The 56,894-nt window shown below is 63.7% G+C and carries 51 protein-coding genes and 1 pseudogene (2 of these 52 only partly in view); 20 read left to right on the forward strand and 32 right to left on the reverse strand.

From position 1 onward, the window contains the following. Together GJ699_RS11715 and GJ699_RS11720 are read left to right on the forward strand one after the other, a co-directional pair. Positions 1–453: the 3' portion of a hypothetical protein gene (locus GJ699_RS11715; protein WP_154376326.1), read on the forward strand. It extends 222 nt beyond the left edge of the window; 453 of the gene's 675 nt are visible here — the last part of the coding sequence; its start codon lies beyond the left edge, outside the window; it ends in the stop codon at positions 451–453. After that, entirely contained in the window at positions 446–1,153 is a 708-nt protein-coding gene (locus tag GJ699_RS11720; RefSeq protein ID WP_154376328.1) for an RES family NAD+ phosphorylase, read from the forward strand. The genes GJ699_RS11715 and GJ699_RS11720 overlap by 8 nt, the downstream gene beginning before the upstream one ends. A gap of 50 nt (positions 1,154–1,203) precedes the next feature. Here GJ699_RS11720 and GJ699_RS11725 read toward each other — a convergent pair whose 3' ends face one another. The 3 genes from GJ699_RS11725 to GJ699_RS11735 form a co-directional block, all read right to left on the reverse strand. Continuing rightward, positions 1,204–1,839: a response regulator gene (locus tag GJ699_RS11725; RefSeq protein ID WP_154376330.1), complete on the reverse strand. Its 636-nt coding sequence runs from the start codon at positions 1,837–1,839 to the stop codon at positions 1,204–1,206. A gap of 107 nt (positions 1,840–1,946) precedes the next feature. Next, complete coding sequence (locus tag GJ699_RS11730) at positions 1,947–2,426, reverse strand: nuclear transport factor 2 family protein (RefSeq protein WP_154376332.1); 480 nt, start codon at positions 2,424–2,426, stop codon at positions 1,947–1,949. A 13-nt stretch (positions 2,427–2,439) separates the two neighbouring features. Beyond that, on the reverse strand, positions 2,440–3,414 hold the full coding sequence (locus tag GJ699_RS11735; RefSeq protein ID WP_371867535.1) for an alpha/beta fold hydrolase: 975 nt from the start codon (positions 3,412–3,414) through the stop codon (positions 2,440–2,442). Positions 3,415–3,523: 109 nt separating this feature from the next. Here GJ699_RS11735 and GJ699_RS11740 point away from each other — a divergent pair, with 109 nt between their 5' ends. Beyond that, positions 3,524–3,943, forward strand: a complete 420-nt coding sequence (locus tag GJ699_RS11740) for a histidine phosphatase family protein (protein ID WP_154376334.1) — start codon at positions 3,524–3,526, stop codon at positions 3,941–3,943. Between the two features lie 44 nt (positions 3,944–3,987). On the opposite strand, the gene GJ699_RS11745 is transcribed toward GJ699_RS11740, so the two are convergent. Both GJ699_RS11745 and GJ699_RS11750 read right to left on the reverse strand, forming a co-directional pair. Next, the gene (locus GJ699_RS11745; RefSeq protein WP_154376336.1) at positions 3,988–4,575 is read right to left on the reverse strand and encodes a chromate transporter; all 588 of its coding nucleotides are present in this window, start codon (positions 4,573–4,575) and stop codon (positions 3,988–3,990) included. Next, a complete protein-coding gene (locus GJ699_RS11750; RefSeq protein ID WP_154376337.1) occupies positions 4,568–5,134 on the reverse strand; it encodes a chromate transporter in 567 nt (188 codons plus the stop codon). Before GJ699_RS11750 ends, GJ699_RS11745 begins: the two co-directional genes overlap by 8 nt. Positions 5,135–5,315: 181 nt before the next feature. Between GJ699_RS11750 and GJ699_RS34165 the strand changes: the two genes are divergently transcribed. Then, entirely contained in the window at positions 5,316–5,492 is a 177-nt protein-coding gene (locus GJ699_RS34165; protein WP_195763527.1) for a hypothetical protein, read from the forward strand. A gap of 255 nt (positions 5,493–5,747) precedes the next feature. Here the strand turns inward: GJ699_RS34165 and GJ699_RS11755 are convergent, their stop codons facing one another. From GJ699_RS11755 to GJ699_RS11770, 4 genes are all read right to left on the reverse strand, one after another. After that, positions 5,748–6,638 (reverse strand): PAS domain-containing protein, encoded by an 891-nt coding sequence (locus GJ699_RS11755; protein WP_154376339.1) that lies wholly within the window; start codon positions 6,636–6,638, stop codon positions 5,748–5,750. A 324-nt stretch (positions 6,639–6,962) separates the two neighbouring features. Beyond that, a complete protein-coding gene (locus tag GJ699_RS11760; protein ID WP_154376342.1) occupies positions 6,963–7,325 on the reverse strand; it encodes a hypothetical protein in 363 nt (120 codons plus the stop codon). 92 nt (positions 7,326–7,417) lie between these two features. Beyond that, on the reverse strand, positions 7,418–9,700 hold the full coding sequence (locus tag GJ699_RS11765; protein WP_154376344.1) for an ATP-binding protein: 2,283 nt from the start codon (positions 9,698–9,700) through the stop codon (positions 7,418–7,420). Positions 9,701–9,747: 47 nt separating this feature from the next. Next, complete coding sequence (locus GJ699_RS11770) at positions 9,748–10,146, reverse strand: hypothetical protein (protein ID WP_154376346.1); 399 nt, start codon at positions 10,144–10,146, stop codon at positions 9,748–9,750. Between the two features lie 113 nt (positions 10,147–10,259). Here GJ699_RS11770 and GJ699_RS11775 point away from each other — a divergent pair, with 113 nt between their 5' ends. Continuing rightward, complete coding sequence (locus tag GJ699_RS11775) at positions 10,260–10,946, forward strand: hydrolase (protein WP_154376348.1); 687 nt, start codon at positions 10,260–10,262, stop codon at positions 10,944–10,946. On the opposite strand, the gene GJ699_RS11780 is transcribed toward GJ699_RS11775, so the two are convergent. The 12 genes and pseudogenes from GJ699_RS11780 to GJ699_RS34540 form a co-directional block, all read right to left on the reverse strand. Continuing rightward, positions 10,947–11,570 carry a response regulator gene (locus GJ699_RS11780; protein ID WP_154376350.1) on the reverse strand — a complete coding sequence of 208 codons (624 nt, stop codon included), beginning with the start codon at positions 11,568–11,570 and terminating at the stop codon, positions 10,947–10,949. It lies immediately after the preceding gene. Then, entirely contained in the window at positions 11,549–12,289 is a 741-nt protein-coding gene (locus GJ699_RS11785) for a sensor histidine kinase (RefSeq protein ID WP_154376352.1), read from the reverse strand. The genes GJ699_RS11780 and GJ699_RS11785 overlap by 22 nt, the downstream gene beginning before the upstream one ends. 116 nt (positions 12,290–12,405) lie before the next feature. After that, positions 12,406–13,248: an alpha/beta fold hydrolase gene (locus GJ699_RS11790; RefSeq protein ID WP_154376354.1), complete on the reverse strand. Its 843-nt coding sequence runs from the start codon at positions 13,246–13,248 to the stop codon at positions 12,406–12,408. A gap of 88 nt (positions 13,249–13,336) precedes the next feature. Further along, positions 13,337–14,299: an MBL fold metallo-hydrolase gene (locus GJ699_RS11795; protein WP_154376356.1), complete on the reverse strand. Its 963-nt coding sequence runs from the start codon at positions 14,297–14,299 to the stop codon at positions 13,337–13,339. Positions 14,300–14,371: 72 nt separating this feature from the next. Beyond that, positions 14,372–16,615 (reverse strand): tetratricopeptide repeat protein, encoded by a 2,244-nt coding sequence (locus GJ699_RS11800; RefSeq protein ID WP_154376358.1) that lies wholly within the window; start codon positions 16,613–16,615, stop codon positions 14,372–14,374. Between the two features lie 8 nt (positions 16,616–16,623). Next, positions 16,624–18,969 carry a tetratricopeptide repeat protein gene (locus GJ699_RS11805; protein ID WP_229262080.1) on the reverse strand — a complete coding sequence of 782 codons (2,346 nt, stop codon included), beginning with the start codon at positions 18,967–18,969 and terminating at the stop codon, positions 16,624–16,626. Then, a complete protein-coding gene (locus GJ699_RS11810) occupies positions 18,969–20,690 on the reverse strand; it encodes a molecular chaperone HscC (protein ID WP_154376362.1) in 1,722 nt (573 codons plus the stop codon). Before GJ699_RS11810 ends, GJ699_RS11805 begins: the two co-directional genes overlap by 1 nt. 55 nt (positions 20,691–20,745) lie before the next feature. Next, a complete protein-coding gene (locus GJ699_RS11815) occupies positions 20,746–21,369 on the reverse strand; it encodes a response regulator (RefSeq protein ID WP_154376365.1) in 624 nt (207 codons plus the stop codon). 78 nt (positions 21,370–21,447) lie between these two features. Next, positions 21,448–22,731: an amidohydrolase gene (locus tag GJ699_RS11820; RefSeq protein ID WP_154376367.1), complete on the reverse strand. Its 1,284-nt coding sequence runs from the start codon at positions 22,729–22,731 to the stop codon at positions 21,448–21,450. Between the two features lie 14 nt (positions 22,732–22,745). Beyond that, the gene (locus GJ699_RS11825) at positions 22,746–24,995 is read right to left on the reverse strand and encodes a TonB-dependent receptor (protein WP_154376369.1); all 2,250 of its coding nucleotides are present in this window, start codon (positions 24,993–24,995) and stop codon (positions 22,746–22,748) included. Positions 24,996–25,150: 155 nt separating this feature from the next. Further along, the gene (locus tag GJ699_RS11830; protein ID WP_154376371.1) at positions 25,151–25,741 is read right to left on the reverse strand and encodes a malonic semialdehyde reductase; all 591 of its coding nucleotides are present in this window, start codon (positions 25,739–25,741) and stop codon (positions 25,151–25,153) included. A gap of 488 nt (positions 25,742–26,229) precedes the next feature. Then, positions 26,230–27,051 (reverse strand): annotated as a pseudogene (locus GJ699_RS34540) (sigma-54 interaction domain-containing protein); the annotation flags it as partial. Positions 27,052–27,398: 347 nt separating this feature from the next. Here GJ699_RS34540 and GJ699_RS11840 point away from each other — a divergent pair. The 3 genes from GJ699_RS11840 to GJ699_RS11850 are packed head-to-tail and all read left to right on the forward strand — an operon-like array spanning position 27,399 to position 32,053. Further along, positions 27,399–28,409 carry an LLM class flavin-dependent oxidoreductase gene (locus GJ699_RS11840; protein ID WP_154376375.1) on the forward strand — a complete coding sequence of 337 codons (1,011 nt, stop codon included), beginning with the start codon at positions 27,399–27,401 and terminating at the stop codon, positions 28,407–28,409. A gap of 26 nt (positions 28,410–28,435) precedes the next feature. Then, positions 28,436–29,596 (forward strand): LLM class flavin-dependent oxidoreductase, encoded by a 1,161-nt coding sequence (locus GJ699_RS11845; protein WP_154376377.1) that lies wholly within the window; start codon positions 28,436–28,438, stop codon positions 29,594–29,596. A gap of 36 nt (positions 29,597–29,632) precedes the next feature. Beyond that, the gene (locus tag GJ699_RS11850; RefSeq protein ID WP_229262067.1) at positions 29,633–32,053 is read left to right on the forward strand and encodes a TonB-dependent receptor; all 2,421 of its coding nucleotides are present in this window, start codon (positions 29,633–29,635) and stop codon (positions 32,051–32,053) included. A gap of 117 nt (positions 32,054–32,170) precedes the next feature. Here GJ699_RS11850 and GJ699_RS11855 read toward each other — a convergent pair whose 3' ends face one another. Beyond that, entirely contained in the window at positions 32,171–33,247 is a 1,077-nt protein-coding gene (locus GJ699_RS11855; RefSeq protein ID WP_154376381.1) for an ABC transporter substrate-binding protein, read from the reverse strand. Positions 33,248–33,483: 236 nt separating this feature from the next. Here GJ699_RS11855 and GJ699_RS11860 point away from each other — a divergent pair, with 236 nt between their 5' ends. The 9 genes from GJ699_RS11860 to GJ699_RS11900 are packed head-to-tail and all read left to right on the forward strand — an operon-like array spanning position 33,484 to position 42,260. After that, a complete protein-coding gene (locus tag GJ699_RS11860; RefSeq protein ID WP_154376383.1) occupies positions 33,484–34,227 on the forward strand; it encodes a class II aldolase/adducin family protein in 744 nt (247 codons plus the stop codon). 13 nt (positions 34,228–34,240) lie between these two features. Next, positions 34,241–35,308 (forward strand): ABC transporter substrate-binding protein, encoded by a 1,068-nt coding sequence (locus GJ699_RS11865; protein WP_154376385.1) that lies wholly within the window; start codon positions 34,241–34,243, stop codon positions 35,306–35,308. Beyond that, complete coding sequence (locus GJ699_RS11870; RefSeq protein WP_154376387.1) at positions 35,305–36,183, forward strand: ABC transporter permease; 879 nt, start codon at positions 35,305–35,307, stop codon at positions 36,181–36,183. Before GJ699_RS11865 ends, GJ699_RS11870 begins: the two co-directional genes overlap by 4 nt. Beyond that, the gene (locus GJ699_RS11875) at positions 36,180–36,947 is read left to right on the forward strand and encodes an ABC transporter permease (protein ID WP_154376389.1); all 768 of its coding nucleotides are present in this window, start codon (positions 36,180–36,182) and stop codon (positions 36,945–36,947) included. Before GJ699_RS11870 ends, GJ699_RS11875 begins: the two co-directional genes overlap by 4 nt. Then, the gene (locus GJ699_RS11880; protein ID WP_154376391.1) at positions 36,944–38,188 is read left to right on the forward strand and encodes an MFS transporter; all 1,245 of its coding nucleotides are present in this window, start codon (positions 36,944–36,946) and stop codon (positions 38,186–38,188) included. Before GJ699_RS11875 ends, GJ699_RS11880 begins: the two co-directional genes overlap by 4 nt. Continuing rightward, positions 38,185–39,072: an ABC transporter ATP-binding protein gene (locus tag GJ699_RS11885; protein WP_154376394.1), complete on the forward strand. Its 888-nt coding sequence runs from the start codon at positions 38,185–38,187 to the stop codon at positions 39,070–39,072. The genes GJ699_RS11880 and GJ699_RS11885 overlap by 4 nt, the downstream gene beginning before the upstream one ends. 25 nt (positions 39,073–39,097) lie before the next feature. Beyond that, positions 39,098–40,144: an ABC transporter substrate-binding protein gene (locus GJ699_RS11890; protein WP_154376396.1), complete on the forward strand. Its 1,047-nt coding sequence runs from the start codon at positions 39,098–39,100 to the stop codon at positions 40,142–40,144. After that, complete coding sequence (locus tag GJ699_RS11895; RefSeq protein WP_154376398.1) at positions 40,144–41,232, forward strand: ABC transporter substrate-binding protein; 1,089 nt, start codon at positions 40,144–40,146, stop codon at positions 41,230–41,232. Before GJ699_RS11890 ends, GJ699_RS11895 begins: the two co-directional genes overlap by 1 nt. Continuing rightward, positions 41,229–42,260 carry an ABC transporter substrate-binding protein gene (locus GJ699_RS11900; protein ID WP_154376400.1) on the forward strand — a complete coding sequence of 344 codons (1,032 nt, stop codon included), beginning with the start codon at positions 41,229–41,231 and terminating at the stop codon, positions 42,258–42,260. Before GJ699_RS11895 ends, GJ699_RS11900 begins: the two co-directional genes overlap by 4 nt. A 231-nt stretch (positions 42,261–42,491) precedes the next feature. On the opposite strand, the gene GJ699_RS11905 is transcribed toward GJ699_RS11900, so the two are convergent. Together GJ699_RS11905 and GJ699_RS11910 are read right to left on the reverse strand one after the other, a co-directional pair. After that, positions 42,492–42,704 (reverse strand): hypothetical protein, encoded by a 213-nt coding sequence (locus GJ699_RS11905; RefSeq protein ID WP_154376402.1) that lies wholly within the window; start codon positions 42,702–42,704, stop codon positions 42,492–42,494. Positions 42,705–42,837: 133 nt separating this feature from the next. Beyond that, the gene (locus GJ699_RS11910; protein ID WP_154376404.1) at positions 42,838–43,476 is read right to left on the reverse strand and encodes a phosphohydrolase; all 639 of its coding nucleotides are present in this window, start codon (positions 43,474–43,476) and stop codon (positions 42,838–42,840) included. A 95-nt stretch (positions 43,477–43,571) separates the two neighbouring features. Between GJ699_RS11910 and GJ699_RS11915 the strand changes: the two genes are divergently transcribed. Continuing rightward, complete coding sequence (locus tag GJ699_RS11915; protein ID WP_154376406.1) at positions 43,572–46,673, forward strand: NAD(P)-binding protein; 3,102 nt, start codon at positions 43,572–43,574, stop codon at positions 46,671–46,673. 10 nt (positions 46,674–46,683) lie between these two features. On the opposite strand, the gene GJ699_RS11920 is transcribed toward GJ699_RS11915, so the two are convergent. From GJ699_RS11920 to GJ699_RS11930, 3 genes are read right to left on the reverse strand one after another with little or no spacing between them, the layout of a single operon-like run. Further along, complete coding sequence (locus tag GJ699_RS11920; RefSeq protein ID WP_154376408.1) at positions 46,684–47,220, reverse strand: GNAT family N-acetyltransferase; 537 nt, start codon at positions 47,218–47,220, stop codon at positions 46,684–46,686. Then, positions 47,217–47,801, reverse strand: a complete 585-nt coding sequence (locus GJ699_RS11925; protein WP_154376410.1) for a helix-turn-helix domain-containing protein — start codon at positions 47,799–47,801, stop codon at positions 47,217–47,219. The genes GJ699_RS11920 and GJ699_RS11925 overlap by 4 nt, the downstream gene beginning before the upstream one ends. 41 nt (positions 47,802–47,842) lie before the next feature. After that, entirely contained in the window at positions 47,843–48,079 is a 237-nt protein-coding gene (locus GJ699_RS11930; RefSeq protein ID WP_154376413.1) for a hypothetical protein, read from the reverse strand. Positions 48,080–48,258: 179 nt separating this feature from the next. On the opposite strand from GJ699_RS11930, the gene GJ699_RS11935 reads away from it, so the two are divergent. Continuing rightward, the gene (locus GJ699_RS11935; protein ID WP_154376415.1) at positions 48,259–49,329 is read left to right on the forward strand and encodes a flavodoxin family protein; all 1,071 of its coding nucleotides are present in this window, start codon (positions 48,259–48,261) and stop codon (positions 49,327–49,329) included. Between the two features lie 4 nt (positions 49,330–49,333). On the opposite strand, the gene GJ699_RS11940 is transcribed toward GJ699_RS11935, so the two are convergent. From GJ699_RS11940 to GJ699_RS11950, 3 genes are all read right to left on the reverse strand, one after another. Further along, a complete protein-coding gene (locus tag GJ699_RS11940; protein WP_154376417.1) occupies positions 49,334–49,993 on the reverse strand; it encodes a class I SAM-dependent methyltransferase in 660 nt (219 codons plus the stop codon). Between the two features lie 58 nt (positions 49,994–50,051). After that, complete coding sequence (locus GJ699_RS11945) at positions 50,052–51,431, reverse strand: MFS transporter (protein ID WP_154376419.1); 1,380 nt, start codon at positions 51,429–51,431, stop codon at positions 50,052–50,054. 184 nt (positions 51,432–51,615) lie between these two features. Further along, positions 51,616–54,453, reverse strand: coding sequence for a hybrid sensor histidine kinase/response regulator (locus GJ699_RS11950; RefSeq protein WP_154376421.1), 2,838 nt, complete (start codon positions 54,451–54,453; stop codon positions 51,616–51,618). Positions 54,454–54,554: 101 nt separating this feature from the next. Here GJ699_RS11950 and GJ699_RS11955 point away from each other — a divergent pair, with 101 nt between their 5' ends. Then, positions 54,555–55,184, forward strand: coding sequence for a LysE family translocator (locus GJ699_RS11955; protein WP_154376423.1), 630 nt, complete (start codon positions 54,555–54,557; stop codon positions 55,182–55,184). A 141-nt stretch (positions 55,185–55,325) separates the two neighbouring features. On the opposite strand, the gene GJ699_RS11960 is transcribed toward GJ699_RS11955, so the two are convergent. Together GJ699_RS11960 and GJ699_RS11965 are read right to left on the reverse strand one after the other, a co-directional pair. Continuing rightward, entirely contained in the window at positions 55,326–56,021 is a 696-nt protein-coding gene (locus GJ699_RS11960; RefSeq protein ID WP_154376425.1) for a YceI family protein, read from the reverse strand. A 384-nt stretch (positions 56,022–56,405) separates the two neighbouring features. Beyond that, on the reverse strand, positions 56,406–56,894 hold the end of the coding sequence (locus tag GJ699_RS11965; protein ID WP_154376427.1) for a M1 family metallopeptidase. 2,169 nt of this gene lie beyond the right edge of the window; the window shows 489 of its 2,658 coding nt (coding positions 2,170–2,658); its start codon lies off the right edge, out of view; it ends in the stop codon at positions 56,406–56,408.

Consider the following 56,894-nt stretch of genomic DNA (forward strand, 5'->3'; position numbering starts at 1 on the left):
TTGGCCGAGGTGCTGGTGCCGCGGACGCCGCCGTCTCCCCGTTTGCTCAAGGAGGCCGCCATGTTGGTGCGAGCACGAAAGGACGTGCTGGAAAGCGGTGACTGGTTGACCTCGGCAGAGGTTGCACAATTGGCCGACTTGAGTCTGCGCAATCCCAGTGCTCAGCCGAATAAATGGAAGAAGCAGGGACAGATTTTTGCCATCAATCACGGCGGGGTGGATTACTTCCCAGGCTATGGTCTGGACCGCGAAGCCAGCTTCCGGCCGATGAAGGCTCTGGCCCAGATCATCGACGTCTTTGGCGAGCGCAAAGATGGCTGGGGCATGGCCTACTGGTTCCGCTCTGACAACAGCTTCTTAAGGGGAAAGCGGCCGCAGGACCTGTTGGCATCGGCACCCAAGTTGGTGATCCAAGCGGCCATGGATGAGGTTCAGGAGATCGGCCATGGCTAAACGAGGCGCCAAGTCGGGGGCGACAGCGCTGCCGCTGCCCGACGACGAGTCGTCTTCCTACACGCCGTCGCCACCGCATGCGCCGCATGTTACGCTCACCTCGCTCGCGAAGGGCGACTTGCTGCATCGTGTGCATCTGAGCAAATATCAGGCAGACCAGTTCAACCCGGGCATTGATGGTAACGCGCGTTTCAGTCCGATCCAGGACGAGCGTGGCAGACCGATACCCACGTTATATGGTGGCAACACGATGGACTGCGCGTTGATGGAGACGGTCTTTCACGACGTTCCGCATACCGCTGGTTTCAAGAGCTTCGACAAAGGTAGGCTGGTTGGACAAGTGCACTCCACCTTGCGGGTGGATCAGGAACTTCAACTCGTCGATCTCGCAAGTGTGCCGCTGCGCAAGTTGGGCGTGACGCGCAAGCAACTGATCGACACGGAGAAGGACCAGTATCCGGCTACGCGCAAGTGGGCCGCAGCCATTTACCGGCACTGTCCGCAGGCGCAAGGACTTGCCTGGATTTCCCGGCAGGACGACTCGGCGCGCGCTGTCGTTCTTTTTGGAGATCGCATCCCAGCGCGCTCACTGCAACCGCACGGTAGTTCGCGCAACCTGTTGGATGACGTTAATGCTTACGACGCGGTGCTCGATCTTGCAGACCGCATTGGCGTGAACATCGTGGCCGGGGCGAGCTGATTGCTTCCGCTCTGGCGGCGCTCACTGGCAACGCGCCGATGGTTGTGGAGTCAGAGACTGAGAATGCCGCGCTCCAACGCGATCATCACCGCGTGTGCCCGGTCGCGCGCTTGCAGCTTCAGCAGGATGCTGCTGACGTAGCCTTTGACGGTTTCGGGCGAGATGCTCAATGCCTCGGCGATCAAGGGATTTGAGTTGCCGCGCGCGACCAGCTTGAGCACATCGACCTCGCGCCCGGTGATCGCATTGCCGCTGCGTGTAGCCAACAAGGCATGCACCAACGATGGCGGAATGCAGCGCCCACCGGCGTGGACGTTGCGCATGGTCTCCACCAGCGTCTTGCGCACCGCGCTCTTGAACAGATAGCCCACCGCGCCGGCCTTGATGGCGCGCGCGGCGTTGACATCGCCCTCCAGCGTGGTCAGCACCACGATACGCGCGGCGGGGAATTCGGCGCGGATGGCAACGATGACGTCGATCCCGCTCATGTCGGGCATTTGCAGATCGATCAGGGTGATGGCAGGGCGCGTTTCGCGGTACATCGCGATCGCCTCCGCACCGTTGGCGGCCTGGCCGACCAGGTAAAGATCCGCTTCGTTGGCGATGACGCTGGCGATGCCCTGTTGAAACAGAGGATGGTCATCCACTGTCAGGATAGTGATCGGTAACGGCTGGTAAGCGCTCATGCGGGTGGAGGCAAATCTGATAGCCTGTCGTAACTAAATAACAACAGGCTACAGCAGCCACCACATAAGCTCAATACCTCGATATGGCTATCCCCGTCCGGCGCGGTTCAAAGGCCCAGTTCAGTCAGGCCGGGATGATCATCCGGACGACGGCCCAATGGCCAGTGGAATTTTCGATCCGCCTCGGCGATCGGCAAATCGTTGATGCAGGCAAAACGCCGCTGCATCAATCCCTGTTCATCGAACTCCCAGTTCTCGTTGCCATACGAGCGAAACCAGTTGCCCGAGTCATCGTGCCACTCGTAGGCATAGCGGACCGCGATGCGGTTACCGCCGAATGCCCACAACTCTTTGATCAGCCGATAATCGAGTTCCTTGGACCATTTACGCTTTAGCAGCTGTACGATCTCTGCACGGCCGGTCGCGAACTCGGTGCGGTTGCGCCAACGGCTGTCCGGTGTGTACGCGAGGCTGACTTTTTCGGCGTTGCGCGTATTCCAGCCATCCTCGGCGAGGCGTACTTTCTCGATCGCGGACTCGTGGTTAAACGGCGGCAGCGGTGGACGGGTTTCGGTGCTTGCTGTCATATTGGCTCCTTGATTATTCCGGCTTGAGGGTGCGGCCCAGGAAATTGCGCATCAGGCCGCCAATTGCGGCGCTGTCTTCTTCCAAGGCGAAATGGCCGGTATCGAGCAGGTGCAGTTCCGCCTTCGGCAGATCGCGCAGATAAGGATGGGCGCCGGCCGCCGGGAAGATCTTATCGTTCTTGCCCCAGGCGATCAACATCGGCGGCTGATATTTGCGGAAGTACGCCTGCCATTCCGGATAATGGCCGGGGTTGGTGCCATAGCTGTAGAACATTTCGATCTGGATGTCTTTGTTGCCGGGACGATCCAGGTAGGCCTGATCCACGGTCCAGGCGTCCGGGCTGATACGGCTCACGTCACGCACGCCTTCGGTGTACTGCCACTTGGTGCCGCCGATTTCCAGTAGCGGACGCAGCTTGGCCGCGTTGGCCACCGTCTTGTCGGCCCAGTAGGCTTTGACCGGCGCCCAGAACTCGTTGTCGAGGCCTTCGTTGTAGGCGTTGCCGTTCTGGACCACGATCGCGGTGACGCGCTCGGGATGGGCAGCGGCGAGACGGTAGCCGATTGGCGCGCCATAATCCTGAACATACAGCGCATAGCGCGACAGGCCGACGGTCTGGGTGAACTTATCGATCAGTCCGGCCAGATTGTCGAAGCTGTAGGTGAATTTATCTATCGGCGGCATATCGCTCTGACCGTAGCCTGGGTAGTCGGGCGCGATGACGTGATAGCGGTCCGCCAGCAGCGGAATCAGGTTGCGGAACATTTGCGACGAGGTCGGGAAGCCATGCAGCAGCAGTAGCGTCGGGGCCTTCTTCGGCCCGGCCTCGCGGTAGAAGATATTCACGCCATCGACTGCGACGGTGTGGTAGCTGACATTCGCTGTGCTGGCGACATTGCTGGTTGCGGGCGCGGCGTGCGCGACCTGTGCCAATATGACCAGGCTGAACGCGGCCACGGTATGGCCAAGGATGCGGGAAGGGTTCACTGTGACGTCCTCTCAAAGTAATACGCGGTTAAAGTTTTTAAATTGTAAAAACTTGACCGTCACGCGTGAATGAGTCACAGTGAAATTGTGAATTTTAGCCAGCGCAACGATGGTCCCCACAAAAACTGAGCTATTGGTCGTCCGCCACGGCCGCACGCACTTGAACATTGAAGAGCGCTATCTCGGCATGCTTGACCCGCCGCTTGATGCACATGGTTTCGAGCAGGCTGCGGTATTGGCCGACACCTTGTGCTGCCAGGCGAATGTTATCGTCTCCTCACCCAAACTCCGTGCAATGCAGACTGCCGAGGTGTTGGCTAATGCTTGGGGGCTGCAGGTACGAACGCTGGAGGCGTTTGCCGAGCGAAATGTGGGCGTATTTGAAGGGTTGACGCAGGAGGAGGCACGCGCCATGTATCCCGCGTTATGGGAACAGAACATCACACGTCAGTGGAACGCTGCGCCTCCGGGTGGTGAGACGATTGAGGCTGTGTTCGACCGCCTTTATTGGAAGCCGATGCGCTACTAAATTGGTCAGCGAAATGAATACAACGCAGGCATGTGACTTTAAGATCAGTTAGGCAGGAACCAGCCGATGACGGCGCCGGCGGCGAGGATCCACAGCAGGTGGAGGCGGGTGCGCCACAGCAGCAGGCAGGCGGCGATGGCGATCAGCCACAGCGGCCAGTCCTTGGCCGGATTGCCATCGGCCAGGGCGAGGATGACGCCGACCGAAATCATCAGCCCGACCACCACCGGCGCCATGCCTTGCTTGAAGGCGCGCACGCCGACCAGCTCGCGGTTGCGGAAGGCCCAGCGCGCGGCGGTGTAGGTCAGCGTGGTGCTGGGAATCAGGATGCCCAGCATGGTCACCGCGACACCGGCCAGCGCCAGGCCGTAGCTGCCGGCGTTTAATCCCACCTGCCAGCCCATCAGCGCCACGAACAGCACGTTCGGTCCCGGCGCCGCTTGTGCGATCGCCATCGCGTTGTTGAACTGAGATTGCGTCAGCCAGCCATGCTCGACCACCAGGTAGCGGTGCATCTCGGTCGAGGTTGAGATCGCGCCGCCAATCGACATCAGCGACAACAGCATGTAATGCCCGAACAGGCTGAGCCAATCGGCCAGGCTCAGGACGATGTGGATCGGCGCGTCATTCATGGTTAAGCTTGCGGTAGGTGAGGATAAAACCCAGGCCGCCCACGCCCAGCAGCGTATAAGCCAGCGGCACGCGCAGGATCAGCGCGCAGCCGATGCACAGCAGGACGATCAGCCCGGTCTGCCAGCGCGGCAGCGGATGCTTGCGCAGCGCGGTGGCAAGCTTGAGCCCGCTGGCGGTGATCAGTCCGGCCGTGACAGCGGCCATGCCGCGCAGCGCGCCGGCCACGCCCGGATGGCTGCCGTACTGCGCATACAGCACGGCCAGTCCCAGCACCAGCAGCAGCGGCACACAGATCAGCCCGGCCAGCGCGGCCAGCGCGCCCGGCAGGCCAAAGTAGCGGTCGCCGATCATCAGCGAGATGTTGACCACGTTGGGGCCGGGCATGATCTGCGCCACCGCCCAGTCTTCGACGAATTCTTCCGGCGTTAGCCATTTTTTGCGTTCGACCATCTCGCGCTGGACCACGGCCAGCACGCCGCCAAAGCCTTGCAAAGCCAGGATGGTAAAGGACAGAAACAGGTCAAACAGCGAGCTGGGATGGGGGCGTTCGGCGGTCATGCCACATTATAGAACGGCGGGAATTTAATTGCGGAATGATAGGAGGCTGCCATTGACTTATTCGCATCGTCGACCATACTCCCTGAGCGCATCACCGATCGGGCGGCAGCCCCAACTTTCACCAAGGATGATGATGAACGTTACCCTAGTCCAGAGTCTGGAATCGGCTCCGCCGGTTTCGATGTTCCACCCACGTCAGGATGACGCATGCAGCGCGGTGGTGGAGCGCGGCCTACTGGTGCAGACCAGTTTCAACACCGTCTGCGCGATTGAATACATGAAATCGCATAACGTCGACCCCAGAGTGATCGAACGGGTGCTGCTGCATCCGGAGCAACGCCGCAAGACTGCCCATTGATATGCGGCCACGTCGTTTAGTTATACACAAATCATGTTGGCAAGAATTATTTTGAAAAGTTTTCTTGTTACAATCAGTGAAAATTTAAGTATTTGATTTATAAGGCTTTTGTTTTTGCCTGTTGGATGGGCAGTTTGTAGAAAACCGCGCCGTTACAGGCTGTATTCGTTGTCAATGGGGGTATATCCACATAGATATCCACAGCAATTGTGGATATCCCGAAAAACGCTTATGGATCCGTTACTTAAGCGAGTCTTAAAGCGGTTTTTTCAACGCCTGCAGCACGCTGCCAATGATGATGGCGCCGCCGTCATCATTGGTGACGGTAACGCGCAGCCGGACTTCCTGGCCATCGCGTCGCCAAGTGCTGATGACGTCGGTCCAGGCTTCGCCATCTTTCAGCGCTTGTAGCGCGTCCGCCAGCTGATCCTGCGGGTAGGGCGGGGCATGCAGCAGACGCGGATCGGCCCCCAGTAATTCTTCCCGCCGATACTGGAATACCTTGCAGAACTTGTCGTTGACCGCGCTGAAACGGCCTTGCGGGTCCAGCGTGGCGATCACCGCGTGCTGGTCGACCGCCGACAGCAGCCGGCGCGCGTCGTCCAGCTCGGCCTGGATGGCTAAAGTGTGGCGATGCGCTTCGTCCAGCCCGGCATAGGCGCGCAGCGACGAGATCACGGTGGTGAACAGCTTGCGCGTGGTCAGGTCGGTCTTGCACCAGAAATCGTTGATGTCGTAATCGAGAATGATGCTGTGTTCCAGCGCCTGTCCCGGCTGGCCGGTGCGCAGCACGATGCGCACCAGCTGGTTGTGCAGCTGGTCGCGGATCTGGCGCGCCACCAGCAGGCCGGCGTCGCTGGTTTCCATGATGACGTCCAGCAGCACCAGCGCGATGTCGGGCGTGTTGCGCAGCACGTTCAATGCCTCCTCGCCGCTATAGGCGTGCAGGAAGCTGAGGCGGCGCCCCAGGAAGCATGCATTGCTGAGTGAGAATTTGGTCACCACGTGCACGTCGACATCATCATCGACGATCAGCACCCGCCACGGAGGAGGCGCCGGCGTCGCATTGGTGTTGCCCGGACGCGCCTGATTGCTGGGCGCCTCGTCTTCTATCATCCAATCGGTATCGTCGTCGTTCTGATTCATGCATCATCCCATGGTAAGTCGAACAGGGCGGACTCCAGAGTGACACTATTCCTCGCGAGCACTTTTGTCAAAGGATTCCAAGCGCAGCGACACAACGGTGTCTCGCTTCTCACTTATGCACAAAAAAATTATTTTCAAGTCGTGAAAAAAGCGCTGAGCGGCAACTTTTCCACATTCGTAAGTGCTTGATTTTATGAGGTAAAAAATCTGCCTGTGGATTAGGCATTTTGTTATACAGCCCGCCGTTAAAGGCGTTCTCGGCTGTCAAGAGGCGGTTATTAACACCCTTATCCACAGTTGGTGTGGATATCTGGGAAAAATACTTTAAATCCGGTGGCTTATGTCTTTTTGCTGAGAAAATGCCTGCGTTATGTCTTCCGACAGGTGGCGGCTCATCAAAATCAGGAACACCACCAGCGCATGCAGGGCCAGCGCGAAGGTCACGGCCACGTTGGCCTGGTCACCGGCCAGCGCCGGGTAGGCCAGCAGGGCCAGCGCCGGCGACAGGCCGTAGCGGTCGGCGCGCAGCAGCTGTTGGGCGTCCAGTTTCACCCAGGCCAGCACGCCAAAGCCAAACAGCGCCCAGCCGATGGATTGGTACTCAAGGTTGCCCAGTACGAAGGCGGCCAGCAGGGCGATGGTGCTGACTGGCAGCGGCAGGGAGTGGAGGCGGGCTTTGAGGTTCATGATCTTGCTCTCTTAATCTGTGGAACTGGTGATCAGATTAATGCCTGGCCGTTCATTGGTAAATTTTATTGTTTCTATTATTTCGATAGTTTTTATTGTGGCGTCATTTCGGCCAGCGTGCGCGCCAGCTCCTGGTTCAGTTTTTCCAGTTGCGTCAGCATGACGCTCAGGTCGCCGGCATCGGCCAATTTCTCGATCTGGGCGCAGCGCGCGTGCAGCGCATCGGCGCCCAGGTAGGCGGCGCCGCCCATCAGGCGGTGCGCGGCCAGCGCGACGGCCGGGGCGTCGCCTTGTTCCAGTCCTTGCCGCGCCACCGCCAGCAGCCGCGGTCCCTCGACCAGGAAGGTAGAGCGCATGGCGCGATACAGCTTGTCGCCGCCGTCCGGCTGCGGGGCGGGCGCCGGTGGCAGCTGGGCGACTTCGAACATGGCGTCCAGATCGGCCAGCGCTGGCGCGCCGGTCGCCATCGCGCGCTGTTCGCCCACCAGCTGTTTGCCGCGCGCCAGCAGGGCGTCCAGATGGTGCGCGATCTCGGTGTGCAGATCGAGTTCATCGATCGGTTTGGCCAGGAAGCCGCTGGCGCCGGCATCCAGGAAGCGCTGCCGGTCCTCGGCGGTGGCGTTGGCGGTCAGCGCGATCACCGGCAGCCCGGCGTCGCGCACGCCGTCCAGGCCGGCGCGCAGGCGCTGCAACGCGGTCACGCCATCCATGCGCGGCATGCGGCCGTCCATGATGACCAGGTCGTAGTCGCGCGCGGCCAGCTCTTCCAGCGCCGCCAGGCCATCCTCAACGATGGTGATATGGTGGCCCATCAGTTCCAGCAGTTCGCGCAGGATGATCTGGTTGGTGCTGCCATCTTCGGCGCACAGCACGGCCAGGCGGGCCGCATGCGGACGGCGCAATTCCTGCGTCTGCACCTGCACCGGCGATCCTTGCTGCAGCGGCAGGTAGACGCGGAACACGCTGCCCACACCGGGCTGGCTGCTGGCGTCGATGTGGCCGCCCATGGCGCCGACGATGTTCTTGCAGATCGCCAGGCCCAGCCCGGCGCCGCCGTATTTGCGCGCGGTGGCGGCGTCGGCCTGTTCGAATTTCTGGAACAGCCGCCCCAGCGCCTCGGCCTCGATGCCGATGCCGGTGTCGCGCACGGTCAGCACGATGCCTTGCTGCTCATGCGCCACCGCGCTGATGCGCACCTCGCCATGTTCGGTGAATTTGATGCCGTTGCCGACCAGATTGACCACCACCTGCCGCAGCCGGGTCGGATCGCCGCGCCACCAGGCCGGCAGCGCCGGATCGATGTCGGCGATCAGCGAAATGCCTTTGCCCTCGGCACGGTCGGCCAGCAGCCCCGTGACGTCGTGCAGCAGCGTGGAGAGGTCGAAGTCCAGCGTTTCCAGCGGCATCTTGCCGGCTTCCAGGCGCGAGAAATCGAGGATGTCGTTGATGATCTGCAGCAGCACTTCAGCGTTGCTGAGGCTGAGGCGCAGCTTGTCGCGGGTTTGCGCGGCCAGCGCGGCGTCTTTCAGCGCCGAGCGCAGCATGCCGATCACGCCGCCCAGCGGGGTGCGCACCTCGTGGCTGATCATGGCCAGGAAGTCGCTCTTCAACTGGTTGGAGACTTCGGCCGCGCGCTGCGCCGCCAGCGATTCGGCATAGCGCGCCTGCGAAGCGCGCAGGTCGGCTTCGCGCGCGTGCAGTGTGACGATCTGGGCTTCCAGCGTTTGCCGGTAGCGCGCCTCGTTTTCGGCGCTGCGCGCATGCATGGCGCGCTGGCGCGCCAGCACCCCGTCCAGGCCGTGCAGCAGATAGGTGCAGGACAGCGTCAGTATGCTGGACACCAGCAGGAAGTTCACGCTCAGAATGGTCCAGTGGGTCAGCGGGCTGACCGCCAGTGCGACCAGCCCGGTCTGAATGCCGCCGACGTAGCCGGCCAGGAACAGAGTGGCGGCGCACGCCACCAGCACCACGGTGGCGGCGCGATTGCCGATCAGCACCGTGCACAGCACCGGCACCGCCAGCAGATAGATTTGCGACACCGGCCCCAGCGAAAACAGCAGCATCAGCGCGATCAGATAGGCGATGCCGAGGATGACCAGGGCGCGCCAGTGATAGGCGATGTCGCGCCGGTAGTTGATCACGCCCACGCCGACCAGTCCGATGATATCGGTCACCACCATCGGCCATGAGCCCATGCGCGCGCTGCCCCACATGCTGGGCACGATGGCCAGCACGCCGAGCCAGAAGGCTACGGCGCACAGGCCGTCAATCAGGCGGTTGCGCCAGCCCTGCAGATCCTGATCGCCGTCGCCGAGCGGTTCCATCCGCCGGTACAGGGCGTCACGCAGGGCGCGGACCGGTAGGCTGTCTATCAAGGGAGGCGCTCACTATTAAGTTGTCATCAGCGCACGATTCTACTACATCATCCTATGCCCGCCAGCACTTTGCGCACCGCGCCATGCGCCATGACCAGCTCCGGGCCGTCATGCAACAACGCGTTGTATTTGGCGCGGAATTCCTGGTCGCCTTCTTCGCACGGACCGATCAACATTTCTAGTGCCTGACGGAAAGCTTTCGCCTCGTCGACGCTGATCGCTTGCTCGTCTTCCAGCCGTTCGTCCAGCTGCGCCATCAGGCCGGACAACTTTTGCAGCCAGGCGAATTGCGGGTGGTTGGTAATCAGCTGCAACTGTTCCAGCGGGCTGCCGACGGCGCCGAAATACTGGGTCTCCAGATGGATCAGTTGCTTGTGCAGATCGCGCAGCGCGCGATTCAGGGCGCTCAGCTGGGTGCGCAGGGTGGGGTCGTCTAAGGTAGTCATGGCCGCAGATTAGCAGAGGCAGGGTGAGTTCGCAGCCTATATTTAGATGAGTAGTTTTTACCCGGTGCGGCGCCTAACATGATGCTTCCTTTTACACCACATGGAAACCCATCATGAGCAACCCGAAATTAGAAGTCCTGACCCCGCAGAACAGCCAGCTGATCTTCATCGATCATCAGCCGCAGATGGCGTTTGGCGTGCAGTCGATCGACCGCCAGGTGTTGAAGAACAATACCGTGGCGCTGGCCAAGGCCGCCAAGGTGTTCAACATCCCGACCACCATCACCACCGTCGAAACCGAAGCCTTCTCCGGCCACACCTATCCGGAACTGCTGGACGTATTCCCTGAAAAAGAAATCCTGGAACGTTCGTCGATGAACTCCTGGGACGACCAGAAAGTACGCGACGCGCTGAAAGCCAACGGCAAGAAAAAAGTTATCGTGGCCGGCCTGTGGACCGAAGTCTGCAACACCACCTTCGCCCTGTGCGCGATGCTGGAAGGCGATTACGAAATCTATATGGTCGCCGACGCCTCCGGCGGCACCTCGAAAGAAGCGCACGACCAGGCCATGGCGCGCATGGTACAAGCCGGCGTGGTGCCAGTGACCTGGCAACAAGTGCTGCTGGAATGGCAGCGCGACTGGGCACGCCGCGAGACCTACGATGGTGTGATGGCTATCGTCAAGGAACACTCGGGCGCCTACGGCATGGGCGTCGACTACGCCTACACCATGGTGCACAAAGCGCCGGAACGCACCGCGAGTTCGCACAAGGTGCTGGCTGCCGTGCCAGCCAAGTAATCAGAACACGCTGAGCAGGCCGCGCCGTGCCGCCACTGTGGCGGCCTCGGTGCGGCTGGCCACGTTGAGCTTGGCCAGGATGTTATTGACGTGGAATTTAACGGTGCCGACCTCGATGTCGGCGCTGCGCGCAATCATCTTGTTGCTCTTGCCGCTGGCCAGGTGGGCGAGAATGTCTAGCTCGCGGCGCGACAACTGGCTGCTGGCCTGCCGCTCGGCCAGCTTGACGGCCACCGCCGCTGGCAGGTACAGCTGGCCGCTGGCCACGGTGCGCAGGCAATCGGCCAGTTGGGCCGGCTCGCCGTCCTTCAGCAGATAGGCTTTGGCGCCGGCGCGCAGGCCGCGATACACGTCCTCGTCACCCTGGTAGGTGGTGAGGATGACGATGCTGGCGCTGGCGTCCTCGGCGCGGATTTGTTCGATGGCGTCAACGCCGTTCAGGCCCGGCATGCTGAGGTCGAGTATCGCGACTTGCGGCCGGTGCTGGCGATACAGCGCCACCGCTTGCAAGCCGTCGCTGGCCTGAGCCACCACGCGGAATTCCGGCATGGTGGCCAGCAGCGCGGTCAGGCCGGCCAGGATCAGGGGGTGATCGTCCGCGATCAGGATCGTGATGGGGTCCATAAGGTGTACTCCTTGAAACTGAGATGAAAAACGGTGCCGTGCGGCTGGGCTGTGGTGGCCCAAAGCCGCCCGCCATGGGCCTGGACGATGTTGTGGCAGATCGTCAGGCCCATGCCGGTACCGCCCGGCTTGGTGGAGAACAGCGGGTCGAAGATGCGTTCGGCCAGTTCCGGCGCGATGCCGGCGCCGTTGTCGGTCACGCTGATGTGCAGCGCATCCTCCATCAGCATCGAACGCAGCGCCAGCGTGCGCTCGCGGCCGTGCACCGCGTGCAGCGCGTCGATGCCGTTTTGCAGCAGGTTCATGATGACCTGCATCAGCTGAACCTGGTCGGCATACAGTTGATGCCGCGCCAGGCCGAATTCCTCGCTGACACGGATCTCGTGCTGGCGCAGCTCGCCGCGCAGCAGTTGCAACACATCGCGCAGCATGTCATCCACAAAAAAGGTTGAGCGCTCCGGCTCGGCCTGGCACGTCATGCCGTGCAGGCTGCGTACCATGCCGGTGGCGGCGCGGCTGGCCTGCAGCACCACCCTTAAGGCGACGCGGGCCTGCTCCAGACGGGGTGGATCTTGCTCCAGCCAATGCAGGCCGGCCTGCGCGTTAAGCGTGATGGCCGCCAGCGGCTGCTTGACTTCATGAGCGATCGACGCGGCAAACTCGCCCAGCGCATTGATGCGCGCGGGCCGCAGGTCGGGGAGGGGCGGGGTGCGGGCCATACTGCATATCCTTCGATGGTGTGATACGCATCATGCAGCAAGGCCCGGCTGGGGAAAATACGGCAGATTTGCAATAAGCGGCTTACCCTATCGGGTTAGTCGCCGCTCACCGCCATTTACGACTGCAGGAAGGCCAGCAGATCGGCGTTCAGCTTATCCTTGTGGGTGGTAGGCAGGCCGTGCGGCGCGCCTTCGTAGATCAGCAGCGTGGCGTTTTTGACCAGCTTGGCGGCGGCCTTGCCGGCAGCGTCGATCGGCACGATCTGGTCGTCGTCGCCGTGCACGATCAGGGTCGGCACATCGATCTTTTTCAGGTCTTCGGTGAAGTCGGTTTCCGAGAATTGCTTGATGCAGTCGTAGGCGTTCTTGATGCCGCACTGCATGCCTTGTAGCCAGAAGGTATTGCGCACGCCTTCCGATTCCTTGGCGCCCGGACGGTTGTAGCCGTAGAACGGAATGGTCAGATCCTTGAAGAACTGGGAACGGTCCTTCAGCACGCCTTCGCGGATGCCATCGAACACCGACAGCGGCAGGCCGCCCGGATTGCTGTCCGACTGGACCATCTGCGGCGGCACCGCGCCCACCAGCACCGCTTTCTTGACGCGCGCGCTGCCGTGACGGCCGATGTAACGCGCCACCTCGCCACCGCCGGTGGAGTGGCCTACCAGCGTGGCTTCCTTGATGTCGAGCGCGTTGAGCAGGGTGGCCAGGTCGTCGGCGTAGGTATCCATGTCATTGCCATTCCATGGCTGGCTGGACAGGCCGTGACCGCGACGGTCATGGGCGATCACGCGGTAGCCTTTGCTGGCCAGGAAGATCATCTGATCTTCCCAGGCGTCGCCTTGCAGTGGCCAGCCGTGGCTGAACACCACCGCCGGGCCAGTGCCCCAATCTTTGAAGTGAATGCGGGTGCCATCTTCCACGATGACGCTGTCGACCGATAATTTGCTGTTGGACATGCGAGGCTCCTGTGAGTGAATGAATGCTGCGTCTCACAGTGTAAGCAGCGCACGCTTGCGTGGCGCCCTCCAAAAGGCCACCCACCTCTTAGGGGAGAGGTACGGCCGACTCGTCATAGTTAAGCGGCAGCCATTCATATTCGCCCTGGTGCCGGCGGATATGGCCGAGGCCGGGGAAGGCGATATGCGCGGCGGCCACGATCAGGTGTTCGCTGGCGGCACGCTGCAGCAGGGCGGCGCGGGTGGCTTGCGCGTTCAGTTCGCTGCTGTCGTACTTCAGGGTGGCGTCGGGATGCGTCAGCTGGATACCGGCGACGTGGACGATATCGCCCCAGATCAGCAATTGCTTGTCGCCGCTTTGCACCAGATAAGCGGCGTGGCCCGGCGTGTGACCGGGCGCCGGCATCGCCTCGATGCCGGCCTCCAGCGGCCCGTAGTCCTTGTAGGGCTGGAAGTGGCCGGCGGACTGGTACGGTGCGACGGCGGCCTGGGCGGCGTCAAAGAAGGACGACAGGAATTCCGGCGCTGTGGCCTTGTTGGCCGGCGTCAGCCAGTAATCGGCCTCGGCCTGCGACAGCCGCAGCACGGCGTTGGGGAAGGCCGGCTTGCCCTGCGCCAGCACGCCGCCGGCATGGTCCTTGTGCAAATGCGTGATGTAGATTTCATCGACCTGCTCGGGCCGATAGCCGGCCGCGCGCAGATGTGTGATCAGCTTGCCGCAGCAATCGCCGTACAACGCGCCGGCGCCGCTGTCGACCAGAATCAGCTTGCTGCCGGTGTTGATCAGAAAAGCGTTGATCGAGCCCTGCAGCGGCAGCTTGAGGTCGACCGCCGCCAGATCCTGCAGAGCTTGTTGTTGGCTGATGTTGGTCATCACCGTATCGACTGGGAACGGATGGGTGCCGTCAGACAGCGCGGTAATTTCAAACTGGCCCAGCATGACGCGGTAATAGCCGGGCGCCTGACTGTGCGCCATCGGCGCGGCGGCGTGGGCGAGCGTGGCGCAGCTCAGCGTCAGGGCAGCGATCAAATGGCGAAAAGAAGGGGACATGCGGAACTCCTGTGGTTAAACTCAAGCTGTGGATACTAGCCGCCGTCCCGTCAGCTCGCCTCTATCTTAAGCCTAGTCTGGTTTGATGCCCATTTCGCTGAAGTCCCGATCCACCAGCGGCGCCTTGGCGCGTGCTGCCCGTAAGTCGGCATCGCCGCCAGTGAGGTCACCCAGTTTGCGTTTGGCCAGGCCACGGCCGAACAGCGAAGCGGCGTAAGTCTGCTTGCGGATGGCCGCGTCATAGGCGTTGATGGCGTCACGATATCGCCCCATGCGCAGCAGCACCAGGCCGCGGCTGTCCAATGCCGCCGCGTAGACCGGGTCCGCTTGCAGCGCCGCGTCGCACAACGACAGCGCGGTGGAGAGCGACGTGTTGCGCGTGACCAACCGCCAACAGAGATTGTTCAAGTCCGTAGCCGTGACGGCCAGTTTGCGCGCATGCTCGTAGTCGCCCCGGGCCAGTGTGTCAGCGCCGCTACGGGTGTAGGCGATGCCGCGCATGACCAACACGGCGGCGCGCAGCTCGTCGTCCAGTTTGGCGTCATTGAGGGCTTTGCTGAGCAGACTGGCGGCGGCGCTAGCGTTGCCTTCGTCGAGTTCTAGGTCGGCCATCGCATTGATGGCTTGCACTGATTGCGGCGCCAACGCCAGCGCGCTGGTCAGGTCGGCACGCCGGTCCTGTCGGTCCTTAAGCTGCGCACGGAGCAGGTACAAATCGGCGTCCGGTGCGGCGACGACGCCGCGCGTGAGGACGGCGATCGCATCCTGACGCTGGCCGAAGTTGAGATAGGCACGCGCGGCGGAGGCGTAGGCGTCGCTGTTGTCCGGCAAGGCGGCCAGCATGGCTTCGGCGCGTTTATACGCTTCGTCACGGCGGTCACGCTGTACGGCCACCTGCAGTGGCAGCCGGTATGGCCCGATGCCGTAATTGGGATCTAGTTTCAACAGGTGGTCGGCCTCGGCCACGGCCTGGTCATAGTCGCCGTGGTTGGCGTACGCAACGGCGCGCTGCATCATCGTGAACGGATGCTCCGGTTCCAACTGCCGCGAGCGGGTGTAAGCGTCGATGGCATCGGCGTAGAGTCCGCGTTTGTTGGCCACCACGCCGCGCGCTCGGAACAGCAGGGCGTTGGCGCCATTCAGCTCGGCCGACAGGTCCAGCTCTGTCTGGGCGAGGTCCAGTTGGTTATTCCAGGCGTAGGCGATAGCGCGCCACGCATGGGGACTGGCATTTTGCGGATCGAGCTGTGAGGCGCGGCCGAAATGGTTGATGGCGTTGTTGTACTCGCCGTGGCCGAGAGCTTTGGTGCCGCGCTCGATATGCTCGGCGGCGGTTTCCAGCGGTGGCGGCGGGATGCTGGCTTTGGGGGCAACGGCGTCATGCCCACAGGACGCCAGCCGCATGATGAGCATAAAGCCGATGATCACCGTCCATAAAGCGCTGAATTTACTGCTGGCACGGGGATCGTCCGAGGCGCGACGGAGGCCGAGGCTGGCCATCTTGCGCCGCCAGAGTGGCAATGCTTCGACGGCTTCGCGCCAGCGGTTGATGTTGGTGGCGCTGGTGACGATCGCCAGCCAGTGTGGATAACGGGCCTCCACTATGTTGATGCGCGGGGCGTCAGCCACCAGTTGATGGGTGTCCGGCAGGCTGGCATCGCGCAGCCGGGCGATGACCCGCCCTTGTTCGTAGCGGACTTCGTCTGGTTGTCGATCGAAGATCTCGCGTTCGTCGATGGCGGTATCGAGCACGAAGCCGGGATAGCCGAATCGTTGCAGACGGCGGCGGTCAACGCTCCAGCCGAACATCTCGGTGGCGGCCGGCAGCAGCGCTTCGTGGCCGGGTTGCCAGCCGCCGGCCAGCAGGATGGCGATGCGCCGCTCGAAGCCTTCACGCGCGGCGATGCTGAACAGACGCGGGTCATTCAGCGCGTAATGGATGGCTTGCCGCCACGGGTGAGGAGAGCTGGTATCACCATCGGCCAGCGTCCGGCAGTGGTCATGGAACTGCGTGAATAATGCGTCTACCAGCTCATTCTCGTCGACGCCGCCGGATGGTTCGGCGATCGGGTCCTCTGCGGGCGGGGCAACAATGTCCAGCGCTGGGGCGCTGACTTGTACTGTATCGTCATCGCGCTGGCGAGCCCATTGCAGCGCGGTGTCATAGGCTTCGCGCAGGGTCTGGAAGCTCTCCGGATCGGCCTCTTGGTCGATCTGTTTGAGCTCGCGCGCATAGGCGCGGCGGATGGCGCGTTCGTCGGCATCGGTGCGCAGGCCGAGGCGGGTCAGGAAGGACAGGGATTCGGCGTGGTCCATATTGTGACTCAGAAGTTGATGCCGTAAGCGGCGTACTCACGGCGCAGGTCCGCATCGATGGCCAGTGCGGCCTTGATATCCTGCTCGGCGCCGGCCGTATCGCCCAGCCGCTTGCGGGCGATGCCACGGCCGATCAGCGAGCTGCCCTGGTTGCGCCGCACCGCCAGCGCCGCATCATAGGCGGCCAGTGCATCGCGGTTGCGGCCCAGACGCAGCAGCACGAAAGCCCGGCTGTCGAGCAGCCAGGCGCGGTGCGGTTCCTGCAGCAAGCCCTTGTCACAAATGTGCAGCGCGGTCTCCAGCGCCACATTGTGGGTCGCCATGTTCCAGCAGACCTCATTCTTTTGCCACGCGCTGCTGGCGCTGGCCAACGCACCGTCGAAGTTGAAACGGGCGGCTTGCGTGTCGCCGATGCCGGTATTCACAATGCCGCGCAAGGTCAGCAGGATCGGTATGCGCTGGTCGCTACCGCTGCTGTGCTGGATGGTTTGATCTAGCATCGCGCCGGCGGCGGCGAAGTCGCCAGCGTCGAGTTCCACCTGGACGCGGTCTTCCACCACAAGGTGGGATTTTGGCGCCAATTGCGCCGCCCGTTCAAGATCGGCGCGCCGGCCGTTCAAGTCGGTGCGTTCGCGCAGGCTGGCGTGCGCGCGCAGCAGCTCGGAGGTGGGGAGGGTCTTGATGCCGCGCTCCAGGACCGCACTGGCTTGCGCGCTACGTCCGTAGCGCCGATACAGCCGCATCACGTCCAGGTAAACTTGCGGCTGACGCGCAAAATGCGACAGCAGCACTTCCGCTTCGCTGGCGGCGGCATCCTGCCGTCCTTGTTCCAGCGCGCTGCGCATGGCTAACAGGTAGCCTTCGTCCGGCTCTTGCAGTTTGGGCAGTGCGGCGTGGATGTCGGCCGTGGCCAGGTCGTACTGGAGCAGCTGGGTGTAGGCGCTGGCGCGGTCCAGCCGCATCGGTGCGTCGGCGGCCGGCATCATGTCGATGGCGCGGGTGAGCTGCTGTATGGCGGTGGCCGGCTGGTCGCGGTACAGGGCCAGCTTGCCGCGCGCGGCGTACAGCATGTAGTTATCCTGTTCCAGCGTGGCCGATTTGTTGAAATCGCGCTCGGCTTGTTGATCGTCGCCCAGCTGCAGATAGGCCAGGCCGCGATTCAGGTAGGCCATGAAGTTATTCGGCGTCATGTCGATGACGGTGTCGAAATTGCGGATGGCGGCGCGTGGCTCGCCGCGTTGCAGGTGCAGATCGCCTTGCTTCAGATAGTCGCCGGAAAATAGTTCCCTGCCGGCCGGGACACCGTCGACTGGCGGCGGTTTGGGATGGTCGCTGCTGAAAATCATGCAAGCGCGGATCAATCCGAAGAATAGCAGCACCCACAACCACTTCCAGCTGAAGTTGGAGCGGCCCAGCGGGTCGTCCGCTTCGTGGAACCAGTGACGCGGATGCAGGTTGCGGCGCCATCCGGGCAGATCCTCGTGTGCTTGCTGCCAACTGGCGATGGCGTCGTGGTTGGTGATGACGGCTAGCCAGGTCGGGTAGTGCGCCTGCAGTTGTTCCAGCGCGTCGTTGGCGGCGATGAGCTCGCCGGCCGTTGGCTTGGCTGGGCTGCGCAGGCGGACGATCAGCTTGCTCTGCTGCCAGCGGGTCTTTTCGTTCTGCAGGCTGAACACGGCGTGTTCTTCCAGCACGCTGTCCATGATGGCGCCGGGACGGCCCAGATGTTGCAGCCGGCGGCGGTCGTCGGCCCAGCCGAAGAGCTGGGCGGCCACCACCAGCAAGGTTTCGTGGCCGGGCTGCCAGCCTTGTGTCAGCAGGTCGGCGACGTGGTATTCGAAGACGGTGCGGGCGTCGATGCTGATCAGCTGCGGGTCGTCCAGGCTGTGGTGCAGCTGGGCAGACCAGAAGGCGTAGTCGGTCAGCGATTCCGGCTTGGCTTGCGCGCCGACGCGGTTCAGGAAGGCGGCGAATGTCGCAGCGCCTTGCTGCATGTGCAGTGGTGGCTGGGCCGGAGCGTCATCGGCGTACGTTTCGGCCGCGTGGTCCGGCGGCGCGGCTGGCTCAGCGTGCGCCACCGCCTCGGCTGCGTTGGCGGCGTTTGCGTGCTCCGCATGCTCGGCCGGCGTTGCTCCGTTGCTCGCGGCGGGGGCGGCTGGCGCGCAGTCATCCTCATCCGCGCGCTGAGCGGCCCAGTGCAGCGCCGCTTCGTACGCCTCGCGCAAGGTCTGGAAGCCGGTTGGATCGGCCTCCTGGTCGATCAGCTTGAGTTCACGGGCATAGGCGCGCCGGATCGCGCGGGCGTCGGCGTCCGGCGCCAGGGCCAGACGCTGAAAGCAGGCAGTCATCATCATCAAGCTGGATCGTTGAATGGCACCGTAAAGCTATCATGCTCAATCTCATGCAACAGCGCCTCAAAGCGCTGCCGCAGCGGATTGATCTGACGACTATCCTGACTCTCCAGCACATGCTCGAACTCGCGGATATGCGCGCCCAGCCAATCGCGCTGTTGACCGCGCAACTGCTGATACAGCCGTTCGCCACGCGCCAGCAAAGTCCGATGCTCCAGCTTATCGCGCGGATGAATCTTGAGCGCCGACAGCGTCACAAAGCGCGCCGCAATCTCTTCCTCCGACAACAGGCCCGGATTGCCCTCGATGACCAGCGTGGTCGACTGCTGCGTTTGCACCACCGTGGCCTCCACCTGCAACAGACCATTGACGTCATAGGTGAAGCGAATATCGATGCCACTGTCATCCATGGAGCCGCCCGGCAGCTTGCATTGCAGCTTGCCGAGCTGGATATTCTCGTGCGCCATGCGCGCCTCGCCCTGATAGATATTCAGATCCAGCTGCTTTTGCCCATCGCGCACCGGGTAATAGCGCTTGACCCGGCTCACCGGCACCGGCGTATTGCGCTCGATGATGGCGTCGAAGTGGCCGGACGAAAAACTGCCATCAGCCAGCCGCATCGCCACGTCGATGCCGAGCGAGTAGGGCGCCACATCGGTCATCACCACTTCATCAAGGGCGGCATCGCGCATCTTCAAGCCGGCCTGCACGGCCGCGCCCAGCGCCACCACCTCGTCCGGATTGATATCGCAGGCCGGCAGCCGGCCGAACATGCGCGCCACCAGCTTGCGCACCAGCGGCATGCGGGTCGCGCCGCCAGCCAGCACCACGTTGTCCAACTCGGAGATGCGCAGATTGGCATCGCGCAGCGCGCGTTCGACCGGATCGCGCAGACGGCGCAGCAGCACCGTGCAGATGCGTTCCAGCGCCGGCTCGTCCAGCTCCAGCGTGTACTCAGTATCGTTGTGATGGATGCGCAGCGTGGCCGACGCCGCCTCGCTCAGCGCGCGCTTGGCCGCTTCCGCCTGCGCCACCATGCGCGGCATAAAGCGGGCATCGTTCTTCAGCGACGGCGGCAACTGGTGGTGGGTGAAGAAATGGTCGACCAGGCAGTGCATGAAATCCTCGCCGCCCAGCATATTGTCGCCGGCCGAGGCGCGCACTTCCATCACGCCCTCGAACAGATCCAGCACCGACACGTCAAACGTGCCGCCGCCGAGGTCGAACACCAGGAACTTGGTCTCGCCATCGCGTTGATGGATGCCGTAGGCCAGCGCGGCGGCGGTCGGCTCGTTCAGCAGCCGGTCGACTTTCAGCCCGGCCAGTTGGCCGGCGGCGCGCGTGGCTTTGCGCTGAGCGTCGGAGAAATAAGCCGGCACGGTGATGATGGCCTCGGTAATGGTCTGGCCCAGCGCCGCCTCGGCATCTTCCTTCAGCGCGCGCAGCACCAGCGCCGACAACTCTTCCGGCCGGAACTGGCGGTTACCCAGGCGAATACTCTTGTCGCTGCCCATGTAGCGCTTGAACACGGCGGCGGTGCGGTCGGGATGGGTTTGCAGACGCTCACGCGCGGCGCGGCCGATCAGAATGGTGCCATCTTCATCCAGACTGACGCAGGAGGGCGTCAGCACCTCGCCCAGGCTGTTGGGGATCAGGCGCGGCGCACCGTTCTCCCAGATGGCGATCAAACTGTTGGTCGTACCGAGGTCTATCCCGACAATCATGTTGGCTTCCGGAAAAATTAGCAAGTTTACCATGGAATGCCAACATGTCCAGCCCCTAGTTCAGGTGCACCAGCCCGCGCTTGGCGGCCACCATCGCGGCCTCGGTGCGGGTGCAGACGTTGAGCTTGCTCATGATGCTTTTGACGTGAAATTTGACCGTGCCGACGCCGATGCCGGCCGCGCGCGCAATCACCTTGTTGCTCATGCCACTGGCCAGGTGGACCAGGATATCGCGCTCGCGCGGGGTCAGCTGGTTGCCGTGGATGCGGCTGGCCAGCTTGAGCGCCAGTTCCGGCATCATGAACTTGCGGCCTTGCAGCACGGCGTGGATGCAGGTCATCAAGTCATCGAGCGGGGCGTTTTTCAGCATATAGGCGTGGGCGCCGGCGCGCATGCTGCGGTCGGCATCCTCCTCGCCGTCGTGGCCGCTGAGGATGATGACCTTGGCATCCGGCCGGCGCGCGCGGATCTGGCCGATGGCCGCGACGCCGTCGCAGCCGGGCATGTTCAGGTCCATCAGCAGCAGATCCGGTTGTAGGCGCTCGCACATGTCCAGCGCCTCCTGGCCGTTGCAGGCCTGGCCCACCAGCGTGAACTGGCCGTCGGACTCGATCAGCGCAGCCATGCCAGCGCGGATCAACGGGTGAACATCGGCAATGATGACGGATGCGGTATTCATGTCGGGCTCCAGTTGTAGAAGTGATGGAAGCATTCTCGCCAACCTTGCCCGCCACGTATAGCTATACAAAGGTATAAGCTAGCGCGCTCCGTAAGCCGCGATCAAGCCGGTGAAGGCGCGCACCCCGACTGCGATCACGCTGTCGTCCGCCACGAAGAAGGGCGAGTGGTTGGAGGCGGCGGTGGCCAGGTCGGTGCCGTCCGGGGTGGCGCCCAGGCCGAAGCCGACGGTGGGAATGCGCCGGCTGAACTCTGCCAGGTCGTCGGCCGCGTAGACGCCGGAGCTGATGCGGACCTCGCCAGTGCTGGAGGCGGCGCGCAGCACCGGCAGCAGGCGCTCGACCAGCGCGGTGTTGTTGGCGCCGGCCGGATAGCTGGCGCCCACCAGCTTGAACTCGGCGCTGGCGCCGGCGCTTTCGGCGCTGTCCTTGAAGGTGCGTTCCAGCCGCGCCACCACGTCGTCGCGCTGCGCCTGCGTCACGCTGCGGATGGTGCCTTCCAGCCTTACTTCGGTCGGGATGATGTTCTGGCGCACGCCGGCGTCGATCTTGCCGATCGAGATTACCGGCGGCGGCAGCGTCAGGTCGGACTGGCGGCTAGGGATGGTTTGCAGCGCCAGGATGGCCAATGCCGCCGGCGGCACCGGATCGATGCCGCGCCACGGTGCCGCCGCATGCGTGGACTTGCCGATGATGCGCGCCACAAACACATCCGCCGCCGCCGTGGTGCGGTCGCGGCTGACCGAGATGGCGCCGGCCTTGCCGACCCCAACGTGGGTGGAGAAGAACACTTCCGGTGTCGGCGCGTTCAGCACACCCTGTTTGATCATCAGCGCGGCGCCGCCTTCCTCACCATCCGGCGCGCCTTCCTCGGCCGGCTGGAAGATGAATTTGATGGTGCCGCGCAGATGCTGGCGGTCCTTGGACAACACCTCGGCCACGCCCAGCAGGATGGCGATGTGGATGTCATGCCCGCACACGTGGGCCACGCCGACTTGCTTGCCGCCGTATTCGGTCTTCACGGTGGAGGCGTAGGGCAGGCCGGTTTGCTCGGTGACGGGCAAGGCGTCCAGTTCTGAGCGCAGGCCGATGACGGGTCCGGGCAGCGCGCCTTTCAGCACCGCCACCACGCCGGTGCCGGCGATGCCGGTCTGCACTTCCAGCCCCAGTTTGCGCAAGTGTTCGGCCACCAGCGCCGAGGTGCGGGTTTCGCGGTTGCCCAGTTCGGGATGCTGGTGGATGTCGTGGCGAATCGCGATCAGGCCCGGCGTGGCAGCGGTGATCAGGCGTTCAATTTCGGGGCTGGCGGCCTGGGCCAGTAGTGGCGCGGCCAGCAGCGCCGCGACGAGAGGTTGCAGTTTCATCTTTGTCCTTTCAATTACCAACGGTAGGTGGCGCTAACGCCGAAGGTGCGCGGGTCGCTGTTGGAATAGCCGATCACGTTGTTACCGTAGGGGATGGCGTTGGTCTTGTAAAAGCGGTTGGTCAGGTTGTTGACATAGAAGGTCAGATTGACCTTTTTGCCCGGCGGCAGATACGACAGCTTCAGATTGCCGATGGTGTAAGCCGGCTGGATGTAGTTCGGATCGGTCTCGTTGGTGGTGACGAAGAAGTAGCGGCTGCGGTAATTCCAGTTGGTGGAGAACACCGCCTCGCCGCCGTTGTTCAGCGGCTGACGGTATTCGCCGCCAACCAGCACATTGGTGTGCGGCGCGCGGCCGAATTCGTTGCCGGTGTAGGCGCCGTAGTCGGTGTACTTGCTGCGCAGCAGGCCGATCGCGGCGTTGAGGCGCAGCGCTTGTGTCGCTTGTGCCGCCAGTTCGAATTCGGCGCCATGGGCCTTGGCCTTGGCGCCGTTGGTCAGGCGCGACACCGGCCCGGTCGAGGTGCTGACCACCTGGTTCAGCTGCACGTTCTTGTAGTCATAGTAGAACGCGGTAACGTCGGCGGTGACGCGGTGATCCAGCCAGGCGGTGCGCAGGCCGGCCTCGCCCGAGGTCAGATATTCCGGGCTGACCACGGCCACCGTGGACTGGGTGGTGACGCCGCCGTTGTAGCCGCCGCCACGGAAGCCCTTGGCCGCGCGCGCATAGGCGGACACGTCCTGGCTGAACTTGTACTGCGGTGTCAGATCCCAGGTGGCGGCTTTCCAGGTAGTGTCGGCGTTTTGCGTGGCGGTAGTCAGCAGCGTCGACGAGACCGACGAGCGCTTCCACCATTCGGCCGTGTTGTTGTAGCTGACGGTGCCGCTGTTGGCCACGCGGCTGAGTGCGATGTCCTTGCTTTCCGAGGTCCAGCGCAAGCCGCCGGTCAGGTTGAAGCGTTCGCTGAAGTTGTAGGTCAGGCTGCCGAACAGCGCGTAGCTCTTGGTATCCTGTTGCAGGCTCAGATTGTTGTAGGCGGTGGGGATAGTGCCGGTTGGCGTGGCGATGGTCTGCACGCCGGGCAGGTTGCCGGACGAGTTGTTATTGTCCAGCTTCTCGGTGAAGTAATGCGCGCCGACGATCCAGTTCAGCTGGTCGCTGCGCGGCGAGGCCAGGCGCAGTTCCTGCGCCGACTGGCGGGCCGAGATATCGGCATGGCTGCGGCTGATTTCCAGCGGCGTGGCATCGCCGTCGCCGTTGGTGGTACGTGCCACCCGCTCGTACGAAGTGATCGAGGTCAGCTCGTTGCGGCCCAGATTCCAGTGCAGCGTCAGCGAGGCGCCGCTGCCGCGCAGGTCGTCGCTGGTGGGGGCGTTGGTGGCGATATCGGCCGTGCCTAGCGGCGGCAGCACATAGCCGTAGGTATTGGTGCCGCCGGCGCCCAGGCCCAGCCCTTGCAGCGCGTCGCCGGTGCCGTGGTAATCGCGGCCGTGGACGTTGAACAGCGCTTGCAGATCCGGGCTCAGGTTGGCCAGCAGCTGTACGCGGACCTGGTGGTCTTCTTCCTTCTTGCCGGTTTTGCTGTGCTGGAAGGTGTTGCGCCCGTAGCCGTCGGTGCTGTCGCTGTAGAGCGAGATGCGGCCGGCCAGCACATCTTCCTGCAGGGCGCCGCCGGCCGCCGCTTCGACGATGTGCGAGTTATGGTTGCCGAGTTCCGCCTTGAAGTAGCCGTCGGGCTTGAAGGTCGGCTTGTTGGTGATGAAGCTGACCGCGCCGCCGGTGGTGTTCTTGCCCCACAGCGTGCCTTGCGGACCGCGCAGCACTTCGGCCTGACGCAGGTCGTAAGCCGGGGCGCCGCTCAACAGCGGCGAATTGAGATATACCTCGTCGACATAAAAACTGACTGGCGACACGACGTTGGCCGACTGGTCGCCAGTGCCGATGCCGCGTATCCACCAGCGGGTGCGGACGTGGCCGTCGTTGGTGGGGCCGGAGGCGTTGGGCACCAGGTCCATCACGCCGCCGGCGGACAGGTTGCCGCCGCCCTCGCGCAAGTCCTTGCCGCTGAAGGCGGAGATGGCGGCCGGCACGTCGCGCGCGAGCTCAGCGCGCTTTTGTGCGGTGACGGTGACGGTTTGCAGGCTATCGGCGGCTTCGCCATTGGCATTGGCGTCGGCCGGCTCGGCCGCGTGAGCCAGGCTGCTGGCGCCAAGCGCGCACAGCAGATGAAGGTAAAGGGTACGGCGGGGTAAATGCTTGGGCATCGTTTTTCCTGTGTTGTGGTCTGAAACATTCCTGTTTCAGCAACATGCGTGCCGGAGGAAAAACGACTTCTGGTTGTGTTTTCTGTTGCGTGCGCCGCAGCGCGGCACAGTGATTTGTGGGCCAGGCAACAGCGCTGTTGCTTAGCCCACAGTGATCACAGCAGGGTAACCGCTTGTTCAAAGCCCAGGCGTGGGCCGCGAGCGAACAGCGAGGTCGGGTCGCCGTAGCCGAGGTTGACGATGAAGTTGACGTTGTGTTCGCCGTCAGGGAAGAATTCCTGGTTGACGGCGGCGGCGTCGAAGCCGGACAAGGGGCCGGCATCCAGCCCCAGTGCGCGCGCGGCCAGGATCAGGTAGGCGCCTTGCAGCGAGCTGTTGCGGGTGGCGGTGGCGTCGACCAGTGCCGGGTTGGCTTCGAACAGCGGCTTGGCGTCGTAAGCGGGGAACTGTTGCGGCAGTTCGTCGAAGAAGCGCTTGTCCTGCGCGATGATGACGGTGGCCGGCGCGGCCACGGTCTTGGCGCGGTTTTTCTCGGACAGGGCGGGAGCCAGGCGCTGCTTGGCTTCTGGTGTGCGTAGCACGAGGTAGCGTGCCGGCTGGGCGTTGAAGGCGGTTGGGCCCCATTTCAGCAGGTCGTACAGGGCTTTGATGGTGTCGTCGTCGATGGTTTGCGGCAGGAAGTTGCTGAAGCTGCGGGCATTGCGGAACAGCTGATCCAGCGCCGCATCGTTGAGGATGGTGGACAAGGGTGACTCCTTACGGGGTGGGTAAATGGTTGCGCTCAGTCGATGGCGTCGGCCTTCTTGAGGTAGGTGCGCAGGATGTTGCGGCTGAGGTTGAGCCGCTTGGCGGCGCGCACCTGATTGCGCTGGCAGTGTTCCCATGCGGCCAGCACCAGATCCTGTTGCAAGGCTTCGAATTCGATGGTTTCGCCGGAGGCCAGCAGTGTTTGCCAGGCCTGGCGCAGGGCTTGGCCGGCAGTGCCGTGTGCGGGCTCATCGGGCGAGGCTGCTGGCAGCGCGCCGGCTGGGCCGATGCCGCCAGTGCCGCCATGGCCACCGGTCGCAGCGAGGGCGGCGTGTGCGTCGGGCACGGCTGAGGCGCCAGGTAGCGCGGTAGCGGGCCAGGCGGCTTGGTGGGCGGCGTGCGCAGCGGCGTAGGGCGCGGCGACGGAGGCGGCGAGGCTGGCGTGTTGCGGACCGCTGTGTGACGGCGCACCGGCCCACTGCTGCGGCTGCGCTGCGGCAGGGGATGCAGCGTTTGGCGGCGCGGCGACCGGGTAGGCGGGCGCGCTATGCCAGCCGGGCAGGTTCAGCTCGGCCGAGGTAATCATGCCGGCGCGGCTCAGCAGCACGGCGCGGTGAATCACATTTTCCAGCTCGCGAATATTGCCTGGCCACGGATACGACAACAACGCCCGCTCGGCCTCCGGCGACAGCCGCACATCATCCACCTGCAAGCGTCGTGCATACGTCCCCAGGAAGTGATGCGCCAACGGCAGCACGTCACCACTACGCTCGCGCAGCGGACGCACCGGCAGCGCGATCACCTGCAGACGATAATACAAATCCTCGCGGAAGCGTCCCGCGCGCACGGCTTCCGATAAATCGATATTGGTGGCCGCAATCAGCCGCACGTCAATCGGCACCGGCTTGCGCGCGCCCAGCCGCACCACCTCGCGCTCCTGCAGCACGCGCAGCAGCTTGACCTGCATGGCCAGCGGCAGATCGCCAATCTCGTCGAGGAACAGCGTGCCGCCATTGGCGGTCTCGAACCAGCCAGCCTTGCCCTGCACAGCGCCAGTGAAAGCACCGCGCTCATAACCAAATAGTTCGCTCTCGATCAGCGTTTCCGAAAACGCGCCGCAGTTGATGGCGACGAAGCCGGCATCGCGCCGATTGCTGAGAGCATGCACGTGACGCGCCACCAGCTCCTTGCCGGTGCCGGTTTCGCCGGTGACCAGCACCGTCGCATCGCTGGGCGCCACGCGTTCGATCACATCGTGCAGCGCGCGCGAATGCGGATCGGCAAACACGAACGCGGTGGCCCGTATCATCAGGCTCAGTTGCGCGGCATCGCGGAAGGCGATCAGGGGCTTGGCCGCATCATCGTCACCCTTGGCGAGGTTGGCGCTGCGTGCAAACTCGTTCAAGAAATTTTGTGCGAGGAGTTCCATGGCAACAAATATAGCCCGCGCGGCCTTGGCGCGGGAACGAATCATGCCAAGCTTGCTTATCCGAATTTGGCATAAAGACCACGCGCTGTGGACACGGCAACAGCAACTGCTGCGGAATCAACAGCGCGCTCCGGTGATGCTGGCCTGCCAGCATGAAATCAGCGTTTTTCGGCTGGCATGTTTCATGCGGATAGTGGCGGGAGGCCAACATCTACAGGAGGATATGCATGACCACTGAATTCATCTGGCAACTGCCAACCGCTGGCGACGGCCGCTACGCCGACGCCACCCGCCTGCGCCGTGGCGAACGCAGCCCGCAACAGCGGGCGCCGTTCACCGACGGTGTCAGCGATCCGCGTGGCGAGCGCTTTAATTACTTCGACTATCTGCATCAGGTGGCGCGCGCCGCCGACATCACCGGCTTTGATGGCGTGCGCATCCGCCACGACTTCGAAGGCGACGATAGCTGGATCATCGCCGGCTATCTGGCGCGCGGCACCCGCCATATCCGCCTGCTGACCGAATTCGAAGCCTCGTGGGGCTCGTCGGTGTATGCCGCCAAGAACGCGGTCAGCTTCCAGCGCGCCGCCAACGGCCGCTTTGCCTGGCAGATCGCGCAGGGTGACGATGCCGCCGCGCGACGCTGGCATGGCGATAATCTGCCGCAAGAAGAAGTGCTGGCGCGCATCGATGAATTCATTACCGTCGCGCGTGGCGTGCAGACCACGGCGCCGTTCAGCTTCAAGGGCAAGTATTTCGAAGTGCTGGATGGTGGCTTCCGTGGCCCGCTGGCCGGCAATCCGCTGCCGCCGGTGTATCTGTCCGGTGATGGCGAGGCCGCGCTGGCGCTGTCGGCCCGGCAGGCGGATGTGCATGTGTTCGACGCCGCGCCAGTGGCCACGCTGCGTGCCGCGCTGGAGAGTCTGCAACAACAGGCAACAGCCGCTGGCCGCCAGGTCCGTGCTGGCCTGCGCATCGACGTGCTGGCGCGCGAGACCCAAGAGGAAGCCGAACGCGATGCCGCGCGCTATCGCCAGCAGGCCGGCGCCCGCGCCGACGCCACGTTGGTCGGCAGTTACCAGCAAGTGATCGACACGTTGGCCGCGTATGCCGATGCCGGCGTCACCAGCTTCCTGCTGTCGGCCGAGCCGGCGCTGGAAGAAGCCTATCGCATCGGTGAACACGTGCTGCCGGCATTGCGCGAACGTCTCGCGCCGCCCGCCCAACAAGCCGCCTGAGCCTCCCACATTCACAGGATTAAGACATGACTATCGATATCTTCTGGCGTATTCCCACCCACGGCGAACCAAGCTCGCACCGTGCGCGCATTCCATTTCGTGGCGACTGGTTCCCCGGTAACGACAACCTGCGCAAGGCTGGTCTGGGTGGCGGTGGCGCCGATGGCTTTAACTATCTGGACTACATCGCTGAAATCGCCCACGCGGCCGAAGTCTCCGGCTTCCAGGGCGGCTTGATTCCATCCTTCCCGATGACCGACGAGCCGTGGGTGATTTCCTCGCTGCTGGCACGCGAGACCAGCACCTTCCGCTTCATGATCCCGTTCCAGCCGGGCTTTCTGAATCCGGTGGTGGCAGCGCGCATGACCGCTAGCCTGCAGCGCGCCACCGGCGGCCGCGCGCTGTACAACGTCATTACCGGTGGCGGCGGTCCGTCGCAGCTGTGGTGGGGCGATTCGGCCGGCCATGACGACCGTTATACCCGTACCACCGAATTCCTCGATGTGGTGCGCGGTGTCTGGCGCGGCGGGCCGTTCTCGTATCAGGGCAAGTTCTATCAGGTGGAAGACGCCGGCCTGGCGCATCCGCTGTCGGAGCAGGAGTTCCCCGAGATTTACTTCTCCGGTTCGTCCGACGCGGCGCTGGTGTCGGCCTCCAGGCACGCCGATTACTACCTGACCTGGCTGGAGCCGTTCGATCAGCTGCGCGAGAAATTCCGCCGCGTGAAGGAGAAGACCGACCAACTGGGTCGCAAGATCAAGTGCGCGGTGCGGGTCGACATCATCGCTCGTCCCACCGAGGAAGAGGCATGGGAAGAAGTGCGCAAGGGTTTCGACAACGTCGACCCGGCCACGCTGCGCCAGTTCCTCGGCCAGGACGGCGGCGATTCGGTGGGCGCGGCACGCCAGCGTGGCAACCGTCCAAGCACCATCAACAGCTACAAGGATTTGATCAGCGAGCCGAATATCTGGACCGGCTTCAATCTGTTCCGTGGCGGCCAAACACAGGGCATCGTCGGCAGCTACGAGCAGGTGGCGCAGCGGCTGGACGATCTGGTGCAACTGGGCGCGGACGCCTTCATCCTGGCCAGTACGCCGCATCTGGAGGAGGCCTACCGCGTCGGCGAGGAAGTGCTGCCGCTGCTGCGCGGCCATAGCAACTCGCAGTTGCTGCGCGCGGTCGGCTGAGCGGCATCACCACAATAACTAACGATAGGGATGTATATGCGCGGTTCGCAACAAAAACTTCAACTCAATCAGCTGCTGCGTGAGATGCACGCCGCGTTTGCCGTCGCCATGGGCAGCGGTCTGCTGCTCGCCGGCGGTCTGGCGCAGGCGACCGAAATGCCGACGGCCACGGTGGCCGCTGCCGCAGCTGGCGCAGTCACCGATGGCACAGGCGGCACCGACGGCGCCGATGGCAGCGCCGACACCACCGACAGCGCCGGCGCTGCCGCCTCGCTGCAAACCATCACCGTCACCGCGCAAAAGCGCGAGGGCAAGGCACAGGAAGTGCCCAGCGCGATCACGGTGCTGGGTGGTGCGCAGTTGCTGGAAAACGGCATCGGCCGCTCGGCCAGCGAAATCCTCAACTACGTGCCGAATGCATCGGCCGGCACGCAGCAGCACGGCCGGCCGCGCTGGTGGATACGCGGCGTTGGCGCCGGCCAGCAGCAGATCGACTTCCCGAATCCAGTCGGCTTCTATCTGGACGACGTCTACATCAGCAATTCGACCGCCACCGGCTTCCCGCTGTTCGACGTCGAGCGGGTCGAGGTGCTGCGCGGCCCGCAAGGCACGCTGTGGGGCAAGAACACCACCGGCGGCGCGATCAACATCATCTCGCGCAAGCCGAGCGATTATCTGGACGGCTATATCAAGGCCGACTACAGCAGCCATGAGACCAAACTGGTGGAAGGCGCCATCGGCGGCACGCTGAAAGAGGATGTGCTGACCGGCCGCCTGTCGTTCCACTCGGAGAACCAGGGCGAAGGCCCGTTCAACAATCTGTACACCGGCAAGAAGGACGGCGCGCTGCGCGACAACGCCATTCGCGGCCAATTGCAGGCCAAGATCAACCGCGACCTGACGGCCAATCTGAACCTGCATTACCGCGATTACAAATCCACCGGCGCCATCACCACCACCGGCAGCTATGCCGCCAATGGCGTGTACCGCAACGCCTACGTGCCGAGCACCGACAGCGAAGACGTCAGCACCAACGCGCCGACAGTGACCGCCATCAAGCAAAGCGGCGCCAATCTGACCATCCAGTATGATCTCGGCCGCGCCACACTGACCTCGATCACCGGTTACGAAGACTTCAAGACCAACACCCTGGGCGACAGCGACAACACGCCGCTGGAAATCAGTCGTGGATGGTCGCAGGCCAGCAGCCACCAGTTCTCCGAAGAGCTGCGACTGGCGTCGGCCAAGGACGATAAAATCAGCTGGGTCAGCGGTCTGCACTACTTCAACGAAGGCATCAACTCGGCGTCGGCCACGGCACGGCTGCCCAACGACATCGCCGGCGCGCTGGCCGGCAGCACCCAGCCAGTGGGCTACAACGCTACCAACTTCACCCACCAGACGCGCAGCTTCGCGCTGTTCGGCAGCACCACGGTCAACTTCACCGACCGCTGGCTGGCCACGGCCGGCCTGCGCTGGACCACCGAAACCAAGGATCTGGACCTGACCCGGATACAGGCCGCATCCGGCACGGTGACCTTCGGCAGCGCCGCCAACTGGTGGCAGACGGTGCAAGGCGGGAACTACACGGCAGCCTCGGTGGCCAACAACAACTTCCGCAGCACGCCTTCCACCACCTGGCGCGCCTGGACCTACGACTTCACGCCGGAATACAAAATCACCGACCAGGCGCGCGCTTACTTCAAGTACGCGCACGGCATCAAGTCGGGCGGCTACAACACCGGTGCCAGCGACGTGCGCGCGCTGAATACGGTGGCACCTGAGAAGCTGGATTCGGTGGAACTGGGCCTGAAGTCCGAGTGGCTGGATCGTCGCCTGAACTTCAATGCCAGCGTGTTCCACTACGATTACAAGAACGTCCAGGTCAACATCACCGGCGTGTACAACGGCGATCCGACCCAGAGCGTGGCTTATCTGCAGAACGTCGCCAAGGCCCACGTCAACGGTGCCGAGTTTGAGATCGAAGCGCTGCCGGTGGATCAACTGCACATCAACGCCAACGTCGGCATCCTGCGCACGCAGTTCGACCAGTTCGACATCCAGAACAACGGCGGCAACCGCAATGGCAATGAGTTCGTGCGCTCGCCGCACCTGACCGCGTTGCTGGCGGCGGACTACCGCATTCCGCTGGCGAATGGCGGCAAGGTTGTGCTGTCCGCCGACATTCGCTATACGTCCAAACAGTTCTACTACGTCGACCCGCAGAACGACACGCGCTATTTGCTGAACCAGCCGGGTTACTCGCTGCTCAACGCCCGCGCGTCATACACGCTGCCCGGCGGGAACCATGTGTTCACGCTGTACAGCAATAACCTGGGCGACAAGGTCTACAAGAACCACACGCTGACCACCTACGTGCCGGGCACCACCAACGGCGATACGATTTACTGGGGCCAGCGGCGTACTGTTGGCGGGTCTTATACCTACTACTTCTAAGCACTCCTCAAACCGTCGTTCCCGCGAAAGCGGGAACCCATAGAACGCCGAACCAGGATACTTAGCATGGATTCCCGCTTTCGCGGGAATGACGACGGTATTATGGTCGCAGGCGGGTTAGGCGGCGGCTGGCAGCGTGGCTTGCAGGCGCTGGCGGGCTTCTTCGATCGGGCCGTGGTCGACCCAGGCATTGAGGTCGAAGTCGCGGTCCAGCAGGCCGTGGATCAGCTGGAAGTTCTTCTGCTGGGCGAACAGTTCCAGCCGCTCTTGCGACAGATCCGGGGCCAGGTCGAGGTGGAAGCCGTCGCGGTAGGCTTCCACCACGCTGTCGGCCGAGCCGCGCGTTTCATCCTGCAGGATGCGGCGCAGTTCTGCCAGATTGTGCCTGGCCCAGTCGGCGGCGCGCAGGGTCTGGGTCAGGAAGCGCACCACCAGTTCGCGGTGGTTCTTCAGGAAATCCTCATGCACGGTGATCGGCCGTGGCGTACCGTTGTTGACGCGGAAGCGCTTGTGCGGCAGGTTGTCGATGTCGATGCCGACCACCAGCCCGGCCTCGCGCGCGGCGTGGGCGGCGGCCGCGCCCTTGACGTAGATGGCGTCCACTTCACCGCGATTCAGCGCGGCGATGCCTTGCCACAGGCCGCCGCCCAGATCGGCGCGGCCCCAGTCGCCCAGCTCCGGCGAGCGTCGGTTGCGCGCTTCTTCGGTGGCCAATTCGACCAGCACTGCGTCTTCCAGCGCCAGGCCGGCGGCGGCCAGCACGCCCTTGTAGCCGGCCAGGCTCATGCCGCGCGCGATGCTGTTGCCACGGCGGTTGTTGGCGATGTCGTCGGCGCGGAACGGCGGTAGCGCCAGGCGCTTGCCTTTGAGGTCGGCCGGCTGGTTGATGCCGGAGCCGGGACGAACCAGGATCGATTGCCACTCGTCGATCCAGGTCAGGCCGATCAGGCGGGTTGGCGCGCCTTGGGCGCGGGCTGGAATCGCCAGCAGGTTGCCGCCTTCGCGGATCAGCGTGTTCAACTGGTGGTCGTAGTGGTGTTTGGACAGCTCGCCACCGGCTTCCTGCAGGGTTTTGATGGCGATGCCATCGGCGGCAAATTCCTGATCCAGCCAGCCCAGCTTGTAGGCCAGCCCGGTCGCGGTGGGTACCGGACAGCGGGTGAACCAGATGGTGTCTACGGGGGATGTGCTCATGTTTTTCCTTGGTGGTTGATTGGGGACGGCCGCGCTGCGGCGCTGCCGTTGCGGCTTGTTGTGCAGGAAATATGCCCGGCCTCAGCCACGTCATGTGCTGCTGGTGCAGCAGCCGGGGGGGCAGCAACTGTTGCGTGCGCAACAGTTGCTGCTGTTTTGGACGGTTTTTTGTCGCTTTTTCGCTGGCATAGCGATTGCGTTATGACCTAGGTATCCCTCAACCTAAGGAGAATCACATGGCAGAATCCGCAACCCTGGACAAACCGGCAGCCGAGCACAAACTGAGCGAGGCGGTGCTGGCCTTCGCCGAGCAAACCCGCAAGCAGGCGCAGATCGCCTTCGACGCGCTGCGCAGCACCGGCAGCCTGACCGCGTATGGTACGGTGGGCTTTGTCGAACGCGTGCCGGGCGAGGAACTGGTGGTCATCGTCAACGACCCGGGGCCGTTCCGCAAGGGCGAGCCGCTGGTGGCGTCGATTCTCGGCCTGGACGGCACGGTCTACGCCGGCAATAACGGCGGTGGCGGCAACCGTTATCTGAAGCTGTTCCGCACCCACGCCGACATCACCACCATCTCGCACGTGCATTCGCCGGCGTTGGGTGCGTGGGCGCAGACCCATCGCACGCTGCCGATCCGCTATGTGCCGGTGCAGCGCTTCCAACTGATCCGCGAGATCCCGATCTACATCGATCGCCGTCAGCCGGAAGTCGATTACATCCTGGACCAGATCGCGCTGAATCCCTACAACACGGCGATCCTGGAAGCCAACGGCGGTTCCACGGTGTGGGGCAAACAGGGCTTGCTGAAAACTGCGGAATTCATTCTGCTGCTGGAAGAGGGCGCGAAGATTCAGATCGACGCGGAAGCCATCGGCGGCTCGCGCGATTTCGGTCCGGGCGTGCTGCGCCAGCAGTGGAAAATGAGCCCGTTGTACGAGAAAGCGCGCGAACTGAATCTGCTGCCTGCCACCGATCTGTAAGGGGATACCGACGATGTTCGATGCATTTGTTGTGCAACGTCGCCGTCTGCTGGCGGCAGCGGCTTTGCTGATCTCGGGGGCGGCGTTCGCGGCACCGGCGGCCGGTCTACCGGAAACTGTGCGCATCGCGGCGGTGGCGCGTAATGCCACTGGCGGCAAGACGGCGTTTGCCGGTTCGTCGGCGCTGGTGGCCAATCAGGGCTGGCTGGCGACGGAGCTGGGCAAGCTGGGCGTGCGGCTGGAGTGGGTGCCGGTGACCACCAATTCGGTGGCGGTGCAGGTCAACGAGGCGTTTGCCAACAAGTCGATCGACTTCGCGCAGTATGGGGATCTGCCGTCCATCATCGCCAACGCGTCGGGTTTGCAGACGCGGTTGGTGGTGCCGGGCGGGAGTCTGAGTAATACCTATCTGGTGGTGCCGTATAACTCGACGGCGCGTTCGATCCAGGATTTGAAGGGCAAGAAGATCGCGCTGCATCGCGGCCGGCCGTGGGAGTATCCGTTTGCACGGCTGCTGGAGGCGAGTGGCTTGAAGACCGGCGATGTCAAGCTGCTTAATCTGAATCCGCAGGCGGGAGCGGCGGCGCTGGCCAGTGGCAGTGCCGATGCGTTCTTCACGCTCAGTGATGCGTTTCTGCTGGAGGACAAGAAGATAGGTCGCATCATCTGGGCCAGCAAGACGCCGCCGCAGGATTGGAAGATGCGCGCGGAGCTGTGGGGTAGCGCGGATTTTCTGGCGAAGTATCCGCAACTGGCGCAGTTGGTGACGACGGCGTATGTGAGGGCGCACCAGATTGCCAGTGTGGATGGCGGGCGTGAGGAGTATATCCGCACCGAGGCCTTGTCCGGCCAGCCGGAAAGCGTGGTGCGGCGCGAGCTGGATGGCGATGCGCGGCCGTGGAAGCAGCGTTGGTCGCCGCGTCTGACGCCGGAGGTCAAGGCGCATTACGCGGCCGAGGCGCTGTACGCGAAGCAGGCTGGCTTGATCGGCAAGCCGCTGGATACCAGCACGCTGTACGCGCCGCAGTTTGTCGAGCAGGCGCTGGTTGACCTCAAGCTGCAGCAGTACTGGGCGCCATGAGTTCCATCATCACGACTGGGGCGCCACAATCGGCTGCGCCGGGAGCGCGATCGGCTGCTCGTGCGCGGAGCGGCATCGGCGTCGGCGTCGGCGGCCGACTGCTGGAGTGCTGGCTGGCCGCGCGTTGGTCGGCGTGGACTTCGCCGCTGTTGCTGCTGGCCGTGTGGTCGCTCGCCACCTGGCTTGATTGGGCACCGGAGCAGATCCTGGTCTCGCCCCTGCAAGTGCTGCACACCGCCTGGGAGCTGACCGTGAGCGGCGAGCTGCAAGAACATCTGGAAGTCAGCCTGCTGCGGCTGGGCGGCGGTTTCGTCATCGGCGGCATCGGCGGCATCGTGTTCGGCCTGCTGCTTGGCTTGTCGCCAGCACTGCGCGCCTACACCGCGCCCACCTTCCACGTGCTGCGCCAGCTGCCATCGGTGGCGCTGATCCCGCTGTTCATCCTGCTGTTCGGCATAGGCGAAAGCTTCAAGATCTTCATCGTGGTGAAAGCCACCTTCTTCATCGTCGCGCTGGCCGTGCATGACGCCGTGGCCGGTCTGTCGGAGCGCTACATCGAAGTGGCACGCATTTACGGTTTCACGCGCTGGCAGCAGGTGCGGCGCGTGGTGCTGCCGGCCATTGTCCCGGCCACGCTGACCGGCGTGCGCATCGCGTTGAGCCGCTCGTGGATGGTACTGGTCGGCGCCGAACTGCTGGCCGCCGACAGCGGCCTCGGACAAATGATGGAAATGGCGCGCCAGATGTTCCGCCTGGACGTGGTGATGGTCGGCGTGGTGCTGACCGGCGCCATCGGCTTTGCGCTGGATCGTGGCTTACGTTGGCTGGAAGCGCACTTGATGCGCTGGCAGCGCGGCGACAAGGAGTCTGCATGAAATTGAATTTCGCGGCCAACGCCGCAAAAGGGCTGCTGCTGCCACTGGCGCTGCTGGCCATCTGGGAATGGGCATCGCGCCAGGGCGCAGGTGCCGCCTATGTGTTTGTCCCGCTGGAGCAGCTGGCCAACGGATTGGCCGAGCTGCTGCGCAGCGGCGAATTGTGGCTGCACCTGCGCGCCAGCCTGACCCGCACGCTGCAAGGACTGCTGATCGGTGGCACGCTGGGCATCGCCACCGGCACGCTGATGGCACAATCGCGCGTGGCCGATCGCCTGATTGGTCCTCTGTTCCACAGCATCCGCCAGGTGCCGCTGCTTGGCCTGGTGCCGTTGCTCGGGTTGTGGGTCGGCAGCGGCGATGCCGCCAAGCTGCTGGTGATCGTCATCGCGGCGTTCTACCCGACGGTGCTGAATACCGCCGAGGGCATGCGCCAGGTCGACGCTTCGTATCGTGAAGTCGGCCGCATGCTGACGCTGACGCGCACCCAGACCTTCCGCCGCCTGCTGCTGCCGGCCGCGCTGCCGGCCATCGTCACCGGCATCACGCATGCGCAGGCGTTTGGTTGGCTGGCCTGTGTTGGCGGTGAATTGCTGTTTGCGGCGGGGCCGGGTATCGGCTCGCTGCTGATTAACGCCGAGCAGGGCGGCCGCATGGAAGTGGTGCTGCTCGCCGTGCTGGCGATCGCGCTGCTGGCGCAGGCCATGAACTTTGTGTTCCAGCGCGCCGCGCGCTTGCTGGTGCGGGGGCGCAGCAGCCTATGAACGCCCCTGTTATCGACGCCGTGCGCGCGGCGCCGGCCACCAATGAGGTGCGCCGTTTTCTGATCGGCTTTGTCGGCCTGACGCTGTTGTCCGGTATGACGATTGGCATGAACAAGGTACTCAGCACGCTGCTGGGGATACATCTGGGTGTCAGCAATTTGCAGTTGGCGGTGATTAGCAGCGCCGAGACGTTTGCCATGGCGCTGGGGACCATCCCGGCTGGCTACATTCTTTCGCGCGGCAATCCCAAGCACTTGTATGCGGCGGTCAGCCTGACGCTGTCGGCGGCGTTTTGCGCTTTACCCTGGCTGCCGGGATGGCAGTGGGTGGCGTTGCTGATGTTTTTGGTGGGACTGTGCATCTCGCTGCGCATTGTGGCCATGAGCACCGTGTTTCTGGTGCGGCTGCCGGAGATCGGCCAGTCACGCGCAGGCTGGTACAAGGGCACGCTGACGTTGGGCATGCAGTTCGCCGGACCGCTGACCGGCAACTACGCCATCGCCAATCTGGGACTGAAGGCGGGCTTTCTGGTGTCGGCAGGGATGTTCGCGCTGCTGGCGGTGCTCGGATGGCACGTGCTGCCGGAGCGCTCCGGCCGGACTGTGGGCGCGCAGCGTGGCACAGCGGCGGGGGCCGCCGACGTCGCCGAGCCGGCGTCCAGCTGGCGCGCGTTGTGGCGCTTGCCGGCGGTGCGCACCACTTATCTGTTCGAAGTGCTGGCCAGTTTCACTGCCTCCAGCGTGGGCGTGTTCTCGCTGCTGCTGGCGATGCGCGTGCTGCATTGGCCGCACCAGCACGCGGTGTGGCTGATGGCGGTGCAGGGACTGAGCTTTGTGGTGGTCTTGCTGGGCATGGGCAAGCCGGTGCTGGGTAGCCCGCATCGTGACCGCATCTACGGCGGCGCGCACCTGGCCATCATGCTGGCCTTGCTGTTGCTGGGCACCTTGCCATACACGCCGGCCTATTTGTTCGCCTCCGTGCTGCTGGGCCTTGGACTGGGCGTGAACGCGCTGGTGAACACCGACCGCATCGGCCGCGCGCCGGTGGACAAGGCGCGCGTGTCCTCGCATCTGACTTTGTTAGGCATGGTGGGCGGCACCGGCGGTGCATTGGCCGCCGGCCGTCTGGCCGACAGTATCGGTCTGCAGCACGTATTCCTGGCCTGGCTGCTGCCATGGCTGCTGGCCTGGTGCTTCTATCACCTGCGCCGTGTTTTACCCCAAGGAGAAATCTCAGCATGAACGCCCCGATCAACTTCACGGCCACCCAATTGCCAGTCGCCGAATTGCGCCGCGCGCGTAGCGGAAGCCTGCGGATCGAGCATGTCAGCAAATCGTTCCAGTTGAAATCCGGCCCGCTGCTGGTGCTGGACGATATCTCGCTAACGGTGGAACCGGGCGAATTTGTCGCCATCGTCGGTGGTTCCGGCTGCGGCAAGTCGACCTTGCTGCGCCTACTGGCCGGGCTGGATACCGATTATCAGGGCCAGTTGCTGCACGACGGCCAGCCGATCACCGGCACCGGCCTGCAACGCGGCCTGGTATTTCAGGATCACCGCCTGTTCCCGTGGCTGACGGTGGAGCAGAACGTGGCACTCAGCTTCACCAATACCGACGTGCCGGCCGCCGAACGCAAACAGCGGGTGGCGGCGGAGATCGCGCGCGTGGGTCTGGATGGTTTCGCGGACGCTTATCCGCACCAGCTGTCGGGCGGCATGTCGCAGCGCGCGGCGATTGCCCGCGCCCTGGTCGGCCGGCCCGACGTGCTGCTGCTGGACGAACCGCTGGGCGCACTTGATGCGCTGACCCGCGTGCGCTTGCAGCAGGAGCTGCGCCGATTATGGCAGGACGAAGGCATCACCATGGTGATGGTGACTCACGATATCGAAGAAGCGGTCTATCTGGCCGACCGCATCGTAGTGCTGGAAGCGCGGCCGGGCCGTGTGCGCCGCATCCAGCCGGTGCCGCTGGCGCATCCACGCCAACGCGGCCAGACCGAATTCGTCACCATCCGCGATGGCCTGCACGCCGACTTCGGCGACCTGCGCGACGCACCACCCGCCACCGAGGCACCCGGCCTCGCGCAATGGGGCGCCGAAGACTGGGCGCGCCGGCTGGCGCTATAACCTCTCATTTATCAAGGAGACACTCATGAGCAATCCACTCGATACACTTTGGTACACCCGCTGCCCGGTGCCGACCGGCTTGGGCATCGCGGTACAGCAAGGCTGGCTGGAACAGGCCTTTACCGCCCAGTCGACCACCATTCGATCGCTACGCGAATCCAGCGACCAGGCGGTGCGCGAATCGCACTTCGATCACACGCTGCAAAACTCGGTGCGCCACGGCGGCAACATCCCGGCGCTGTGGGCCAAGGCCGATGGCCGCGATACACGCGTGATTGGCCTGTCCTGGGCCGACGAAACCCAGCGCATTCTGGTACTGCCGGACAGTGATATCAAAACCGTGCGCGATCTGCGCGGCCGCCGTTTTGGCCTGCCGCTGTGGCGCCGTGCCCAAATCGACTTCTCGCGCGCCCAGGCGCTGCGTGGGCTGGAGAACGCGCTTAAACTGGACGGCCTGTACGTGCACGATGTAACGCTGTTCGATTACGAAATCGACGCCGGCCAGAGCGATCGTCCGGCTGAACAACTGGCCGGCACCCATGTGTTCAGCGGCGGCCGTGCGCAGAATCCCGAGCTGCTTGGCCTGCTGCGTCGTGAGGTGGACGCGATCTTCCTCAAGGGCGCGCACGCGGCGCAAGTGGCGCAGCAATTCGGCCTGCGCACCATCATCGACACCGGCATCCACCCGGACCCGCTGATCCGCGCCAACAACGGCACGCCGCGCACGCTGAGCGTGGACACCAATCTGCTCGACCATCACTTCGACGCCGCAGTCACCATCGTCGAACAAGTGCTGCGCGCCGAAGAATGGGCACACCAGCATCCGGACGAAACGCGCCGCTTCCTGGCGCGCGAGACCAACAGCAGCGAATACTTCGTCGCCGCCGCCTACGGCGAGGACGCGCACCTGAAACTACGCACCGACCTGTCGGACAGCTCAATCGCCGGCTTGCAGGACTTTGCCGACTTCCTGCACCGCTGGCACTTCCTGCCGGCGCCGGTGGATGTGCGCAGCTGGATCGATGCGCGCCCGCTGCAGGCAGTGCTGGCCCAGGCGCGGCAGGCCGCATAATGGGAGCGCACCGGCCGGTATCCGCGTCGCGGTGGGACGCCTGGCTGCGCCAATGTGGCTTGGCGCTGGCGCTGGCCATTTGCGCCAGCGGCGGCATCGGCCTGGCGCGGGCGGAGCCGGAGGCGGTACGCATCGCCACCACCGCGTTCACCGAGAACGGCAAGCCGGCCATCGGCGGCGTGGCGTATCGCGTGCAACAGGAGGGCTGGTTGGCGGCACAATTGCAGCAGCGCGGCGTGCGGCTGGAATGGCTGCCGGTGACCGGAGATACCGGCGCCACCATGAACGAAGCCTTTGCCGCCAAACGCATCGACTTTGCTGCTTATGGCGACCTGCCTTCGGTGATACTCAATGCCGGCGGCGTGCGCACCCACGTGGTGGTGCCGATGGGACGCGGCGCCGACGTGTTTCTGCTAGTGGCGCCGGGATCGAGTGCGCGTTCGATCCGTGACCTCAAGGGCAAGCGTATCAGCGTGCATCGCGGCCGACCATGGGAACTCGGGTTGCGTCATCTGATCGAGGACAGTGGCCTGTCGGTCAACGACTTCACGCTGGTGAACATGGACATCAAGCCCGGCGCCGCCGCGTTGGCCACCGGCCGCGTCGACGCGCTGTTCGTCCTGAGCGGCGATGCGCTGGAGGAGCGCGGCGCCGGCCGCATCATCTGGAGCAGCAAGGGCAAGCCGGAACGCAAGATGCGCGCCGAGTTGTGGGGGCGGCGCGATTTCACGCGCGAGAATCTGGCGCTGGCGCAACTGGTGGCAACCGCCTGGCTGCGCGCGCAATACTGGGCGTCGCAGGAAGACAACCGCGACGCCTTCATCCTCGATGGCACCCGCAACGGCACGCCGGAGCGCGTGGTGCGGCGTGCCTACGACGACCCGCAGGTGAAATGGAAAGACCGCTTCTCGCCGCTGTACGACGGTTTGGTGTATCGTCATTATCGCGAGGTGCTGGCCTTCGCGCGCCAGCAAAAGCTGGTGCGCCGGGAACTAACGGTCAACGAACTGCTTGAGCCGCGCTTTGTCGATGCAGGACTGCGCGAGCTGGGGCTGACAAATTTTTGGACACAGGAGAAGCAACCATGAGTCAAGAGCGCAAACCAGCTACCATCTGGTATTCGCGCGGATCGATCCCGACGCCGCTCGGTCTGAGCGCGCAGCTGGGACTGTACGACAAGGAGTTCGCCGCCGACGGCATCACCATCAAGTCGCTTCAGGATTCCGACAATCCGGCCGAACTGGCCTCGCATTTCGAACACAATCTGCCGGATTCGTTCCGGCTGGGCGGCGCCGTGCAGCCGATCTGGGCGCGCGCCAAAGGACGCGACACGCGCGTCATCGGCGTTTCGTGGATCGATGAGTATCAGGTGATTCTGGCACTGCCCGAATCCGGCATCCAGACCGCGCGCGATCTGAAGGGCCGCAAACTGGGCCTGCCGCTGCAACCGGCGAATGCCGATGGTGTCGACGTGATGCGCGCCGAAGCCTTGCGCGGTCTGCTGGTGGCGCTGGAAACCGCCGGCCTGTCGGCCAAAGATGCGGAATGGGTGGACGTGACATCGCGCGTTAACGCGGTGCCGGAGCCGGATACGCCGGTGCGGCGCGGCAGCCAGCATCGCTACACGGCGCTGGTGCACGCGCTGGTACGTGGCGAGGTCGATGCGATTTACGTCAAGGACGTGCGCGGTGCCGAAGTCGCGCATTTGCTGGATGCGCGCGTGGTCATCGACCTCGGCTTCCATCCGGAGCAGTGGGTGCGGGTGAATAACTGCACGCCACGGCCGCTGACGGTCAACACGCTGACTTTGCAGCAGCATCCGGACCTGGTGCGGCGCTTCCTGGGCAGCATCGCGTCAGTGGACAGCTGGGCGCGGCGCAATCCGGGCCAGGCGCTGACGCACATCGCGCGCGAAACCAATTGGAGCGAGGCGTGGGTGCGCTTTGCCTATGGCGACCAGCTACACGAAAAGCTGGGCGTCAATCTGGACGACGCCTCACTGACGGCGCTCGACCAGTTCAAACGCTATCTGCTGGAGTGGGATTTCATCAAACAGGACTTCGACCTGGCGGCATGGGTCGATCCCGCGCCGCTGCGCTCATTGGGTCTAGCCTAAGCACAGCGGCGTTTGAACAGTTCCAGCTCGGGCCGTAAGCACTCGGTGGCGCAGCGCGGGTGGTAGCACAAGACGGTCTGACGTTGGCTTAACTGCTGCAAGCAATCTAGACGGAGGCGATGCCGACGACATCGTTTCGGCTATCTGACATCTCGAGCAGGCGGGGAGTGATTTATCTTGATCAATTAGTGAGCTAAAGTCAGCTGCGCTGGCTTTAGCCCACTCAGATGTTTACTGCAAATCGTCCAACTCTGGAAACTCCTCAATAACGACTTCCAATATGCCCATTTGTATTTGGCCTATGGATCTCCCCACTCCATCTCGTAATTGTTCAAATCGATCAGCAGAACAATTACCTTGGCATTTGTTCAGAAGCATGGAGAGTTCACGTATCGCTGCCAAGGCATGACGTTGGAGTTCTATAGCGCAATCTTTTTCAATCATTTGACGGACCCTGAACATTGTCTATAACACTGCCGATATTCCGAAGACGGCAAGTCACCGGGTGCGACAAGAACAAATACTCTCGATGGCAGTCGCGTTTTGTTGAGCATACCCGATCATCGCTGGGCCTGGACTAGACGCAGCGGCTTTTGAGAAGTTCCAGTTCGGTCAAAAAGCGTTCGGCGGCGAGGGCGGGGGGCCAGGGTTCCCATGGCGTGCCGCCGTAGATGGGGTGTAGCGGGTCGTCGCTGAGCGGCGGCACGGTGATTTTTAGCGTTTGTTCGACTTCCTGCGCCGACCAGCCGGCGATGTGTACCGCTTCGCTGGCGGCGGCCAGGCGGTCGGCGAATTTGTGGGCGGCGTGTTCTTTCGGCGTCCAATGCTGCAGGCCGTAGCGGATAAACACCGCCGCTTCCAGTTTCTGTGACAGGGTCTTGAAGGCGTCGCCCAGGAAGGGCTTGAGCGGGGAGATGCAGTCGAAGCCGAGCAGACCCTCCTCGGCGTCGTGCAGCAGTTCGCGCAGCGCCGCTTCCGGCGCCAGCGTCAGCCCGGCGCTGCGGCAGGCGGCGGCGCGTACCTGCATCACGGTCAGCGAGTGCTGCGCTACCGATAGCGGCAGCGGCCACGCCGAATGTCCACCCCAGCGATAGGTGCGCGCCAAACCGAGGGCGAGGTCGCTGTCGTCCCAGTCGAAGGGCGTGGGGTCGAGCAGATCCAGTCGTCTGCCCGACGGCATGCGCACCCAGGCGCGTTGTTCATGATCTCTGGCCATGTGGAGATTTTACACGTGCCAAGTGAATTTATTCTTGGCAACGTGTAATGGTTTTGGCACACTTGAAGAATTGCTCACTCTCTCCTTAAAGTGCCATGGCGACCAGACCCCCCTATATCTATCAAGGCGGCTCGGTGATGATGCATTCACCGCTGCAGTTGAAGAATTCCGACATGTACGGCTTTTTCGTCAAGGGCGAACTGGCCAAGCTGCAGGCGACGCTGGACGATACGCTGAACACGGTGGCAGGCCAACGCATGACGTTCAAGGCGATTTCGCCGTATGTGCTGATCACCTTCACGCGCGTGAACCACGCCGATTCGGCGGTGCCGGTCGACCATGACAAGGGCTGGATTACGGAAATCGACATCGTCACCTGGATCATGGTCGGCGCCATGGATGCCGAGGGCAAGCTGGCGCACATTTACTATTATCCGGCCCATATCTTCGTTGACGATGCGATGGCGCTGATTAATGGCCGTGAGCTGTTCGGCTATCCGAAGTATCTGTGCGAATACGAGATCGACGCCAAGCGCTGCGCCTTGTCGGCCAAGGGCTTCCATCCGTTTTCGCCCGAGACCAAGATCGCCCTGCATCCGCTGCTGGAGGTGAACGCCACCGTGGCCAACGACGGCGAGCGTGAAGTCAGCAGCCTGCTGGAGTTGATCGAGCAGGCGATAGAGCTGTTCTTGTCGATACCCGATTTCTTCAACATGGACGTTGCTGGCTGGGAGGACATCATTTCGCTGCTGCGCAATCCGCGTATCGATCAGATCTTCCTCAAGCAGTTCCCGGACAGCGCCGGCCTGAAGGCGGTGTACCAGGCGATTCTGGCTGCGCCGGCCACCATCGAGAAAATCCACAGCGGTAAAGTGCTGGGCTATGAATACGAGGCGATTCTGCACGCCTTCGACAGCTTCCCGCTGAACGAAACGCTGGGCCTCAAGCTTGGACCGCAGCAGGCCATTCTGCCGTATTACCTGAATTTCGATTTCACCGCGCAGCCGGGCGAGGAGCTGGTAGACAATTCGTCGATCGCGCCGCAGAAGATCGCGATCCTCGGCGGCGGCGTCAGCGCCATGACCACCGCCTACTATCTGACCGAGCAGCCGGGATGGCAGAACAATTACGACATCACGGTCTACCAGCAGGGCTGGCGACTGGGTGGCAAGGGTGCCAGCGGACGCAATGCGAAGTATGGTCAGCGCATCGAGGAGCACGGCCTGCACATCTGGTTTGGCTTCTATTCGAATGCGTTCAAGATGATCAAGGCCGCTTATGCGAGCTTGAATCGCCCGGCTGGCGCGCCGCTGGCGACCTGGCAGGACGCTTTCAAGCAGCAGGATTATGTGGCGTTGTCGGAGCGGGTGGGCGATCAGTGGCATAACTGGTCGATCGTGTTCCCAACGCTGCCCGGCGAGCCGGGCGAGGGCGATCAGAAGATCACGCTGTGGCAGATGGCGGTGGCGATGGTGGGCTGGATCGAGCAATGGATACGCAGCCTGGATAATCTGACCAAGGAGATGGAGCTGCCGCCGCACGAGCATCACACCGGCGTGATTCCGGACTGGCTGTATCACTTGTCCGAAGGCGTGAGCTCGTCGGTGCATGAGCTGCTGGAGGATGTGTCGCTGCTGGCCGGCGCCTTGTCCGGACTGGTGTTCAATATGGCGGAGGACGCGGATGAAGGTCAGCATCTGGCGCTGGCCGGCGCCATGGCGGGTGTGCGCGGCAAGCTGCATGTGCGTTACGACAAGCTGCTCGCACGCGCCGAGGGCGATGTGATTGATGATGTGCGCCGTCTGTTCATCTGCCTGGACTTGGGCATAACGGTGATCAAGGGTGTGTTCGAGGATGGCGTCATCAAGCACGGTTTCGATGTCATCAACGATATTGATTTTCGCGACTGGCTGCGCAAGCATGGCGGCGATGAAGAGTTGTGCGTGAACTCGGCGCCGGTGCGCGGGTTCTATGATCTGATCTTCGCTTACGAGAACGGCGATTTCGACAAGCCGAACGCGGAAGCGGGCACCATGTTGCGCGCGATGGCGCGTATCGGCTTGTGCTACAAGGGCGGCATCATGTTCAAGATGCAGGCCGGGATGGGGGATACCATCTTTACGCCGATGTATCAGGCACTGAAAAAGCGCGGTGTGAAGTTCAAGTTCTTCCACAAGGTGGAGGAACTGGTGCCGGACGGGGGTCAGGTGGGCAGCATTCGCATGACGCAGCAGGTGCAGCTGGCTGGCGCGGAATATGACCCGCTGGTGTCGGTAAAGGATCTGGATTGCTGGCCGAGCGAGCCGCTGTATGGGCAGATCGATGCGGCGCAGGCGGCGCTGCTGCAAGAGAAGAACATCAATCTGGAGTCGCATTGGACCGATTGGCCGCAGGTGTATCGTGAATCGTTCGGCAAGGAGCTGCCGGCGCTGACCTTGAAGCGCGGCGTGGATTTTGATCAGGTGGTGTTTGGCATTTCGATCGGTTCGCTGCCGGTATTGTGCCCGCAACTGCTGGCGCGTTCGCCGGCGTTGCTGGTGACGTCGGAAAAGGTGCTGACGGTGGCGACGCAGGCGTATCAGGTGTGGCTGAACAAGGATCTGGCGCAGATGGGTTGGACCTATCAGCCGCAAGGCCAGCAGCCGGTGTTGAGTGGCTTCACCGAGCCATATGATACCTGGGCACCGATGGATCAACTGCTGGTGCGCGAGGATTGGCCGGCCGGGCTGGATCCGCGCAATGTGTCTTACTTCTGCAGCGCGCTGCCGGCGGACAGTTATCCGCCGGTTAGCGATCATGATTTCCCGGCGCGGATGGCGGCGGTGGCCAAGGATGGGGCGATTCATCAGTTGAGCAAGGAGATTGCGTCATTGTGGTCGGCCGCCGGTCCTTCCGGGGCGTTCCCCTGGCAATGGCTGGTGGATGGCAGCGAGGCCACTGGCGTGCAGCGCTTCGATGCGCAGTACTGGCGGGCCAATGTGGACCCGTCGGAGCGTTATGTGATGTCGGTGGTGGGCAGTACGCGCTATCGCTTGCAGGCCGACCAGTCGGGCTTCTCGAATCTGTTCCTGACCGGGGACTGGATCAAGACCGGCATCAACGCCGGCTGTGTGGAGGCTGCGGTGATGGCGGGCATGCAGACGTCGCGCGCCATCAGCGGTTATCCGACTGTGATCGAAGGGGAAACTGACTTTTGACGCGGGCCTTCTAAAGCTGTTTGTGGAAGAAGGTGGTGCCGCAGTAGGCGCCATCCGGCATTAGCGCGTAGTTGGGCACCACGCCGGCCACTTGCCAGCCGGCGCGCTGGTACAGGCGTTCGGCGTCGCCGCCGGTGACGGTGTCCAGCACGAGGACGGTTTTGCCTTCCTCGTGTGCTGCCTGGTCGACGGCGGCCATCAGCTGGGCGGCGACGCCACGGCGGCGGGCATCGCGGTGGACCAGCATCTTGGCGACGTCGGCGCGGTGTGGCTGGTTGTCGGGCAGGGCGGTGATTAGCTGCACGGTGCCGACGATGAGGCCTTGCGCGGTTTCCGCTACCAGCAGCACGCGTTCACGGCACGCGGTTGCGCCCAGCACGCCGCGCCAGAAGTTCAGCGCCTTCTCACGCGGTAGCGGCAGCATGAAGCTGACCGACGCGCCGCCTTCCACGCAGTCGATCAATACGTCGGCCAGCGCCGCCGCCAATTCCTCACCGCGCTGCGCGGCTTCCTCCGTCGTCACGCGGCGCACATTGATGGCGTTCATGCGCTTCTCCTGGTGGCGGGTTGGCTGGTCAGCGCCACCAGGTAGCGCGCTTGTTTGCGGGTCGGGTTGTGATAGACGATGTGACGATCCAGCCGCATCGCCAGCGTATCGCCGGTCTCCAGCCGCCAGTGCTGCTCGCCGACGTTGATCTCCATCGCGCCTTCGATCATCCACACTTGCTGGTGGATGTCCGCATTGTGCGGCACGCTGTCATAGGCCACGCGCTGCCCGGCCGGGAACACCACGTCCACCAGCTGCAGCGGCGACGGCGCCGCCGGCGACAGGCTGCGGCGCATGTAGCCGGAACCGGGGTCGGTCCATACCGGCTGCTCGCCCACGCGCGCCACCGGTGACGGTTCGTCGCCCGGCGTTCCTTTATCCTCAAACAGTGCCGCCAGCGCCACGCCGAGCGCGCTGGCCAGTTTATCCAGCACGGCGGCGGTGGGGCTGCTCTCGCCGCGTTCGATCAGCGAGATGTTGGAGCGGCTAACGCCGCTGCGGGTGGCCAGCGCGTCGAGCGACAGGCTATGCGCGTCGCGCAGTTCCCGCACGCGGCGGGCGATCAGTAGGTTGATGTCCATGAATTCCATTTTACAGGAAATTCATGTCCAGTAAACTGGAATCAGCGTTTGCCTTCGTGTTTGTTGCGATTGCTGTCAGAGTAATCGTCACCGCGTGCGCCAGCGTTTTTATCACGATGGGTGGCGGCCGTGGCGGCGGCAGCGGCGCTTTGCTGGTTGTGCAGATCGCCACGGTTCTGGTTATCCTGGCGCACCGCGTGCTCCGAGCGTGCCGGGCCACGGCCCTGCTGCTCCTGCTGTTTGAGATCGCGCGGATCGGATTTGTTCGATGGGCTCATGATGCTCTCCTTGTCTGAAGCCGCGGCACGGGTGTGGCGCGTGGAGCTATGCTAAGCCGCCCCGGCGGCGGTTGGCGTAGGTGCACATGCCGTGCCGCTGTAGGAGTGATTGAGTGTGCGTCCGCGTACGGTGCGGCGCGCGGCTGCGTGCCAAGCTGGCATCTGACAAGGAGACCGGCATGACGGATATTCGACGGGGTCAGGCGCCAGCACAGCTGGGCCGCGATGAGTTTCACCTGCGTTTCATGCGCTCGTTCGAGGATCCGGCGTTTGAGCCGGTGCGCGAGGCGCTGGCGCAAGTGGAGCAGGTAGCATGGCGCAATTATGACGCGGGCCGTAAAGCGCCCCGCACGCGGAAGGCGGGGCCGGGGTTTGCCGATCCTGAGTATGAGCTGTCGGTGGAGTGGACGGCGACGCGCGACCGGCTGCTGGCGGCAGAGAAGCGGCAGAAGGATGCGCAATCGCCATCGCGGGTGCTGCTGATTATCGGCGCGGCGCGCAATGATGGCACTTGTCCTGGCGAAGTCTCCAAGACCTGGCGCATGGCCGGCTGGGCGCGCGAGGTGCTGGAGGCGGCCGATATCGAGGTCGATGTGCTGGATCTGAGCCTGCTGACATCCAGCTACGATTTGCATATCCACCCCTGCAAGGGCTGCGTGTCGACCGCCATGCCGCTGTGCCACTGGCCTTGCAGCTGTTATCCCAATCATGCGGAGCGTCAGACCAGCGACTGGATGGCCGAGATTTACGAGCAGTGGGTGGCGGCGCATGGCGTCATCATCCTGACGCCGACCTACTGGTATCAGGCGCCGTCCGTCCTCAAGCTGATGATAGACCGGCTGGTGTGCGCCGACGGCGGCAATCCCGATCCCACCACCACGCATGGCAAGAAGGCGGCTGAGGCCAAAGCGCTGGAACTTAAGGGCTGGGACTATCCCAAGCATCTGGCAGGGCGTGCTTATGGATTGGTGGTACATGGCGATGTGGCGGGTACGGAGAGCTTGCGCCGCAATCTGGCGGATTGGCTGGACTGGATGGGCTTAATCGATGCCGGTCAGCAGTCGGCGCTGGATCGCTATGTCGGCTATTACGAATCGTACGCGGAGAGCCACGCGGTACTCGATCAGGATGAGAAGTTCCAGCAGGAGGTGAGGAATGTGGCGCAGGCGGTAGCGGTCGCGGTGGGGCAGTTGCGCAGCGGTTGGCTCAGCAAGCCGGACGCCGAAGTGGTGCCGGCGCGGCCGAAGTAACGGCTCAACGCTTGCGCGCCAGCGTCAGGCCATCGCTGAGCGGCAGCAGCGACAGGTCGACGCGCTCGTCGAAGTGCAGCTTGATATTCAGGGTCTGGATGGCGGCGGTATCGTCGTTGTCGGCGCGCTCGGTGACGCGGCCGCTGCGCAGCGTGTTATCCAGCAGGATCAGGCCACCGCGCCGCAGCAGCTGCAAACAGCATTCATAGTAGGCGTCGTAGCCAGTTTTGTCGGCGTCGATGAAAGCGAAATCGTACAGGCCAGCTTCGCCATCCTTCAGGCGTCCCTGCAGAGTGTCCAGCGCCGGGGCGATACGCAGGTCGATCTTGTCGGCCACGCCGGCCTGCTGCCAGTAGCGCCGCGCCACATCGGTGTATTCCTCACTGATATCGCAGGCCAGCAGACGGCCGGCCGGCGGCAACGCCAGCGCCACCGACAGCGCGCTATAGCCGGTGAACACGCCCACCTCGATGGCATTGTGCGCCCCCATCAGCTTGACCAGCAGCGCCATGAACTGCCCCTGTTCTGGCGAGATCTGCATGCTGGCGTGTTCGTGGCCGCGGGTAGCGTCGCGCAAGGCGCTCTGCGCCGGATGCTCACGCAGCGAATGCGAGAGCACGTAGTCGTACAGCGTATCGGTCAGGTTGAGCGTGCGGTTGGACATGCTGCTGTCTCCTCCGTGATGATACGAAGTAGTTTAGCAGCGTCCTCGAAAAAGCGCCTCACGCTTGGCGGCCGACCACCACCCGCGAGAAGCTGGCGACGCTGGCCACGCCGGCAAACACCGCCGCCAGCGCCAGCGCATAAGTAGTGCCGCGCGTCGCCGAGATAGTGAAGCAGTAGGCCACCAGCGCCGCGCCGGTGGCCTGGCCGATCAACCGCGACGTGGCGACGATGCCGCTGGCGCCACCCGCGCGCGAGGCCGGCGCGCTGCCCATGATGGCTTTCAGATTAGGTGCCTGGAAGAAGCCGAAGCCGACGCCACACCAGGCCATGCGCCAGCCGATGTCGAACACCGACGGCTGCGCCGGCAGCATCAGCATCGCCACCAGGCCGGACGACAGCAGCGCCAGACCGATGCCGCCCAGCGCGCCGGGCGAGTAGCGGTCGCTGAGACGGCCGGCGATCGGCGCCATCACGCCCACCAGCACCGCCCAAGGCGTCATCAGGAAGCCGGTTTCGATCGGCGAGCGGCCCAGCGTGGTTTCGAAATAAAACGGCAGCGAGACAAACGCCAGGCCTTGGGCGGCAAAAGTGCATACCGCTGTTAGCGAGGACAGCGCGAACAGCGGCCGCTTGAACAGATCCACCGGCAGCATCGGCGCGGCGTGGCCAGCCTGGCGGCGCAGCAGCAGCCCAAAGAACACCAGCGTGGCGATCAGCTCCGGCAGCAGCTTGTGCCAGCCTTCCTGGTGGGCGGCGTCACCGAAGGTCAGGATCAGCAGGCCGAAGGCGATAACGTTGAGGATGGCGGTGGGGCCGTCGATCTTGTGGCCGGCGCGTTCGGTGTGCGGCAGCGCGCGGCGCGCCAGCAGGATCGCGGCCGCGCCCAACGGCACGTTGATGGCAAACAGCCATGGCCAGGTGGCGACGGCCAGGATCAGCGAAGCGGCGGTGGGGCCGACCGCGAACGACACCGCCACCACCAGCGAATTGAGACCGAAGCCACGTCCCTGCAGCTTGGCGGGGAAGATGGCGCGCAGCAGCGCCGTGTTCACGCCCATCATGGCGGCGCCGCCGACGCCCTGGAACAGCCGCGCCACCACCAGCGAGGGCAGCGACCAGGCCAGCGCGCAGGCCAGCGAAGCGGCGGTGAACACGCACAGGCCGAAGATACACACGCGGCGATAGCCGATCACCTCGCCCAGCGCGGCAAACGGCAGCAGCGTGGCCACCATGGCCAATTGATAAACATTGATAATCCAGACCGAGGCGGCTGGCGTGGTGTGCAACTGGTCGGCGATGGCGGGAAGGGCGGTATTGGCGATGGCGGTATCGAGCGAAGCCATGCCGACGCCGATGGCGACCGACAGCATGGCAAGACGCCGCGCATCCGGCGGCAGACCGTCGCGCACGGGCGTGCCATTATCCTGAGTATTCATATGATGTCCGATGCAAGGTGAAGCGAGCCCTCCATTGTCGCGGAAAACCGCAATTCTTGCTGGCGACCAATGTCCACTAATGTCCACTTCGGGGTCAGACCCCGAAGTGGACATTATCTCGCGCACGACTCAATGTCTAGTTTCGGGGTCTGACCCCGAAGTAGACCTTGAAGTGGACACGGGCTCAGGCGGTGCTGCGCAGGTCGGCGCAGGCTTTGTCCAGCGCGGCTTCGACGTCGGGCAGCATGTCGATCACTTCGACCAGGTCGCCAGCGGCGGCGGCGCTTTCCATTTCGTGGCACAGCGTGTGCAAATGGGTGGAATTCAGGTAGCCGGCGCTGCCTTTCAGCGCGTGGATCGCGGCTGCCGCCGCGCTGCTGTTGCCGGCGATGACGGCGGCGCGCGCGCTCTCCAGCCGGCGCGGGGCTTCGTCCAGGAAGGCTTGGGTGATGCGCTGCATGTGTTTGTGCGATAGCCCGGCCAGCGGCGTGATTTGTACCGTGTCGTTGCCGGCGCAGGCAATCGGCGCGACGCCGAACTGTTCGTCCAGCGATTCGGTGCGCTCGGCCGCGAGACGGGCGGCGTCGGTCGGCCGCAACTGGCGGCCACGGCTCAGGTGCTGGGCGATCACTTTTTCGACCTGGTCGTACAGCAGCCGTTCGTCCACCGGCTTGCTGAGGAAGCCGTCCATGCCGACCGCCAGATAGCGTGCGCGGTCATGGTCGCTGGCGTTGGCGGTCAGCGCGATGATGGGGATGACCGGGTCCAGCACGCGGTAGTCTTCGTTGCCGCCGGCGCGGATCACGCGCGTGGCCTGTTCGCCGTCCATCATCGGCATGCGGCCGTCCATCAGCACCAGGTCGTAGGCGGCGGTGCTCAACGCGTGCAGTGCCTGCAGGCCGTTTTCAACGATGCGGATGTCGTGCCCCATGCCTTCCAGCAGGGTGCTGACGATGATCTGGTTGGTGCGCACGTCTTCCGCGCACAGCACGCGCAGGCGGTAGGCGTGATGTTCCTTGCGCGGCAGCTTGGACGCATCCTGCGCCGGCGCCGCGCCCTGTTCCAGCGGCAGCGTGAAGCTGAAGGTGGAGCCGGCGCCCACCCGGCTTTCGACCGCGATCGCGCCACCCATCAGTTCCACCAGTTCCTTGCAGATGGCCAGACCGAGGCCGGTGCCGCCGTAGCGGCGCGTGGTGGAGTGGTCGGCCTGTTCGAATTTCTGGAACAGCCGTGGCAGCACTTCGGGCGGGATGCCGGGACCGGTGTCGCTGATGTCGAAGCTGACGCTGGTGCGGCCTTCGGTGGTCATCAACGCCGAGGCGTCCAGCCGCACTTCGCCGCGGTCGGTGAATTTGATGGCGTTGCCCAGCAGGTTAAGCAGGATCTGGCGCATGCGCGTCGGGTCGCCGCGCACGTAGCGCGGCAGGTCCAGCGCCAGCTCGCTGCGCAGCAGCAGGCTCTTGGCGTCGGCCTGCTGCTGCAGGATGCCGATGGCGTCGTCGATCAGCGCGATCAGGTCGAAGTCTACGGTTTCTATCGACAGCCGGCCGGCGTCGATCTTGGAGAAGTCGAGGATGTCGTTGAGGATGGCCAGCAGCGACTCGCTGTTCTGCAGGCCGATGCGCAGATACTCTTCGGTCCTGCCGCGCACCGACTGGTCGCGCATGGCGAATTTGATCATACCGATCACGCCGGCCAGCGGGGTGCGGATGTCGTGGCTCATCGCTGAGAGGAAGTCGATGCGGTGGCGGCTGACGATTTCCGCGTGCTCCTTGGCCTCGGTCAGCTGGGCGGTGCGTTCCTTGACGCGTTGTTCCAGGTTGTTGCGCAACAGGCGGATCTGGTCGGCTAGCGCAAACGCCAGCAGCACGCCGTCCAGTGTACCGCCCAACAGTGTGAACAACTGGGCGTTGCTGACCACCGCTGGAATCAGGCCGACGTTGGCCGGCAGGATCAGCAGGCCCGGTATCATCAGCGCGACGAAGCCCAGCACGAAGAAGCGCGCCGGATAATAACCGCTGCGCCAGACGATGATGCCGCTGGCCAGCGCCATCGTCATCCAGATGGTGATGACGATGGTGGCGATGGTGTGCGCATAGCTGAGCGCCAGGAAGCAGCTTGGTAGCGTCAGCAGCGGCAGCACCAGGTTGATGCGGCTGAGCAGATACAGGCGCGGCGCGGTTTCCTTCAATCGCAGGAAGGTGGTGTAGAACAGCGTGCTCAGTACCGGCAGCAGGAAGAACGGTACGTAGTGCCAGTGCAGGTTGTGCCAGCCGAATAAATCGGCCGTCATGTGGAAGGTCATGCCCCAGGCGACGGCGTAGCACAACACGTACATCGAGTAGTACAGCGAGGAGCGGTCGCGCGTGATCGAGTAAATGAAGAAATTGAACACGGTGAGCGCCAGCAGCGCGCCCACCGAGCCGATAATCAGCACGTTTTCATTCGCCACCAGTTGCTGGTAGTCGGGACGTGGCAGCACCGAGAACACCGGCGTGCGCGCATAGTAGGGACTGGAGAAGCGGATCAGCACCTGGTAGCGTTGGCCCGGCGCCAGGTCGATGTCTTTGCCATAGTGGAGCATGTAGGCGTGCGGCTGGCGGTAGCCGGTCAGCATCTGGCGGATGCTGCCATCCTGGCCGTAGATCTGGATGTCGACGATGTCGATCAGCGTGTCGTTGGGATCGATGACCCAGTTGCCGTTGCGGCTGTCGTTGCGCAGCTCCGCGTACAGCCAGTAGCCGCCGCCCAGCAGATTGACTTTGCCGGCCGGCTGCAGGCGCGCCAGCATGGCTGGAATGGCGGCGGCATCGACCGGATAGGGTTCGCCATGGTCGACATACAGGCGGCCGCTCTTGGCCAGATCGATGCTGCTACTGGCCAGGGCGATGGGCGCGTCCGGTGCGGCCTGCGCGCGTGTGGACGTGAGGCTGGTAAACAGCGCGCAGATGAGCAATAGGAGTAGCAGGGCGTGGCGGCGCAGGCAGGCAGTGGGATGATGCATCATGCTTGCTTTACTCATTCGTGATCCGTGCGCCGGCTGTCCGTAAAAGATAGTGCTTCATTTTAAACGAGAACTTGGCGGCTTGGTATGATACTGGCTTTGCGTCATAGGAAAATATCTTGTTAATCTCACCAGAACAATTCTTGGGATTTCTCGGCGCCGCGCTGCTGATTACGATTTCGCCAGGGCCGGACAATTTGATGGTGCTGAGCGTGGGCATGTCGCGCGGCCGCCGTCAGGGCATGATGTTTGGCCTGGGTTGCGCGCTGGGCTGCCTGAGTCACACGATTCTGGCCACGCTGGGCGTGGGGGCGCTGATCAAGGCGTCGCCGCTGGCTTTCACCGCGCTGAAGGTGGCGGGCGGGCTGTATCTGATCTGGCTGGGCTGGGGCGCCTTGCGCAGCCATGGCGGTGCGCGCGTGGAGGGTGCTGGCTTGCCTGACGAAAGTCTGCGCAAGCTGTTTGCCAAGGGGCTGTTCGCGAATGCGATCAATCCCAAGGTGGTGTTGTTCTTCCTGTCGTTCCTGCCGCAGTTTGTGCTGGCCGAGCGCGGCGACGCCAGCTGGCAGACGGCGCAACTGGGATTGCTGTTCACCGCGCAGGCGGTGCTGGTGTTTGGCTTGCTGGGTTATTTCTCGGGCGCGGTGGGGGCGTGGATCAATCGCACGCCGGCGGCCGGCAAGTGGATGGATCGTGTGGCCGGCGCGATTTTCGTCGGCCTGGGTTTGCGGCTGATCGTGGCTCGCTAAAAAAAGTTTGTTCGGGGGACGCACGATGTCATCATGGCGTCATGCAGCGCTGAGATACTGTCTTTGCTCTTTCAAGTCTCTCCCGATTTGAAACTTTCGGCCCGCGCCTTTTGTGCTGCGGGCCTTTTTTTTATTTTGCGCTTATTTTGCGCTGAGGTCGAAGCGCAGTTCCATCTCGTCCTGCACCGCCATGGCACCGGCCATCACGGAAAACGGCGTCAGCCCGAAATCGCTTTGTTTCAGGTTGACTGTGCCCTTGACGTTGATGCTGCCATTTTCTTCGCGCAGCTCGACCGGTATCGCCAGCGTGCGGGTGACGCCGTGCAGTGTGATGGACACTTGCAGCGGCTGGCCGTCCGCCATGCGTTCGGCGTGGATCTGTACCAGCGGATAGTGTTCGGCATCCAGTACCTTGGTCAGCATGTTGTGGCGGGTGCCGGCGATGGCGTCGGCCGATGGCTGCTTGCCCAGCCCCGCGATCTGGCGCAGGTCCGCTTCGTCGACGCTCATCTCATCGAGGCGGAACTGGAAGTCGGCGCGGTTTTCAGATGGCGAGACGGTGCCGCTGATGGTGCGCGCGGCCACCACATGATCGTGCCCCAGTCGCGCCAGCACGCCACCGCGCCGCACGGTGACGGCGATCAGCGATTGCGCGCTGTCGATGCGTAGCAGCGGACCGGCGGTCGGCGCCTGCGGTGCCGGTGGCGCTGGCGAGGCAGCGGCTGGCGTGGCGATGATGGCTGGTGGCGCAACGTCCGCCGGCGGCGCCGAGCTGCACGCGGTGATCGCGGCCAGCGCCACGGTGGTCAATGTGAAAGTAAAGGTCTTGTGCGTCATTTGGCCGTAACAATGTCCTATTAATATCGCGCGGCTGATCCCAGCGTGCTCCCGTCGATCCCGCATCCAGGCTGATGCCGGACATCACAGAGTATTGCTCAGCAGGCTGGCCGGTGGCCTGAAGCACCGGCACCAATTCCCCGCTCCCTTCCTGACCCACTTCCTGACTCATTAAGTAACCTTAATGAAGTCCTAAGCCTAAGCTTGCGCATCGGTGGCAAAGTAGCACCCATAGCGCGAGGCCAAGCCCAGCGCCCGGTTGCCGGACCGACAAGCCCGGCACAAATTTCGTCCCGATGGCACGATAGCCAGCGGACCCGGAACATCCCCACGCTCTCGAGCGTTTTGCGACCAGCACCATCTCACGATGATGCTGGTTTTTTTTTAGCCGGCGTGCCGCGCCAGCCATTGGTCGATCTGCGGCAGGCGCTGCGCGCGCACCTTGATGCGATACTCGACCGATGCAATCGCCGTGTTGGTGTCGCTATGCGCGCCGGCCGGCAGATACTTGCTGGCGTAGGCGCGCAGCTTGCCTGTCATGGCCGGATCGGCCGAGCGGTTGCCCAGTGCCGGGAAGTAGCGGCTCAGCGAACCCGCTTCCACCTTGTTTTCCAGCTGGGCGTAGTGGGCCATGGCGAAGTCGAACGCCAGGTCCGGATGACGCACCGACACCGCGCGCACCATGGCCGCGCCCAGCGTTTCGCCCGGCTCGTCGCTCAGCGCCAGATCCAGCGCGCGCTGCGCCAGTGCGGGATCACGGCTGGAGCCCAGCAGCTGATACAGCTCAATGCGCACCATGTTCACCTGCTCGGCCTTGGCGGCGGCATGCAACTGATCCCAGGTGGCGGCATCGGCGCTGGCGGCAATCACGGC

The sequence above is a fragment of the Duganella guangzhouensis genome (assembly GCF_009674535.1).
Classification (GTDB): domain Bacteria; phylum Pseudomonadota; class Gammaproteobacteria; order Burkholderiales; family Burkholderiaceae_D; genus Rugamonas; species Rugamonas guangzhouensis.

Coding starts and splice junctions, on each gene's coding strand:
- GJ699_RS11720 (WP_154376328.1), top strand. CDS start 446: ATGGCTAAACGAGGCGCCAAGTCGGGGGCGACAGCGCTGCCGCTGCCC.
- GJ699_RS11725 (WP_154376330.1), bottom strand. CDS start 1,839: ATGAGCGCTTACCAGCCGTTACCGATCACTATCCTGACAGTGGATGAC.
- GJ699_RS11730 (WP_154376332.1), bottom strand. CDS start 2,426: ATGACAGCAAGCACCGAAACCCGTCCACCGCTGCCGCCGTTTAACCAC.
- GJ699_RS11740 (WP_154376334.1), top strand. CDS start 3,524: ATGGTCCCCACAAAAACTGAGCTATTGGTCGTCCGCCACGGCCGCACG.
- GJ699_RS11745 (WP_154376336.1), bottom strand. CDS start 4,575: ATGAATGACGCGCCGATCCACATCGTCCTGAGCCTGGCCGATTGGCTC.
- GJ699_RS11750 (WP_154376337.1), bottom strand. CDS start 5,134: ATGACCGCCGAACGCCCCCATCCCAGCTCGCTGTTTGACCTGTTTCTG.
- GJ699_RS34165 (WP_195763527.1), top strand. CDS start 5,316: ATGTTCCACCCACGTCAGGATGACGCATGCAGCGCGGTGGTGGAGCGC.
- GJ699_RS11755 (WP_154376339.1), bottom strand. CDS start 6,638: ATGAATCAGAACGACGACGATACCGATTGGATGATAGAAGACGAGGCG.
- GJ699_RS11760 (WP_154376342.1), bottom strand. CDS start 7,325: ATGAACCTCAAAGCCCGCCTCCACTCCCTGCCGCTGCCAGTCAGCACC.
- GJ699_RS11770 (WP_154376346.1), bottom strand. CDS start 10,146: ATGACTACCTTAGACGACCCCACCCTGCGCACCCAGCTGAGCGCCCTG.
- GJ699_RS11775 (WP_154376348.1), top strand. CDS start 10,260: ATGAGCAACCCGAAATTAGAAGTCCTGACCCCGCAGAACAGCCAGCTG.
- GJ699_RS11780 (WP_154376350.1), bottom strand. CDS start 11,570: ATGGACCCCATCACGATCCTGATCGCGGACGATCACCCCCTGATCCTG.
- GJ699_RS11785 (WP_154376352.1), bottom strand. CDS start 12,289: ATGGCCCGCACCCCGCCCCTCCCCGACCTGCGGCCCGCGCGCATCAAT.
- GJ699_RS11790 (WP_154376354.1), bottom strand. CDS start 13,248: ATGTCCAACAGCAAATTATCGGTCGACAGCGTCATCGTGGAAGATGGC.
- GJ699_RS11795 (WP_154376356.1), bottom strand. CDS start 14,299: ATGTCCCCTTCTTTTCGCCATTTGATCGCTGCCCTGACGCTGAGCTGC.
- GJ699_RS11800 (WP_154376358.1), bottom strand. CDS start 16,615: ATGGACCACGCCGAATCCCTGTCCTTCCTGACCCGCCTCGGCCTGCGC.
- GJ699_RS11805 (WP_229262080.1), bottom strand. CDS start 18,969: ATGATGATGACTGCCTGCTTTCAGCGTCTGGCCCTGGCGCCGGACGCC.
- GJ699_RS11810 (WP_154376362.1), bottom strand. CDS start 20,690: ATGATTGTCGGGATAGACCTCGGTACGACCAACAGTTTGATCGCCATC.
- GJ699_RS11815 (WP_154376365.1), bottom strand. CDS start 21,369: ATGAATACCGCATCCGTCATCATTGCCGATGTTCACCCGTTGATCCGC.
- GJ699_RS11820 (WP_154376367.1), bottom strand. CDS start 22,731: ATGAAACTGCAACCTCTCGTCGCGGCGCTGCTGGCCGCGCCACTACTG.
- GJ699_RS11825 (WP_154376369.1), bottom strand. CDS start 24,995: ATGCCCAAGCATTTACCCCGCCGTACCCTTTACCTTCATCTGCTGTGC.
- GJ699_RS11840 (WP_154376375.1), top strand. CDS start 27,399: ATGACCACTGAATTCATCTGGCAACTGCCAACCGCTGGCGACGGCCGC.
- GJ699_RS11845 (WP_154376377.1), top strand. CDS start 28,436: ATGACTATCGATATCTTCTGGCGTATTCCCACCCACGGCGAACCAAGC.
- GJ699_RS11850 (WP_229262067.1), top strand. CDS start 29,633: ATGCGCGGTTCGCAACAAAAACTTCAACTCAATCAGCTGCTGCGTGAG.
- GJ699_RS11855 (WP_154376381.1), bottom strand. CDS start 33,247: ATGAGCACATCCCCCGTAGACACCATCTGGTTCACCCGCTGTCCGGTA.
- GJ699_RS11860 (WP_154376383.1), top strand. CDS start 33,484: ATGGCAGAATCCGCAACCCTGGACAAACCGGCAGCCGAGCACAAACTG.
- GJ699_RS11865 (WP_154376385.1), top strand. CDS start 34,241: ATGTTCGATGCATTTGTTGTGCAACGTCGCCGTCTGCTGGCGGCAGCG.
- GJ699_RS11870 (WP_154376387.1), top strand. CDS start 35,305: ATGAGTTCCATCATCACGACTGGGGCGCCACAATCGGCTGCGCCGGGA.
- GJ699_RS11875 (WP_154376389.1), top strand. CDS start 36,180: ATGAAATTGAATTTCGCGGCCAACGCCGCAAAAGGGCTGCTGCTGCCA.
- GJ699_RS11880 (WP_154376391.1), top strand. CDS start 36,944: ATGAACGCCCCTGTTATCGACGCCGTGCGCGCGGCGCCGGCCACCAAT.
- GJ699_RS11885 (WP_154376394.1), top strand. CDS start 38,185: ATGAACGCCCCGATCAACTTCACGGCCACCCAATTGCCAGTCGCCGAA.
- GJ699_RS11890 (WP_154376396.1), top strand. CDS start 39,098: ATGAGCAATCCACTCGATACACTTTGGTACACCCGCTGCCCGGTGCCG.
- GJ699_RS11895 (WP_154376398.1), top strand. CDS start 40,144: ATGGGAGCGCACCGGCCGGTATCCGCGTCGCGGTGGGACGCCTGGCTG.
- GJ699_RS11900 (WP_154376400.1), top strand. CDS start 41,229: ATGAGTCAAGAGCGCAAACCAGCTACCATCTGGTATTCGCGCGGATCG.
- GJ699_RS11905 (WP_154376402.1), bottom strand. CDS start 42,704: ATGATTGAAAAAGATTGCGCTATAGAACTCCAACGTCATGCCTTGGCA.
- GJ699_RS11910 (WP_154376404.1), bottom strand. CDS start 43,476: ATGGCCAGAGATCATGAACAACGCGCCTGGGTGCGCATGCCGTCGGGC.
- GJ699_RS11915 (WP_154376406.1), top strand. CDS start 43,572: ATGGCGACCAGACCCCCCTATATCTATCAAGGCGGCTCGGTGATGATG.
- GJ699_RS11920 (WP_154376408.1), bottom strand. CDS start 47,220: ATGAACGCCATCAATGTGCGCCGCGTGACGACGGAGGAAGCCGCGCAG.
- GJ699_RS11925 (WP_154376410.1), bottom strand. CDS start 47,801: ATGGACATCAACCTACTGATCGCCCGCCGCGTGCGGGAACTGCGCGAC.
- GJ699_RS11930 (WP_154376413.1), bottom strand. CDS start 48,079: ATGAGCCCATCGAACAAATCCGATCCGCGCGATCTCAAACAGCAGGAG.
- GJ699_RS11935 (WP_154376415.1), top strand. CDS start 48,259: ATGACGGATATTCGACGGGGTCAGGCGCCAGCACAGCTGGGCCGCGAT.
- GJ699_RS11940 (WP_154376417.1), bottom strand. CDS start 49,993: ATGTCCAACCGCACGCTCAACCTGACCGATACGCTGTACGACTACGTG.
- GJ699_RS11945 (WP_154376419.1), bottom strand. CDS start 51,431: ATGAATACTCAGGATAATGGCACGCCCGTGCGCGACGGTCTGCCGCCG.
- GJ699_RS11950 (WP_154376421.1), bottom strand. CDS start 54,453: ATGAGTAAAGCAAGCATGATGCATCATCCCACTGCCTGCCTGCGCCGC.
- GJ699_RS11960 (WP_154376425.1), bottom strand. CDS start 56,021: ATGACGCACAAGACCTTTACTTTCACATTGACCACCGTGGCGCTGGCC.